Here is a 56,190-nt window from a genome sequence, read left to right as displayed (position 1 = left end):
AGATCAAGGCGGTCGGCTTCGTCGGCAGCTCCGACATTGCCCAGTACATCTACTCCGGGGCGGCGGCCACCGGCAAGCGTTCGCAGTGCTTCGGCGGCGCCAAGAACCACATGATCGTGATGCCTGACGCCGACCTCGACCAAGCCGTCGACGCGCTGATCGGCGCCGGATACGGCAGTGCGGGCGAACGCTGCATGGCGATCAGCGTCGCGGTGCCGGTGGGCGAACAAACCGCGGATCGGCTGCGCGCCAAGCTGGTTGAACGCATCAACAACCTGCGAGTCGGACACAGCCTGGACCCGAAAGCCGACTACGGCCCATTGGTCACCGAAGCCGCACTCACGCGGGTGCGCGACTACATCGGCCAGGGCGTCGCCTCCGGCGCCGAATTGGTCGTCGACGGCCGCGAGCGGGCCAGTGACGATCTGGCCTTCGGCGACGCGAACCTGGAAGGCGGCTACTTCATCGGGCCGACCCTGTTCGACCACGTCACCACCGACATGTCCATCTACACCGACGAGATCTTTGGACCGGTGCTGTGCATGGTCCGCGCCCACGACTACGAAGAGGCGCTGCGGTTGCCCTCCGAGCACGAGTACGGCAACGGCGTGGCGGTCTTCACCCGCGAGGGCGACACCGCGCGCGACTTCGTGTCCCGGGTGCAGGTGGGCATGGTCGGGGTCAACGTCCCGATCCCGGTTCCGGTCGCCTACCACACCTTCGGCGGTTGGAAGCGTTCCGGATTCGGCGACCTCAACCAACACGGCCCGACGTCGATCCAGTTTTACACCAAGGTCAAGACCGTCACCTCCCGGTGGCCGTCGGGCATCAAAGATGGCGCCGAGTTCGTCATCCCCACGATGAAGTAGCCGCCATGTTTACCCTCAACGACGACGAGCGGGTGATCACCCAGACCGCCGCCGCCTTCGCCGATAAGCGGCTGGCCCCCTACGCGCTGGAATGGGATGCCACCAAGCACTTCCCGGTCGACGTGCTGCGCGAAGCCGCCGAACTGGGAATGGCGGCGATCTACTGCCGAGAAGACGTGGGCGGTAGCGGGCTGCGCCGGCTCGACGGCGTGCGCATCTTCGAACAGCTGGCCATCGCCGACCCGGTCACCGCCGCGTTTCTGTCCATCCACAACATGTGCGCCTGGATGATCGACAGCTTCGGCACCGACGAGCAACGCAAGGACTGGATTCCGCGGCTGGCCACGATGGACGCCATCGCCAGCTACTGCCTGACCGAGCCGGGTGCCGGCTCCGACGCCAGCGCGTTGAGCGCCCGGGCGGTGCGGCAGGGTTCGGCCCCGGGGTCGGACTATGTGCTCGACGGCGTCAAGCAGTTCATCTCCGGCGCGGGCGCCTCGGACGTCTACGTGGTGATGGCGCGCACCGGAGCCGAGGGGCCGCGCGGCATCTCGGCGTTCATTGTCGAAAAGGGCACGCCGGGGCTGAGTTTCGGGGCGCTCGAAGAGAAGATGGGCTGGCACGCACAGCCCACCGCACAGGTGGTGCTCGAAGGAGTTCGGGTGCCTGCCGACGCGATGCTGGGCGGCGTTGACGGAACGGGCGCCGGATTCGGCATCGCGATGAACGGCCTCAACGGTGGCCGGCTCAACATCGCGGCGTGTTCGCTCGGTGGCTCCCAGTCCGCCTTCGCCAAGGCGGGTGCCTACGTGCGCGAGCGCCAGGCGTTCGGCGCCAGCCTGCTCGACGAGCCCACCGTCCGGTTCACCCTGGCCGATATGGCTACCGGTCTGGAGGCGTCGCGAATGCTGTTGTGGCGGGCGGCAAACGCACTCGACGAGGACGACGCGGACAAGGTGGAGCTGTGCGCGATGGCCAAGCGTTTTGTCACCGACACCTGCTTCGACGTCGCCGACAAGGCTCTGCAACTGCACGGCGGCTACGGCTACTTGCGCGAGTACGGTCTGGAGAAGATCGTCCGTGATCTGCGCGTGCACCGGATCCTGGAGGGGACCAACGAGATCATGCGGGTGGTCGTCGGCCGGGCCGAGGCCGCACGGTTTCGCGCTAGCGCATAGGAAAGGGGCCTCATGACCAAGTCCTGCCAGATCGCGTTCTTGGGGCTCGGCCACATGGGTGCGCCGATGTCGGCGAATCTCATCGGCGCCGGCCACACCGTACGCGGGTTCGACCCGGTGCCCGCGGCCGCATCCGCCGCGGCCGCCAAGGGCGCGACGATGTTTGACAGCGCCGCCGAGGCGGTGGCCGGGGCCGACGTGGTCATCACCATGCTGCCCAATGGCGCGGTGGTCAAGCGCTGCTACGCCGAGGTGCTGCCCGCGGCCCGATCGGGTGCGCTGTTCATCGACAGCTCAACGATTTCGGTCAACGATGCGCGCGAGGTACACGCCCTGGCCGAATCGCACGGCATGGCTCAACTCGATGCACCGGTCTCCGGTGGGGTCAAAGGCGCGGTGGCCGGAACACTGGCGTTCATGGTCGGTGGCGACCAGAGCGCGCTGGCGCAGGCCCGGCCGGTGCTGGAGCCGATGGCGGGCAAGATCATTCACTGCGGCGCGGCCGGCGCGGGACAGGCCGCCAAGGTATGCAACAACATGGTGCTGGCAGTGCAGCAGATCGCCATCGGTGAGGCGTTCGTCCTGGCCGAGAACCTCGGGCTGGATGCGCAGTCGCTGTTCGACGTCATCACCGGCGCGACCGGAAATTGCTGGGCCGTGCACACCAACTGCCCGGTTCCCGGCCCGGTGCCGACATCGCCGGCCAACAACGACTTCAAGCCGGGATTTGCCACCGCGCTGATGAACAAGGACCTCGGTCTGGCCATGGACGCGGTGACCTCGACCGGTTCGGCGGCACCGCTGGGCAGCCACGCCGCCGAGATCTACGCCAAGTTCGCCGCCGACCACGCCGACCAGGACTTCAGCGCGGTGATCGAGATGCTGCGCGGCAGCTAGTTCACCGCGGCGTCACTGCACCTTTCGGCCCAGGAATGCCGCCAGCTGATCGGCCGGTGAAAGCTCCGCCGAGCAGGGCTGCTCCTGCCCAAAGGGCTTGCCCGGCCCACGGAACTGGGGTCCGACGAACGCGCGCACCGCGGCGAGCTGCTGGGTGGCCAAGTCGGGATCAAGATCGCTGGGCTGACCGGTTGCCACCGCCAGGTCCCAGGCATGGGTCAGCACATCGCTGGTGCGCATCCCGATGAAGACCTGTCCGGGGATCTCACCGAACGGCAGCTTGAACACCGTCGCCATCCCGTCCGGTGCGGCGAAGACCTGTTGGGCGGCGGCGGTGGCCCGGTGCGCCGCGACCATGTCGTCGGGCCGGGCGGCGGGCCTATCGGCGCCGCCCGACCATATCCCGACATGCTCGTTGCCGCCGATGACGTGCTCGATCAGATCGCTGACCGTCCATTCCGAGCACGGGGTCGCGGCCCCAAGCTGATCCGCGCTGACATTGGCAAGGACACTCCCGAACGCGTCCTGGGCACGCTGGTGAGCAGTTAGTGGATCCATCGTCCTGCCTCTCTGTGTTCTTCTCAGAAATCGCCGGCGCTGCGCCGCAACGTTTCGATCGATGACACCAGTGCCTCCGATTCCCCGGTGGACATCCCGATGTTGGCGAACACGTGCTCATTGAGCGTGACGGTCGCATCCTCGACGGTGGAGCGCCCCAGATCGGTGATCTGCACCAGGGTGGTCCGGCCGTCGGTGGGATGGGGAACCCGCCGCACCAGCCCGTCGGCTTCCAGCCGGCGGATCGCGTGGGTGACGCTGGTGACGTGGACCTGCAACCGGTCGGAGGCCTTGGTGATCGGCAATGCGCCGGTGCGGCTGAACGCCAATAGCCGGAGCAGTTCGTAGCGGGAGAAACTCAGGTCATAGGGACGCAGCGCGGCCTCGACTCGGGCCAGCAGAATCTGATGCGCCCGCATGACCGATGTCACCGCAACCATGCCCTGCGCCACGTCACCCCAACCGCCGGCTTCCCAGTTGGCCCGCGCCGCGGCGATCGGGTCACGTTTGTTGTCCGGGGCCACACCCTTTCTTACCGCACAATCCCCCGGGTCCGGTTATTGCTTGCGATATTGGCGCGAGCACCGCCGTCGGGCGCGGGTCGCCGGCCTCAGAGCGAACGCTGCAGCAGAACCTCGCCGCTATCGGCGGAGACCACCTGCACGGCCGCGATCTGGTCGACCGGCATCGAGATGCTGCCGGCGGGGGTGGCGGTGTGCCCCGGCTCGGCGACCCAGGTCGCCAGCCGGGTTTGGCTGCCGTCACGTCCGACCACGACCATGGCCAGCGTGTCATGGTGGGCATCCGGTGGCGCCAGGCAGACGCATCGCAGATTGATGAACGCCCCCCAGTGCATGCCGTCGACCGAAACCGTCGACTCCAGCAGGTGCGTCCCGACCTGAGCCATCGGCTGGGCGGACGCGGTTTGCACCGGCGCAGAAGCAGAATGGCCCACCACACCAACCAGCACACCGATCCCCAAAAACACCGCGGCCGCAGATGAGGCCACCCAGATCGCCAACCGGGTACGGCGGCGGCGCCACCGCACCGTCGCCAGCAACGTCGGCAGCAGCTGCGACGACATCTGCGGTGAGCCCGATGTGGTCCCCGCCGCCACACCGGGCTCACCGATAGCCGCCACCTCGTCGGCGCCCAGCTGCGACAGCAGCGCCGGCACACCACAGAGTTCAGCCACGGCCGCGCGGCACGACGCGCAGCCGGCCAGGTGCGCCTCGAATTCGCGGCGGTCGGCCGCCGATAGCGACCCCAGCACGTAGGCGGCGTCCCACATCAAGTAGGGGTGTTCCCCCTCGGTGGGTGCGCCCAGTCCTGTGACTGGCGTCCTGATGTCATCCATTTCCGGTCACCCTCAAGCATTCCAAGCCAACAGCTGTGCGCATGGATCCCCCGAAAAACCCCGCCATGAGCACGGCCGTCATCGTGTAACTCCAAGTTCCTGCAGAGTGAGCCGCAATGCCCGCACGGCATAGTGTAGGCGCGACTTCACCGTTCCTTCGGCGATCTCCAGGTCCTTCGCGATCTGTGCGGTGGTCCAGCCGCGGTAGTAGGACCGCTCGATAACCGCGCGATGCTCGCCGGAGAGCTGTGCCAGCGCGTCGGCGATCAGCAGCCGGTCCAGCGCGGCACCCACTTCGTCGGGCGTGGATTGCTCCGGCGCACCGTCCGCGTCGGTGGAGCTGACAACGTAGCGGTACCGCGCGCTGCGCCGGTCATCGATGATCATGTTGCGGGCCACTGTGAACAGCCATGCGCGTGCAGACCTCCCGCGCTCGTCGATGACTTCCGGATGCTGCCAGGCGCGCAATAGCGTCTCCTGGACGATGTCGTCGGCATAGCTGGCATCGCTGGTCAGGCGCATTGCGTAGCGCCACAACACCGCCGCATGCTCGTCGTAGAGCGCCTGCATCAAGGCGGCTTCAGCCGCTCCACCGCCAGCAACGCGAGCCACTCGATCACCTCCCGCTTCTGACACGAGCCGAGTAGGTGTTTGGTTCAGCCGGCTAGCCGAGGGTCAGGATGCGTGGCCCGTTCTCGGTGACCGCCACCGTGTGTTCCCAGTGTGCAGCACGTGACCCGTCGGCGGTGATGACCGTCCATTGGTCATCGAGCACCACCGTCTTGCGGGTGCCCAGAGTCAACATGGGTTCGATGGCCAGCACCGAACCGGCGACCAACGTCGGCCCCCGCCCCGGGGCGCCCTCGTTGGGCAGAAACGGATCCATGTGCATCTCACGGCCGATGCCATGACCGCCGTATCCGTCGACGATTCCGAAGGAACGCTGGTAACGGGCCTCGGCGGCGCGGGTTTCCGTCTCGATGGCATGCGCGACGTCGGTCAACCGGTTACCGATCACCATCGCCGCAATTCCGGCCTCCAGCGACTCCCTGGTCGCCTCCGATAGCGCTTCGTCGACGGGAATGAGCGTGCCGATCCCAAAGGTTATCGCCGCGTCGCCGTGCCAACCGTCCAGCACCGCGCCGCAGTCGATCGATACCAGGTCACCTGGCCCGAGGATCTCGGTCGCCGACGGGATGCCGTGCACCACGCGATCGTTGACCGAAGCGCAGATCGAGGCCGGAAAGCCGTGATAGCCCAGGAATGAGGGCGTGGCGCCGGCCTCCCGGATAACCGATTCCGCAATCTCGTCCAGCTGCAGGGTGGATACACCGGCCACCGCGGCCGAGCGGACGGCCTGGTGCGCGGCAGCCACGACGGCGCCCGCCGTAGCCATTGCATCCAACTCACCGGCGGTGCGCTGTGGCACCACTCTGCGACCCCGCAGCCGGGCCAGGGCCCGCATGACTACTTCCCCAGTGCTTGCAGGGCGCGAGCGAAAACCTCATCCAGGGTGCCGATGGCGTCGACGGTTTTCACCTCGGTGTCGTAGAACTCCAGCAGCGGCGCGGTCTCGTCCCGGTAGACCTTCATCCGGTTGAGGATGACCTCGTCGGTGTCATCAGCGCGGCCACGGCCCTTCAGCCGCTGCAACAACTCGTCCTGCGATACCCGGAACTCGAGCACCGCGTCGATGTCGGTGTCGCGGCGCCGCAGCATTTCGTGCAGGGCCTTGGCCTGCTCGACCGAGCGGGGGTACCCGTCCAGGATGAAACCGGCAGCCGTGTCCGGCTGATCCAACCGATCGTCGACGAGCTGGTTGGTCAGGTCGGAGGGCACCAGGTCACCGGCGTCCAGATACCGTTTGGCCTCGACGCCGAGTTTGGTCCCGTCCTGGATGTTTTTCCGGAACAGCTCGCCGGTGGAGATTTGCGGAATCCCAAGCTTCTCGGCCAGCTTCTGAGCCTGCGTACCCTTGCCCGCCCCAGGCGGCCCCAGTAAAACGACTCTCACTTGAGGAACCCTTCGTAGTTGCGCTGCATGAGCTGACTCTCGATTTGTTTGACCGTATCCAAACCGACACCGATCATGATCAGGACCGCGGTACCCCCGAAGGGTAGGTTCTGGACTCCCCCGCTGTTACCGATCTGGAGGAATAAGTTGGGCAGTACCGCGATCACACCAAGGTAAATCGACCCCGGCAAGGTGATCCGGCTCAGCACATAGCGCAGATAGTCGGCGGTCGGGCGCCCCGGACGAATACCGGGGATGAAGCCGCCGAACTTCTTCATCTCGTCGGCACGCTCGTCGGGGTTGAAGGTGATCGACACGTAGAAGTACGTGAAAAAGATGATCAGCCCGAAGTAGATCGCGATGTAACCAAGGTTGCTCGGGTCCGACAGGTAGGTACCGACAAACTTGTCCCACCAACTGTGTCCGACACCGCCGCTGCCGCTGCGGACCAGCTGGGTGATCAGATGCGGGATGTAGATCAATGACGAGGCGAAGATCACCGGGATGACGCCGGCCTGGTTGACCTTGAGCGGCAGGTAGGTCGACGTTCCGCCGTACATCCGGCGGCCCACCATGCGCTTGGCGTATTGAACCGGGATCCGGCGCTGCCCCTGCTCGACGAAGACCACCCCGACGATGATGATCAGCGTGGCCGCGCAGACCGCCGCGAAGATGACCCCGCCACGGCTCTCCATGATCTGGTTTCCCTCGGCGGGGATGCGGGCCGCGATGCCGACGAAGATCAACAGCGACATGCCGTTGCCGATGCCACGTTCCGTGATCAGCTCACCCATCCACATCACCAGCGCGGCGCCGGCGGTCATCACCATCACGATGACCACGAGAGTGAAGATGCTCTGGTCGGCGATGATCTCGAGCGAGCAGCCCTGCAGCAAGCCTCCGTTGGCAGCCAGCGCCACGATGCTGGTCGCCTGCAAGACCGCCAGCGCGATCGCCAGATAACGCGTGTACTGCGTCATCTTCGCCTGGCCCGACTGGCCTTCTTTGCGCAGCTCTTCGAACCGGGGAATGACGACCGTCAGCAGCTGCACGATGATGCTGGCGGTGATGTAGGGCATCACCCCGACCGCGAACACGGTGAGCTTGAGCAGCGCGCCGCCGGAGAACAGGTTAATCAGCGAGTAGATCTGTCCGGCTTCGCCACTGCTGGCTTCCTTGATGCACTGCTGGACGTTGGGGAAATCAACGCCGGGCGACGGAAGCGCTGCACCGAGGCGGTACAGAACGACGATGCCCAGCGTGAAAAGGATCTTCCGTCTCAAATCGACTGTACGCAGCGATGAGATGAAAGCCGAAAGCACTCTTCCTCCTGCGCGGCCGAACTCTTGGTCCCGTAATGCCAACCGGGCTTGGTCTGGCCGGCATTTGCTAAATCGTGCGTTTACGCGCCCACACCCGCAGGCCAGGACGTACGGCGTCGCGCGTCAAACCGTGTACGAGACTAACAGCTGGTGCGGGCAGGTCTTTCCAGGGTGGCCGCGGCGGCGCAGAACCGCACAGTGAAGCGTACAGTCTCGAATGGTAATTACATTGGCTAAGTATCAAGCGAGGGGCGGTGCAGACGAAGATGAGCAGCGCACGTTTCGACGGTGACACCTGGGATCTGGCCTCGAGCGTCGGGCTGACGGCCACCATGGTCGCGGCGGCACGGGCGGTGGCAGCCAGGGACCCCGAGGGGGCCGGTGCGGTAGCCACCGACCGCTTCGCCGAGCCGCTGGTGCGCGCGGTCGGTGTCGACTTCTTCACCCGGATGGCCACCGGCGAGTTGGATGCCGCCGAACTCGACGAGGAAACGGCAATCGGCATGCGCCACTTCGGCGCCGCGATGGCGATCCGTACCCGGTTCTTCGACGACTTCTTTCTCGACGCCACCGCGTCGGGCATTCGTCAGGCCGTCATCTTGGCTTCCGGCCTGGACTCGCGCGCGTACCGGCTGCCCTGGCCGGCGGGCACCACGTTGTTCGAAGTCGATCAGCCACAGGTGATCGACTTCAAGATCGCGACCCTGTCCGAGTTGGGGGCCCAGCCGACGGCAGATCGGCGCGCGGTGGCGGTCGACCTCCGTGAGGACTGGCCGGCGGCCCTGCGCCAGGCCGGGTTCGACCCCACCGAGCGCACCGCGTGGATCGCCGAGGGCCTGCTGGGTTACCTACCCGCCGAGGCGCAGGACCGACTGCTCGATCAGATCGCCGCCCAAAGCGCTGCGGGCAGCCGGTTTGCCACCGAGGGCCTCCCGGACGTCAACGACGTCAAACAGGAAGAACTGCGGCGACGGATGCAGCGCCAGAACGAGCGATGGAATCGGCATGGTTTCGATCTCGACATGGCGGCTCTGGTGTATTTCGACGACCGCACCGACGCGGGGACCTATCTGGCGGCCCAGGGCTGGCAGGTCACCAGCGCCAGTAACTCCGAGCTGTTCACTCAACACGGTTTGCAGCCGCTCAACGGCGATGACGCGCCGTTCGGCGAGGTGCTGTACCTCAGCGCGGTAAAAGACACCGCAGCGGCGGCATAAGGGAGGGACTACGCACATGACACGCACCGATCAAGACAGCTGGGATCTGGCATCCAGCGTCGGGGCCACCGCCACCATGGTCGCGGCCGCCCGCGCGCTGGCCAGCGCCGAGGCCAATCCCATCATCGACGACCCGTTCGCGGCACCGTTGGTGCGGGCAGTCGGCCTGGACTTCTTCACCCGCCTGGCCGAAGGCGAGATCGACCACGACGGACAGGCCCAGCGCGATCGCCAGCTGGTGGCCGATTCGATCGCCGTACGCACCCGGTTCTTCGACGACTTCTTCCTCGATGCGGCCCGCCGCGGGGTGCGCCAGTCGGTGATTCTGGCCGCCGGACTGGACGCGCGCGCCTACCGCTTGGCCTGGCCCAGCGGCAGCGTGGTCTATGAAGTCGATCAGCCCGACGTCATCGACTTCAAAGACACCACCATGTCGGCGTTGGGCGCGGTCCCCACCGCAACGCGGCGAACCGTCCGGGTCGACTTGCGCGACGACTGGCCGGCAGCCTTGCGCCACAACGGATTCGACACGACGCAACCCACCGCGTGGAGCGCCGAGGGATTGCTGATGTACCTGCCGCCCGACGCACAGGACCGGCTGTTCGATGCCATCTCCGGGCTGAGTGCCCCCGGGAGCCGGCTGGCCACCGAATACCATCCCGACCCTGGCTCAACCATGGCCGAGCGCGCCCAACAGTTCAACCAGCGCTGGGTCAGATTGGGGTGCGACATCGACCTGTCGGGACTGTTCTACGAGGGTGAGCGCAGCAACGTCGTCGACTACCTGACCGAACACGGCTGGCACGTGGCCGCGCGGCCCCGCCAGGACCTGTTTACCGACTACGGCCGCGTTTTCCCGGACGCCGACACGTCGCAACTGCGCAGCATCGTCGCCGTCACCGCCACGTTCGGGGAGGCCGGCTAGACCGCACTGCCGGCGCTCCCCCGCACCCCGCCGGGTGCCGTGGGCCCGGATCAGGCCGGGTTGGCAGCGGGTGCGCGCACGACCATCGGCACCGCCGGAAATGCCCATGCCATCTCGGACCGCGACTTGCGCAGCGCCGCGGTGCCGTAGCCCTTCTTACGGTGCTCGGGGTGGATCCAGATGCGGACGTCGACCTCACCGTGGACCAGCTCGCCGAACACCATGCCGACCTTCTCCCCGGCATCGATGGCGACAAACCAGGCAGCTTCTTCATCATCGACGCGAGCCAACGCCGCCTTGATCTCATCGTCGACAGTGCCGGCCGGCCCCCCGGATCCGTCGCCCGCCGCGCCCATTTCCTCGGTCCGCGCAGCAAAGATGTCGCGGTCCTCGGCGGCGGAGAAGGGGCGCAGCTCCAAGCTCTCACCGGAACTGGCCGGACGTTCGGTCAACGTGAAGCTCAGTTGCTTGTTGAGGTCGTCGAGCTCGGCGATGATCTTCTTGCGCGCGTCCTGGGTGAGTTGCTCGAAGGACATGCTCATCACCGCTTCGGCGGCCAGGTGGGACGTAGCCAGCAGTGTCACAATCGCCTCAACCGCAGCGGCCTTGTTCTCGGCTTCCACGATGGCGTCGGCAACCTCATGCCGACGTTCGAGTGCGGCGAGCAGGGCATCTGCGATTTCGCGACGGGCTGCGGTGTGGCCGTGGTCTGTCATGGCATAAGCGTAGAACGACGCCGTGGGAATTGCGCTACCCGCATACCCATCCGGCCGGCCCACCCGCGGCGCGACTCGCCCCGACCCCGGGGCCACCCCCGCCCCGTCACCAACCACCTTGGCGGGCACTGGCTTTAGCGGGCCGACTCAGGCCAGTGGTGATCCACTGAGCTCGAGAAATCGGCGATAGCGGTCCTTGGTGGGGCCCACCCAGTCGGGGAGCGGTTCCACGATGCGATCGGTGCGGGCCCAGCGATCGGCGTCGGCGATTGACGATTCCAGACCGGCCGCCATCCGCGCGAGGAAGGCCGCCCCCAGCGCGGCCCCCTCGGCCACGGCCGAGACGTGTACCGGCCGCCCGGTGACATCGGCGATGGCCTGCATCCAGGGCCGCACACACGTACCGCCACCGGATGCCACGATGCGCAACACCGGCGCGCCACTGAGCTCGACCAGATGCCGGACGACGAAGCCCGACGCCTCGTAGGCCGCCCGCCGCACTGCCGCGGCGCCTTGCGTGAGGTCGAGCCCCTCGAGACTCGCCCGCCGATCGGGATCGTGGAACGGTGTGCGCTCACCACGTATGTAGGGCAACCAGATCGGCACCCGCCGCGGATCGACCCGGTCCTGCTCGCCGTCGCGATCGGCGGAGCCGGTAACGCGGTCGACCCAACTCAAGAACAGGCCCCCGGCGTTGCTGGCGCCGCCGATCTGACTTTTCCCGGGGGCGGTGTGGGGAATGGTCCACAGGCCCGGCACCTGACGGGACCCGGAGATGGTCGTCCACACGATCAGGGTGGTGCCGCAGAGCACCAGTACATCGCCGTGGTGGTCGGCTCCGGCCACGATCTGCTCGCACACCGCATCGATGCCGCCGGCCCCCAGCACCGCATCGGTGCCGTGTACCTGGCCGACCGCGGTGCCGAACGTCTCGACCCGCGGCATCCGATCGGCGCTGGCACCACAGTCCGCACACGCCTGGGGATTCCAGCCCGTCCCGTCGAACAGGGGAAGGCTGGTAATCGCGGTGGCGAAGTCGATCACCGGTTCGCCCGACATCGCGTAGTTGGCCACCGCCGCCGCGGGCCAGTATCCCGCCGCCTCGGGTGCTTGTGCGGCGGTCCAACGCAGAAACTGCGCGGCTTCGCCCACCGACGGCAGCGGTTGGGCGCGCTGGTTGGCTGCCCCGGGTACCCAGCCCCTGCTGTCGCCGTAGAGCAGTCCGGGCGTGATGGGAACACCGCCGGAATCGACCGCGGTCATCGACGGCACCATCGCCGACACGGCCACCGCCCGTATGTCGGGCCCGGCCAGCCGCTCCAGCGCCGTCAGCGGGCCCCACCGCCACGCCTGGTCGGCGTCGTGCTCGAGTTGGTCGGGCGCACCAACCCGCAACTGGTGTGGAATCCGCAGCCGAGCGGTCACGTTGCCATCGGCGTCGGCAACCACCGCTTTGACCGCGATGGTGCCGATGTCGATGCCGATTGTGGCGTCTTCACGTGACACGGGCGCCACGGTACGCCAGCATGGACACCCGTGAGGTCTCGACCGCGCGCACTGGTGACGGCCCCGCTTCGCGGTTCCGGCTTGGACAAACTCCGGCAACTGGTGGACGTCGTCTATGACCCATGGATAGGCGGGCTCGAAGGGGGCCCGCTGCGCATCTACAGCGCCGAGCAACTGGCCGAGCGGATCACCAGCGAGTCTGTCGACATTGTTGTGGTGGAGGCTGATTCGGTCAGCGGAGCGGTGTTGCAGCTGGGTTTGCGCGCCATCTTCTCCACCCGCGGGGATCCCAACAACGTCGACATCGCCGGGGCCACCGCGGCCGGCATCCCGGTGCTCAACACGCCGGCCCGCAACGCCGATGCGGTCGCCGAGATGACGGTGGCACTGCTGCTGGCCAGCACCCGCCACCTGCTGACCGCGGACGCAGACGTCAGATCCGGCAATATCTTTCGTGACGGAACCATCCCCTATCGGCGATTCCGCGGCTGGGAAATCGCCGGGCGCACCGCCGGGCTGGTGGGCCTGGGGGCGGTAGGCCGTGCCACCGCGTGGCGGCTGACCGGCCTGGGCCTGCGAGTCATCGCGCACGATCCGTACTGCGCGGACGCGCGACACGGTCTGGCGGAGCTGCTGGCCGAGTCCGACATCGTCTCCCTGCATGCGCCGGTCACCGACGACACCGTCGGCATGATCGGCGCGCAACAATTCGCATCGATGCGCGACGGCGCCGTCTTCCTCAATACGGCGCGGGCCCAATTGCACGACACCGACGCACTGGTGCAGGCCCTGCGCGCCGGCAAGGTCGCCGCCGCCGGCCTGGACCATTTCGTCGGCGAATGGCTGCCGACCGATCACCCACTGGCCAGCATGCCCAATGTCGTGCTGACTCCCCATATCGGCGGGGCCACCTGGAACACCGAGGCGCGACAGGCGCAGATGGTCGCCGACGGTCTGCAAGCATTGCTGTCCGGAACCAGACCCACCCATATCCTCAACCCGGAGGTGCTGGCCCGGTGAAATTCGTTGACAACGCCCAGGTCGCGGTGCTGGCGGCGGCCAAGGACATGCTGCGCCGCGGCCTGGTGGAAGGAACGGCCGGCAACATCTCCGCGCGGTGCGCGGACGGCAACCTGGCGATAACGCCCTCCTCGGTCGACTATGCGGACATGACGCTGGACGACCTGGTGCAGGTCGACGCCGACGGCACGGTGCTGCATGCCAAAGCCGGGCGCGCGCCCTCAACCGAGATGCACCTGCACCTGGCGTGTTACCAGGCGTTCGACGACATCGGCAGCGTCATCCACAGTCACCCGGTATGGGCGACCATGTTCGCCATCGCGCACCAACCGATTCCGGCCTGCATCGACGAATTCGCGGTCTACTGCGGCGGAGACGTTCGCTGCGCCGAATACGCCGCATCCGGAACACCCGAGGTCGGCCGCAACGCGGTTGCAGCGTTGCAGGGCCGCGCCGCCGCGTTGATCGCCAACCACGGACTGGTGGCCGTCGGGCCCCGCCCCGACAAGGTGCTGCACGTCACGGCACTGGTTGAGCGCACCGCCCAAATCGTCTGGGGCGCCAGAGCTCTCGGCGGTCCGGTACCCATTCCCGAAGACGTGAACCGTAACTTCGCCGGCGTGTACGCGTATCTGCGCGCCAATCCGATGTAGCCCGCCGTGGGGCGCCGGCGGGATCAGTGCCGGGGCGGTAGCGCCCGCCACTGCCGCGGTGAGGTGCCATGCGCTCTGCTGAACAGTCTGCTGAAATAGCCGGGATCGGAGATCCCCACCCGTCTGGCAACCTCGCCAACCGCAAGGTCCGTGGCGACCAATAGCTCGCGCGCCTGGGCCATGCGGCGCTCGATAATCCATTCCTGCACGGTGCGTCCGGTGCGGCGACGCACGATCGTGGTCAGGTGTCCTGGCGTCATGCCGACCTCGGCCGCCACGTCGCGCAGCGACAACGGCTCGGCGTGGCGCCGGTCGATCACCTCGAACACCTCGGCCAGTAGCGGTTCGCCGCTGCGCCGCAAGTCCCCGACCACGTCGCGGGCGAGGCGGGCGAGTTCGATGAGCAGCAGCGTGAGGTGCGCCGTAACGGCCTGGCCGTAGCCCTGCTGACGCGTGGTCAACTCCGCTTCGATCGCCGCGATCGCACCATCCCACGTCGATCGTCGGGCCGCGGGCACCTCCAGCCTCAGGATCCCGCCCGAGTGTCCGTGCAGAAACGGGAACAACAACGGATGCGTCCGCCACGACGGCCAGGGCGACCCTCCGTCCCCGCCGAGGGCGGCAGGATCGAAAAACATCGCAACCCCAGCCTGGAGGGACCCGAATTGCGTGGGCTCGAGCACCTGACCGGCAGCGGCGATGTACACCAGCCCGGCTTCGGGTACGTACCACAGCGCAGGGAAGTCGTGGATGTGACGAGCGCGGTCGCCCAGATCCTCAGGTCCGGGCCGCAGCACCGACACCCGTGGAATATCCGGGTCGGTGCGATATCCATAGATGGGTACCCCACTGCGGTGCTGGATCAGCCGTGCGGCCTGGGCCATGCGCCAAAGATAGTCCAAGTTTCAACAAAGATTGCCAAATCTTGTTTCCTATCAGGCCTACACAATTGGATGTATGACCAATCATCATCCACGTTTCGGTCTCCAGCACAGCGGCGAATCCCGCGACTACTTGCCCGCGGCCGGCCATGATGCGCTGCTTCCCGCGTATGACCTGCTGTCCCGCCTGCTGGGCATGAACAAGATCCATCGGACGCTGATCACCCAGGCCGAACTCGCCGACTGTGGTCGCATCCTGGAAATCGGCTGCGGCACTGGGAACCTCGCCATCAAAGCCAAGCGCGCTCAACCCCGGGCTGAGGTGATCGGATCCGATCCCGACCCGCGCGCGCTGCAGCGCGCGCAACGCAAGACGGGCAATGTCGAGGGAGTTCGTTTCGACCAGGGCTACGCTCAGCGGCTGCCCTATGCCGACGGCGAGTTCGACCGGGTGCTGTCCTCGATGATGCTGCACCATCTGGATGAGGACGCTAAATCCGCTGCGGCGGCGGAAGCATTTCGGGTGCTGCGGCCCGGTGGCCGGCTGCATCTGGTCGATGTCGGCGGCGACATGTCCGCCCATGACGGCCTGGCGTCGCGCTTCATCAGGCACAACCTCCATGTAGCGGGCAACCTGGGCGATGGGATTCGACGCCTGCTGGATACCGCCGGGTTCGACGTCGCCGAGGTCGGCGCCCAACGCCACCCGCTGCTCGGCCGGCTCGTCTACTACCGCGCCACCCGCCCGTGCGCCTGAGGCCTCGGTCAACGTTGATCGAAGGCCACCTTCACCGCTCCGCTTTCGCCTTGGTTCGCAATCGCCAGGAAGGCGTCGCGCCATTGCGGTAGCGCGAAGGTATGGGTGAGCATGCTCCGCAAGTCCAGCCGGTCGTCGGCGACCAGGTCGAAATAGTGGGCGATGGCATGCTTGCGCACCCCCTCGACCTCCTCGACGCCGAACGCGTTGGAACCGACCCAGCTGATCTCCTTGAAATACAGCGGACTCCACTCCCACCGCCCCGGCGCGTGAACGCCGGCCTTGACCAGGGTCCCGCGCGAGTTGAGGACCCGCACTCCTACCTCGAACGTCTCTGGCCTGCCCACCGTGTCGTACACGACGTCGACGGCCCCGGGGTGCGCCATCGGCAAGCCCAGCAGAGCCTGCCGTAGCCGGCCACCGCCCCAGGCGACCAACTCCTCGATGATCGCCAGCCGCGGTTCGTGAGCCACGACTTTGGCGGCGCCAAAGCGGCCGGCCAGCTCGCCCTGGGCGGCAAACCGTGCCACCACGGCCACCGCCACGTCCGGGTACAGCGCCCGCAGGATCGCGATCGCGCACAACCCGAGTGATCCCGCGCCGTAGACCAGCACCCGGCCGGATCGCGGCGGCGGATGGCGGGTGATCGCATGCAGGGACACCGAGAACGGATCGGCGAACACCGCCGCCTCGTCGCTAATTGGCCCTGGAACCGGAAACAGCATGCTGTCGTGGGCGGGCATCAGTTCGGCGTATCCGCCGGTTACGTCCGCCGACACCCCGGTATGGATGCCCGGCTGGATGCCACCGTCGGTGAAGCTCCAGCACAGGCTGTAGTCACCGCTTTGGCAGGCCGGGCACGGTGGTTCGATCCCCCGTGGCCGGCACGACAGCCACGGGTTGAGCACCACCCGCTGACCGACTTCGAGCCCACCCGCCTCGGGCCCCAGCTCCACCACGTCGGCGACCACCTCGTGGCCCATGACTTGCGGGAACGAGCAGAAGGCGGCCAAGGCGTTGTCGGCGTCCTGCTCGCCGAAGTCGAGCAGGATCTGCTTGGAGTCAGACCCGCAGATGCCCGTCAGCCGCGGCCGGGTGATCACCCAATCCGGTCGCAGCGGCCGTGGATCTGCCAGCTCACGCAGCGCCGTCGGGGTGCGGGCCAGGTTGCACGCCAACGGGTTCGCCGGCTCATCGATCTCGAATGGCTCGGGGGCTACGCCGTAAACCAGGGCTTTCATTGCCAGGTCATGGCCGCCGCGGCGGTGAGAAACGTATCGAGGTCGGCATTCTTGGCATCCACGATGTCCTTCAAAGCCATCATCTCGGGCAGGTAGTGCTCGAAGCAGTCGCTGCCGATGGCCGCGATGATGCCCTCGGCCACCAAGTCGGCCGGAACCTTGGGCCCGCGGTAGAGCGGATCCTCAGTGTCGGGCCGGTCCCAGATTTCGGTGTCGACGGGACCAGGCTGGATCAGTCTTACCGAGACACCGCTTCCCGCCAGGTCGACCGCGATCGACTCACTCCAGCCGCACAGCGCGAACTTACTTGCGCAATAGGCTGATTCATGAATGATGCCGAGGCGACCGCCGACGCTGGACACGTTGACGATGGTGCCCGATCCGCGCGCCAACATCCGCGGCAACAAAGCCAGGGTCATCCGCATCGGGGCAAAGAAGTTGACCCCCATGACCTGCTCCACCTCGGTCGGCCGCAACGCGCTCACTTCCCGACGTTTCGGGATCGCGGCGTTGTTGATCAGCACGTCGATGCCGCCCATCGCCTGCCAGGCTTGCAGAGCCAGCCGGGCGGCCCCGGCGGTGTCGCAGAGATCAGCCACCCACATCACCGATTGCGGCGAGGTCTTGCGGCAATCGGCCAGGACCTCCTCGAGCCGGTCGCGCCGACGGGCGATCAACCCGACCGTCGTGCCGCGGGCGGCCAGCATTCTGGCCAGGGCCGCGCCGACCCCGGACGATGCACCCGTGATCAATACCCGCCGGCCGGCCATCGTGTACGACATGCCTCCAGGTTGCCGCGTGCGAACTCAGCCCGGGGACGGTTTAGGCAGGAAAGTGGATCCGATCGCGGCACCTGGTTGACCGGTGTGATGGCAGGACCGCGCGGTGCCAGCCACCGGATCTTTGCCCGGTCCAGCGCCAACGCCGACCGCCCGAAAGCTTGTTAAACTATCTAAATATTGACGGGGCTGAACCACTAGCTGCGAACGGGGCACCATATGACCTCCACCGGTTCCACCAGGTATGACGGCGACAGCTGGGATTTGGCATCAAGTGTCGGGGTGACCGCGACCATGGTGGCCGCCGCCCGCGCGATGGCTACCCGTACCGAGAACCCGCTGATCAACGATCCCTACGCCGAACCATTGGTGCGAGCCGTCGGAGTGGACCTCTTGACCCGGCTGGCGACCGGCGAATTCAACGTTGCCGACCTCGATGACGATCCCCAACGCCCGCTTGGCCCCATCGGCGACGTTGCCGACAACATGGCGGTACGCACCAGATTTTTCGACGACTTCTTCCTGGATGCGACGCGGGCCGGCCTCGAGCAGGTCGTCATCCTCGCCTCGGGACTGGACGCCCGCGCATACCGGTTGCCATGGCCGCCCCAGACCGTGGTCTACGAGATTGATCTGCCGCAGGTGATCGATTTCAAATCCCGCACCCTGGCCGATCTGGGGGCCGCCCCCACCGCAGACCGCCGAGTGGTGGCCGTCGATTTGCGGGAAGACTGGCCCGCGGCGTTGCGCGCCGCCGGTTTCGACCCGAACCAGCCGACCGCATGGAGCGCCGAAGGTCTACTGGGATACCTCCCGCCGGAGGCCCAGGACCGGCTGCTCGACACCGTCACCGAACTCAGCGCCCCCGGCAGCCGGCTGGCCGCCGAATGCCTGAGCAGTGTGGATCCGGGCGAAGAGGAACAGATCAAAGAGCGCATGCAAGAGGTCTCCGCGCGCTGGCGCGCTCATGGTTTCGACGTCGACATGGTCGGACTCGTCTATTTCGGCGACCGCAACGAGGCGGTGCCCTACCTCTCGGACCGCGGTTGGCTCTTGACCAGCACCCCGTTGCCTGAACTGCGCGCGGCAAACGGACTTGCACCGGCTGCGGTCGACGACGACGGCCCCTCGGTAGACATGCTCTACGTCAGTGGCACCCTCTACACGACGCCCCGGCCGGACCCGGCGCCATGAACCGGCGGACGGACGCGGACAGCTGGGATCCGGCGTCCAGCGTGGGAGCGACGGCGACGATGGTCGCGGCTTCGCGGGCACGGGCCTCCCGGGGACCCGATGCGCTGCTCGACGACCGGCTCGCCGAGCCGCTCGTCCGTGCGGTGGGGCTGCAGCCGTTGGTTCGCATGATCGATGGTGACACCGCGGTCGACGATCCGCCGTCAAGCCCCCGGTCGCTAAACGAACAGATCGCGGTGCGCACCAGGTATTTCGATGACTTCTTCACTGCTGCCGGTGCGCGCGGTATCCGCCAGGCGGTGATCCTGGCGTCAGGTCTGGACACCAGGGCTTACCGATTGAACTGGCCATCGGGCATGACGGTCTACGAAATTGACCAACCGCAAGTGATCGAGTTCAAGACGCGCACGCTGGCCGAGTTCGGCGCACTCCCCTGCCCCGACCATCGGCCAATCGGTATCGACCTGCGCGAGGATTGGCCGAGCGCGCTGCGGCAGCGCGGTTTCGACGCCGGGCAACCGACCGCATGGATCGCCGAGGGCCTGCTGGTCTATCTGCCGCCCGAGGCCCAGGATCGGCTGTTCGACAACATCGCCGAGCTCAGCACGCCGGGAAGCCAGGTCGCCGCCGAGCACTTCCCCGACCCCAACGGCTTCTCCGGGCCGCGCGCACAGCGGCTTTCCGAACGCTGGCGCCGGATGGGGCTGGATCTGGACATGGCCGAGCTGATCTACCATGGCGACCGCAACACCGTCATCGACTACCTTGCCGACCACGGATGGCGGGTGCGGGCCCGAACGTTTGAAGAGATGCACGCACACAATGGGTTTGAGCCGCCCGACGATGAGATGATGGCGCTGTTCGGCGGGATGAGCTACGTCACCGGGATCCGCAAGTAGAACCTGAGATAGGACCGACATGGCACGCACGCACGATGACAAATGGGATCTGGCCTCCAGCATCGGCGCCACCGCCACCATGGTCGCCGCGGGCCGGGCGATGGCATCGAGGGATCCCCGTGGTTTGATCGACGATCCGTTCACCGAACCGCTGGTGCACGCCGTCGGTGTCGACTTTTTCATCAAGATGATGGACGGCGAGTTCGATCTGAGTGTCCTGCAGAATGTTTCGTCGGCAAAGGCCCAGGCGATGGTGGACGGAATGGCGGTACGCACCAAGTACTTCGACGACTACTTCGGCGACGCCATCAAGAGCGGGATCCGGCAGGCGGTGATCCTCGCGTCGGGGCTGGATGCCCGCGCATACCGGTTGCCGTGGCCGGCCGACACCGTGGTCTACGAACTCGATCAACCTCAGGTGATCGAATTCAAGACCAATGTTCTGGCCGACCTCGGCGCCGAACCCAGGGCAACCCGGCGCGCAATCCCCATCGATCTGCGTGGGGACTGGCCGGTGGCGCTGCGGGCAGCCGGCCTGGACACCACGGCACCCACGGCGTGGCTGGCCGAAGGCCTGCTGATCTACTTGCCGCCCGAGGCCCAAGACCGGTTGTTCGACAACATCACCGCGCTCAGCGCGCCGGGCAGCACCGTGGCTACCGAATTCGTGCCCGGCATTGTGGATTTCGATGTCGACCGGGCGCGGCAGATGTCAGGTCCGTTTCGCGACCATGGTTTGGACATCGACATGTCGTCGCTGGTCTACACCGGCGCGCGCAATCACGTCGTCGACTATCTGCGCGCCAAGGGCTGGGACGCCGAGGGCGTGACCCGAAGCGAGCTTTTCGAGCGCAACGGCATGGCCGTTCCCGCCCCCTCCGACGACGACCCGCTCGGCGAAATCATCTTCATCAGCGCCGCCCTGACCGGCTAGAACCGCGACCGCCCCAGCCACAACACGTTGGCCCCGGTCAACGTCTGCTCCACCTGTCCGACGGCGCCGGCCACCGAGCGGACAACCAGCGCGCCCACGGCTTCGGGCACTGAGGCCGCCACCGGCCGAGACGACCCGCGCGGCCACAGCAGATCCAGCAGCGACGAGCCCGGATAGCCGACCAGGCGGACCTCGGTGTCCTCATCCAGGCCGGCCAGCACCTTGGCGCGTCGGACCGCGGTGCGAAAGCCGCCGAGCTCGTCGACCAAGCCCCGCTCCAGGGCATCGGCACCGGTCCAAACTCGCCCTCGGGCAACCGCATCCACGTCTTCGGTGCGAAGGTTGCGGCCCCGGGCTACGCGTTCCACAAAATCGGTGTAGAACATGTCTGCCTCGGCCTCACGTCGGGCGCGCTGCTCGTCGGTAAATGGCGCGTCTATCGACCAGGCGTCAGCATTGGCGTTGGTGCGCAACGTCTCTGACCCAACGCCCAGCCGATCCTTCAGATCAGGGCCACCAGCTTGCCGGTGATCACTCCGATTGAACCGGTGATCGTGCCCGGATTCGCGACGATTGCATCCGCACCCATCGATACGTAGTAGCCGCCGGAGGCCGCGATCGAGCCCATCGAGGCCACCACCGGCTTGCCCCGGTCGCGGGCCCGCTGCACCTCACGCCAGATGGTCTCCGACGCGGTGACCGAGCCGCCGGGACTGTCCACCCGCAACACAATCGCCGACACCTCGTCGTCGGCCGCCGCCTCACCCAATGCCGATGCGATGGTGTCGCCACCGGCGCTGGACGGACCCAACGGCAACCCCTGTGGGCCACCCCGGCCGTTGACGATCGGCCCCTCGACGCTGACAACGGCGATCGTGGGCTTGCCCCGGCGCCCCGGGATCGACGGCACGGGCGGCGCCAGACGCGGCCTGGCGGTGCCGGCATAGCGCGCCAGATGCATTCGCGGCAGTTTGTCTGCGGTGTCGATCGATTCCGGCGAAACACCCTCCACGCCAGCCAATTCCGCGATCCTGGCATAGGCCTCGTCGCGGAATCCGATCCGATCGATCAGACCGGAGGACAGCGCCTCATCCCGCAGCAGCGGAGCCTTGTCAGCCAGTCCATCAAGTACACCCGCGTCGATCTGGCGCGATTGGGCGACCGCCTGCCACACCTGGTCTTGCAGGCTTTCCAGCATCCTGGTGACGGCTTCACGGTTGGCGTCGGTGTAACCGTCCTCAGTGAAAAGGTCTGCCGCCGACTTGTATTCGCCTCGCGCCACGAACTGGGCTTCGATGCCCACCTTGTCGAGCGCATCGCGCAGGAACATCGCGTTGCTGGCAAAGCCGATCAGCCCGGCCTCCCCGGAGGGCTGCATCCAGATCTCCCGAAACGCCGTCGCCAGGTAGTAGGACAACGTACCCGGATACGTTTCGGCCCAGGCCACCGACGGTTTCACGGCGCTAAACGCCGCGATCGCCTCGCGAAGTGCCTGAACCGCCCCGATCGGCGCCGGTGGAAGCTGCACCCGGGCAATCAGGCCACCGACCCGAGGGTCCTCGGCACCGCGGTGCAGCGCCGCAACAGCATCGCGCAGCGCCATCGGCCGGCCGCCCCCGGAGATGATCAAAAACGGGTCGAAACCGTTGCTCTCCGCCGGCATGGTGCGCAGGTTGAATTCCAGGATGCAGCCGTTGGGTACCCCGTGGTGACGGGCGGTGTCGACGCGTTCGGCCAGTTCGCGCACGTCGTCCCCCACACTCGACAAGCGGGGCAGGAAGGGCAGAAAGGCGAACATATTTTTAGCGTACCGATGGCCAGGCCCCGGCATCGTGGCCCATCGGCCTGGGTACCGGGCCCCTGGGCACGTCGTACGGTGGCGAGGTGAGGTTTTCGATAGCGATCCCCCAACTCGACACCGACGGCTTTGACGCCGCAGGACTACGCGCCTATCTCGCCCGCGCCGAGGAACTCGGGTTCGAGGGCGGGTGGGTACTCGAGCAGATCATCGGCAGCTCGCCGCTGCTGGCACCGCTAGAGCTACTGGCATACTGCGCTGCCTGCACCAATCGGCTTCGGCTGGGGGTCGCCGTGTTGGTGACGTCCCTGCACGATCCGCTGCAATTGGCCTCGTCTGTGACCGCCGTGGACCGTCTCAGCAACGGCCGCCTCGACCTCGGCGTCGCGGCCGGCGGCGGTTCACGCAAGTTCGCGGCTTTCGGGGTGGACCGCGCCACCCATGTCAGCTATTTCACCGAGGGCCTGCAGTTGATGAAGGCGGCCTGGTCCGATGAGCCACGGGTGAGGTTCCATGGCCGCTTCCGCGATGTCGATGACCTGCCCATCCAGCCCAAGCCGGTGCAACGCCCGCACCCTCCGATCTGGTTCGGCGGGCGCGCGCCCAAGGCCCTGGCCAGGGCGGTCCGGCACGGTGACGCATTCCTGGGCGCGGGCTCCTCGACGACGGCCGACTTCGCCACGGCGGTGACCACACTGCGTCACGAACTGGCCGAACAAGGCCGCGATCCCGCCGGCTTCACTATCGGCAAACGGGTCTATCTGATGGTGGACGACGACCCCGAGCGGGCCCGCGAGCGCGTGCTGGCGGGTTTGCGCAGTATCTACGGAAAGATGGGCGGCCTGGATGCGGTGGCGGTGGCGGGCACTCCCGACGACGTCACCCGCGGGCTGGCTGAGGTGATCGCCGCGGGAGCGCAAACGCTGTTGCTCAATCCCGTGGGCCCCGATGTCGGGCAGAACCACGAGCAGATGGAGCGCCTCGCCGCGGAGGTCATTCCGCGGCTGCGCTAGCTCGCGAGCAGACGCGAAATCGCACAAATCGCCGTGGCGTTGTGCGATTGAGCGTCTGCTCGCGGTACTACAGTTCGGTGACGGATCCGCCGGCGGCGGTGATCTGCTCCCGGGCGCTACCGCTGAACTTGTGCGCGGTGATATCGACCTTGACGGTCAGCTTGCCGTCGCCGAGCACCTTCACCAGCGAGTTCTTGCGAACCGCCCCCTTGGCGACCAGCTCGTCGACACCGACGGTGCCGCCCTCGGGGAACAGCCTAGCGATGTCGCCGACATTGACGATCTCGTACTCGGTGCGGAACCGGTTACGGAAACCCTTGAGTTTGGGCAGCCGCATGTGGATGGGCATCTGCCCACCCTCGAACGTCGTCGGAACCTGTTTGCGCGCCTTGGTGCCCTTGGTGCCGCGGCCCGCGGTCTTACCCTTGGAGCCCTCACCGCGACCCACGCGAGTCCGCGGGGTTTTCGATCCGGGCGCCGGGCGCAGATCGTGCAGCTTGATGGTCACTGTGCCTTACCTCCGGTGCCATTCTGGGCGGGCTCCACCTCGACGAGGTGGCGCACCACCGCGATCAGCCCGCGGGTCTGCGCGTTGTCGTCGCGGACCACCGTGTGGCGGATCCGGCGCAAGCCCAGGGTGCGCAGGCTCTCGCGCTGCTTCCAGCGCGCCCCGATGGTGCTACGCACCTGGGTGATCTTGAGCTGATTGGTTGCTTCACTCATGGTTGTGCCCCCGAAGTTTGGGCCTCGCGTACAGCAGCGGCGGCCAGCGCTTCGCTTTCGCGGCGCGCCTTGAGCATTCCGGCCGGGGCAACGTCCTCGATGGGCAGTCCGCGTCGGGCCGCCACTTCCTCGGGACGCTGCAGCATCTTCAGCGCGGCAACGGTGGCGTGCACCACGTTGATCGCGTTGTCGCTACCCAGCGACTTGGCCAGGATGTCGTGCACGCCGGCGCATTCCAGCACGGCGCGCGCAGCGCCACCGGCGATCACACCGGTACCCGGGCTGGCCGGACGCAGCAGCACCACACCGGCGGCCGCCTCGCCCTGCACCGGATGGGTGATGGTGCCGCCTATCAACGGCACCCGGAAGAAGCCCTTGCGAGCCTCCTCGACGCCCTTGGCGATCGCGGCCGGGACTTCTTTGGCCTTGCCGTAGCCGACACCGACCATCCCGTTGCCGTCACCGACGATGACCAGGGCGGTGAAGCTGAATCGCCGACCACCCTTGACCACCTTGGAGACGCGGTTGATCGCAACCACACGCTCCAAGTAGTTGCTCTTGTCGCTGTCGCGGCCACCGCGGCCACCGTCACGCCGGCCGCGGCCTTCGCGTGAGTCGCGGCTGTCGCGGCCTTCAGGGGCTCCTTGCCCACCGGCCGACTGCTCCGCCATTATGCGGTCCTTCCAGTGTTGTTCAGGTTCCCAGTCATCAGAACTTCAATCCATTCTCGCGCGCGGCATCGGCCAGCGCCGCGATCCGTCCGCCGTAGGTGTACCCGCCGCGGTCGAATACCACGGTGTCGATACCGGCGGCCTTGGCGCGCTCGGCGATCAACTGGCCCACCCGAACACTGCGGGCTTTCTTGTCTCCATCCAGGCCACGCACATCGGTTTCGATCGATGAGGCGGCGGCCACGGTGGTGCCGTTGGCGTCGTTCACCAACTGCACGTGGATGTGCCGAGCGGACCGGTGCACCACCAGGCGCGGACGTTGTTGGGTGCCGGCGATCCTCTTGCGCAGCCGTGCGTGCCTGCGCAGCCGGGAAACCCGGCGGGTAGCGGATACGCTCTGCCCCACCGGCTTCCGCGCGGCGGTGTCAGCCTGTGTTTGCGCCATGACTACTTACCTGTCTTTCCGACCTTGCGGCGGATCTGCTCGCCTTCGTAACGCACGCCCTTGCCCTTGTACGGGTCGGGACGGCGCAACCGGCGGATGTTCGCCAAGATCTGGCCGACCTTCTGCTTGTCGATCCCAGAGACCGTGAATTTCGTCGGCGCCTGGACGGCGAAGGTGATGCCTTCGGGCGCCTCGATCACAACGGGGTGGCTGTATCCGAGTGCGAACTCCAGGTTGGCGCCCTTGAGCTGCACGCGGTAACCCACGCCGTGGATCTCCATTTTGGTGGTGTATCCCTCAGTCACGCCGGTCACCAGGTTGGAGACCAGGGTGCGTGACAACCCGTGCAACGAACGGTTGCGCCGCTCGTCGTTGGGGCGGGAGATCACGATCGCGCCATCATCGTTGCGCGACACCGTGATCGGCTCGGCGACCGTCAGGTCCAGGGCGCCCTTGGGCCCCTTCACCGAGACCTTCTGTCCCTCGATCATTACGTCGACTCCGGTGGGAACCGGAACCGGCTGCTTACCAATACGCGACATGGTTACTCCCTCACCACACGTACGCGAGGACTTCGCCGCCCACGCCCTGTCTGGCTGCCTGGCGGTCGGTCAGCAAGCCTGAGGAGGTCGAAATGATCGCCACACCCAGGCCGCCGAGTACCCGCGGCAGGTTGGTGGACTTGGCGTAGACCCGCAGCCCGGGCTTGGACACCCGCCGCAAACCGGCGATGCTGCGTTCCCGGCTCGGCCCGTACTTGAGTTGAACGATCAACGATTTGCCAACTCGCGCGTCTTCGGTATGGAAGTCGCTGATGTAGCCCTCGTTCTTGAGGATCTGGGCGATGTTGGCCTTGATCTTGGAGTGCGGCAAACTCACCTCGTCGTGGTACGCCGAATTGGCGTTACGCAGACGAGTCAAGAAGTCTGCGATCGGGTCCGTCATGGTCATGACAGCGTCTGTACCCTTCCTCGCGGCGGTTCCCGGTCAGGGCCTACCGCGCACCTGTATCTGGGGGTTGGCCTTTTTACCAGCTGCTCTTCTGCACGCCGGGCAGCTCACCTGCATGAGCCATCTCGCGCAGGCAGATCCTGCATAGTCCGAACTTGCGAAACACCGCACGGGGGCGGCCGCACTTGCTGCATCGTGTGTAGCCGCGCACCGCGAACTTGGGCTTGCGTGCGGCCTTGTTGACCAGTGCCTTCTTCGCCATCTGCTCAGTTCTCCTTGAACGGAAAGCCGAGGGCCCGCAACAGCGCTCGTCCTTCCTCGTCGGTCGTCGCCGAGGTGACAACGTTGATGTCCATACCGCGGACACGGTCGATCTTGTCCACATCGATCTCGTGGAACACCGACTGCTCAGCCAGCCCGAAGGTGTAGTTGCCGACACCGTCGAATTGCTTGGGCGACAAACCGCGGAAGTCACGAATACGCGGCAACGCGATCGAGGTGAGCCGGTCGAGGAACTCCCACATCCGGTCGCCTCGCAGCGTCGCCCGCACGCCCACGGGCATGCCCTCACGCAGTTTGAACTGCGCAATGGACTTGCGGGCCTTGCGGATCTCCGGGCGCTGACCGGTGATCAGTGCCAGGTCGCTCACCGCGCCGTTGATCAGCTTGGCGTCCCGCGCGGCCTCGCCGACTCCCATGTTCACCACGACCTTGGTGACAGTCGGGATCTGCATGACGTTGCCGTAGCCGAACTGCTTGTGCAGCACATCGCGGATCTCGCTGCGGTAGCGCTCCTTGAGCCGCGGCGGAATCTTCACTGCGCTATCAGTAGTGCTCATGCCTGAATGTCCTTGCCATTGCGCTTGGAGATACGGACCCGCTTGCCGGTCTCCTCGTCGACCCGGTAGCCGATCCGGGTGGGCTTGCCATCGGAGTCGACGACCATCACGTTGGAGACGTGGATCGGCGCTTCCTGGGTAACGATCCCGCCCGACTTTGCACCACGCTGGTTGGTCGAAATCGCGGTGTGCTTCTTGATTCGGTTGACACCCTCGACCAACACCCGGTTGCGTTCCGGGTAGGCCTGCAGGACTTTGCCCTTGGCGCCTTTGTCTTTGCCGGAAACAACCAGCACGGTGTCGCCCTTGTGGACCTTCATCTACAACACCTCCGGGGCGAGCGAAATGATCTTCATGAACCGCTTCTCGCGCAGCTCGCGGCCCACCGGGCCGAAGATGCGGGAACCGCGCGGGTCGTTGTCCGGCTTGATGATGACGGCGGCATTCTCGTCGAACTTGATGTAGCTGCCGTCGGGACGCCGGCCCTCCTTGACGGTGCGCACCACAACGGCTTTGACGACATCGCCGCGCTTGACGTTGCCGCCCGGGATGGCGTCTTTGACGGTGGCGACGATGATGTCACCAATCCCGGCGTAGCGTCGCGACGATCCGCCGAGCACGCGGATGCACAAGATCTCCTTGGCGCCGGTGTTGTCGGCGACCTTCAGCCGCGATTCCTGCTGAATCACTAGACCTCCTGACTCGGGTGGACGTGTGCACAGCAGGAATGCAGCCCAAATGGGCCTAAACGAGCCTCAACGGACAAGGCCCACCACAAACCTGACATGCGCGGTCTTTCGTTACCGAAGGGCACGCTGGGCCAGCCGACAAGCTTTGGGGCTTGTACGCACCGGCCGAGGTCTGCCCAAGGCAACCCCTAGAGTCTAGGGGACGAGCTGCTCAGAGCCAAATTTGCACTGTGGCCGGCTTTGCAGCGGCTCATTCAGACACGCGATACCAGGCGACAACGTACACCACCATGGCCGTGGCCAGCGCAATTAGCACCCAGATGACGATGGCTTGGTCGATCCACGCACCCGCGGGCGGAGAACCCGGAAGGATGTTGCGCAACGGCACCACGGCGAACAGCATCGCCGCATACCAGGTGCCGAACGGTGGCTGAAACTTTCTCCGGCGGGTGATCATCTGGATCGCGACGAACAAGGCCAACGTCGGCAGGGTGATCAGGACCAGGCAGATGCCCAGGTCGAAGACCAGCGGCCCCTTGGCCCGCTGGAAGGTCACGATGACGTTGTCGGGGCGGTCGGAGGTCTGACTGGCGTCCCCTACCCGCTCGACGCTGATGTCCCAGCCCTCCAGCGATCCGGTCACTTCCACCCGGGTGGCCTTGTACTGACGGTTCTCACCGGTTCCCACCAGGACATCGGCTTGGATGGTGTCGGTGGTGTACCGGTCGAATGGCCAGTTACCGGGGTCGCCGTGCGCTTCGATGGTGGTGGCTACCTGTGCGGGTGACTTGCCCACCGGGTACTGCAGGTCGCCCAGTTCATTTTCCGGGTAGAAGCGCACCGAGGTGTCCACGGTGAGCACGTTGAGCCGATGGTCGATCATCGAATCGTCGGGCATCACCAGAACTTTCACATCGAGGCGATTTGCAACGGTATGCAGCGCCTCGAAGCGGACCAGGACCACCGTGTCGTCGGTGGTGCCGACGTCGGGTTTGGGCAGCGGCCCCGGCGTGCTGGCCAGCCAGTGGTAACCGACCAGCGAAAAGATGTAGACGACGATGACGCCCACAATGATTGTGGTGTCGAGCACGAGGTGCTTGCGCCGCGACATGTGCTTGGGTTTGGGCCGGGCATTCGCCGGTGGATCCGGGGCGGCGGCCGCACCCGGCGCAGCGTTGTTATCTGCCATCCGCGGTTACCGCCGGAGATCGCACTGATGCGGCCGAGCCCCCGTCACGAGACACGGTGGCAGATCGTAGCAACCGGGGTGCCTTGCGGCGGCGTTTCCAAATCAGTTCGCGACCGGTCCGGTTGCCGGCTAGCGATCTGCCACGCAGCGGAATCCGATATGGGTGGTCGCGGTGTCCCGGGACTGCGGCGAACGGGCCGCCGGCCGGTAGCGGTGGCAATACTCGGGCGCGCACAGGTGCGAACCACCCTTGAGGGTCTGGCTGATGGTCGGATCGGCGGGCCCGGCCGGTGCGCAGCACGCCTTGGGCGGCTGATCGATGCGGTGATGCGCTGAAAACGGGGTTGTGGTCCACTCCCAGACATTGCCGATCATGTCGAACAGGCCGAACCCATTGGCCGGAAAGGTTCCCACCGGCGAGGTCCCGAACCAGCCGAGTGCTCCGTCGTTGCGGTAGGGGAACTTGCCCTGCCAGGTGTTGGCCATCAGTTGTCCGGCGGGCTTCTCTTCGTCGCCCCATGCGTAGGTGGTGGTGGTGGCACCGCGGGCCGCGTACTCCCACTCGGCCTCGGTCGGTAGCCGACGACCCGCCCACCGCGCGTAGGCCGCGGCGTCCGGATAGGCCACCTTCACCACCGGGTGATCGGCCCGGTCGTCGACGTCGCTGTCCGGCCCCCACGGATGACGCCAGCTCGCGCCGGGCGCCCAATCCCACCACTGACGCCAGTCACGTAGGTCGACCGGTCCCGCGGTGGGACGAAACACCATCGCACCCGGACGTAGGTCATCCTGATTGACCCCCGGATACAACGCGGGGTCAAGGGGCTGCTCTGCAACCGTCACATAGCCCGTCGCCGCCACGAACTCCGCGAACTGGGCGTTGGTCACCGGGTAGCGCTCGATCGCGAATGCGTGCACGGACACGCTATGGATCGGCGCTTCCTCCGGGTAAAAGCTCGTCGACCCCATGCGAAACGATCCGCCCGGCAGGTCAACCAATTCGGTCAGCACAACTTCAGGGTATGAGGACGGCAAAGTTTTGCATCAATGCGGATTTCGCCGCAGTGAAGCCAGCCACCCCGGCCGGGCCCTCCAGATGCACGGCCACCAGGTACATCTTGGTGTTGGTCCAGATGTGGGTGATGCGGTCAGCGAACTGGATTGCGCCCGACGGACCCTGCAGAGCGCCGGTCAGCAACTCGCTGCTGTACCCACAGAAGGGTGCCCCCGCGACGGCGAAGTTGAGCCGGCGCATCGAACCTCCCAGATGTGCGGTGTACTCCTGGAAGGCACGCTCTGGCAGCGCGTCGGTTGCGGTGATGGTCACCGTCGCCGCCATCCCATCGGGGCCGGTCAGGTTCAGCGCCGTGTCACCGCTTCCACCACGCGCGGTCCAGCCGTTGGGCACGCTGAGTGTGACTCTGGGGGCGTCCTGGTCCGCCGCCGCGGCCGTGGTGGCCCGGCCCTCCCCCGTCAGCGACGGAGCGCAGCCGACTGTGTGGGGCGGTATTTGTTCCGGCTGGGTCGCTACGACTCCCGGTACTGGTCTAGCGGGGTCGGGATGCACGCCGGGTGAACCCGACCCGCCGCGCTCCGCGCAGGCGGACAAGACGCCGGACAGGCACACCAGGCTCACCACACCCAGAGCCGCGGACAACGATCGGGCCAGCCGGTCAGTCCCTTGAAAAGGCAAGTGCAAGTTCTTTTTCCACGTCTTCATATGGTCGTCCGGATAGGTCAATGGTCACTCGGGCGATGCTTCCGCCAGTGAAGGCAAAGGGCGCCTTGTAGCGACTCGACACTGCAGAACCGCCATTGCGGCCGACGGTGATGCCCGCACCGGCAAGTCCAAACGTTCCGGGGTGGGTCGTCACATCTGCAAGCGAGCCCACCTCGTTGTGGTCGAAGTACATCGTAAGGTCGCCCAGCGGCGTATGGCTGTTGGCCACCGTGCCCGTCCGCGCATAGCGCACCCCGAACAAGTGATGGCCCAGCGGAATCGGCCCCACCGAGGACAGCAACTGCTGGCGTTCACCGAGGAAGTTGTAGACGTAGTGCAGGCGACCGTCGGCGATGAACAACACGTGACCGCCGTGCGCACCACCCTGCTTGAACAGCACGCCCTCGGCGCCGGTGGTATTGACGGTGACCTCGGCCACCAAGGCGAACGAGCGGCCGCGAATCTCGGCCCCGGCACCGATGCCGACCTCAGCACAGTCGGGGTAGTAGATGTAGCTCGTGCGTTCGCCGACCAGATACGGGCGCGACCGCATCATCGTCTCCATGATGTTCAGATCACCCAGCGGCAGCCCGTTGTACTTGGCGGCCTCGGAGAACCACAGTGCCTTGAGTTCCTCCAGCTTGTCGGGGTGCTCGGCGGCCAGATCATGGCACTGGCTGCGGTCTTGGGCGATGTGGAACAGTTCCCAGCGGTCGGCGTCGAAATGCGACCATCCCGCCGGGGCCGCGGCGTGCACGGTGTTGGCGAACCAGCCCTCATGCCAGATGCCGCGGGTCCCCAGCATGGCGTAGAACTGGGTCTTCTTGCCGGTATCGGCGGCGGGATCGGTAAGGGCCGCGTTGAAACTCACACCGTCCAGCGGCTTTTGCGCGATGCCCTTGACGACCTCCGGCGGCGTCATGTCCAACAGGTCGTAGACGGTCGGCGTGACATCGCAGACGTTGATGTAGTGGTCCCGGACTTCACCGTGCGCCGCGATCCCGTCGGGCCAGGAGATGGTCGCCGTGTCGGCGATACCGCCCTCATGCGAGGCGTAGCGCTTGAACAGCTTGTAGGGCGTGTTGAAAGCCATCGCCCACCCGATCGGATAGTGGTTGTAGGTCTGGGGCCCGCCGAGGTGGTCGAACAGTTTCATGCTCTCTTCGACGGTGTCGATGTAGCCGTTGAAGAACTTGCCTTCGTTCACCGATCCGTTGGGACCGCCCTCGCCGCTGGCGCCATTGTCGGAGATCACCACGATGATCGTGTTGTCCAGCTCGCCGGATTCCTCGAGATAGTCCAGGATCCGCCCGATCTGCGCATCGGTATAGCTCAGGAAACCGGCGAACACCTCGACCATCCGGCTGAACAGCTTTTTCTCTTCCTCGTTCAGCGAGCCCCAGGGCCGCACCGTGTCCTGCATCGGCCACGACTCGCCCGAGGGGCCTTTGACGTCGAGATAGGGGTTGATCGGCGACAGCTCGGTGTCGGGCGGCACAATGCCCATCGCCTTCTGGTTTTCCAGCACGATCTCGCGGTAACGCTCATAGCCCATGTCGAACTTGCCGGCGTACTTGTCGGCCCATTCCTTGAAGACGTGATGGGGCGCGTGCCCGGCACCCGGGCACACGTAGCTGAACCAGGGCTTGTCAGGCGCGACCACCTTGGCGTCACGCATGAACTGAATCGTCTTGTCGGCAAGGTCCTTCGACAGGTGGTAGCCATCCTCGGGGGTGGCGGGCGGGTTGACCGGATGGTTGTCGTACACCAGGTCGGGGTACCACTGGTCGGTCTCCCCACCCATGAACCCGTAAAACCGCTCGAAGCCGCGCGAGACCGGCCAATGCCGTCGCGTCGCCGCCATGCTGGACTCTTCCATCGGCGTCAGATGCCACTTCCCGATGCAGTAGGTGTTGTAACCACGTTCGGCCAGTACCTCGGACAGCAGCGCCGTATCGGCGGGGATGCGGCCACTGCAGTTGGGGAACCCGTCGGTGAACTCCTCGATGGTCGCCATCCCCACGGTGGTCGCGTTGCGCCCGGTCAGCAGCGACGCGCGCGTCGGCGAGCACAGCGCGGTGGTGTGGAACTGGGTCAGTCGCACGCCGCGTTCGGCGATTCGTGACATGGTCGGCATCTGCACCAGCCCGCCAAAGCAGTCCCAGGTGGCAATTCCGGTGTCATCCCAGACCAGGTACAAGATGTTGGGCGCATTCTCGGGCGCGGTGGGCGCCGCGTACGGACCCCAATCCGCTTCCGAGTCGCGGATATCCAACTCGATCTTGCCCTTGAATTCGGTCGACCCCGTTGTCCCAGTCACCACTGGCCAGCCTCACTCCCGTTGTGGACCTGCTTGCCCTATCTCGTGTGCAGAGTGCACCCGCTGCCAGGGTAGCCAGCCAAATGCAAAATCGCCCGAGACTGCAAGTCTCGGGCGATGTCGCCGGCGCAACGGTTATGAGACCGTCACTTGGCCTTCTCGAGGATTTCGACGAGCCGCCAGCGCTTGGTGGCCGACAGCGGACGCGTCTCCATCAGGGAAACCCGGTCGCCGATGCCGGCGGCGCTGTGCTCGTCGTGCACCTTGACCTTCTTGGTGGTGCGAATGATCTTGCCGTAGAGCGGGTGACGCACGCGGTCTTCGAGCTCGACCACGATGGTCTTCTGCATCTTGTCGCTCACGACGTAGCCGATGCGCGTCTTGCGACGACCGCGCGGCTTAGGAGTGCTCGGCGTGTGCTTGGGACCCTTTTCCTTGGAAGCGCCATCGGCCGCGCCCGCCGCTGCGGACTTGGTGGCCTTCGCGCCAGTCTTCGCCTCTGCCATCACGATTCCTTACCATAGGGTTCGCCGGGTCCAGCCGCCAGACCCAATTCTCGTTCGCGCAACACGGTGTAGACGCGTGCGATTTCCTGACGCACCGTGCGCAGCCGGCGGTTGTTGTTGAGCTGTCCGGTCGCCATCTGGAAACGCAGGTTGAACAGCTCTTCCTTGGATTCGCGCAGACGCTCGGTCAGCTCTTCTTCGGTGAGCTCGCGCAGTTCGCCAGGGGAAATTCCCACTGCCATCAGAACTGCTCCTCTCGGGTGATGATGCGTGCCTTGATCGGCAGCTTGTGGATCGCGCGGGTCAGCGCCGCTCGTGCGATCGCTTCGTTGGGGTAGCTGAGTTCGAACAGCACCCGGCCCGGCTTGACGTTGGCCACCCACCACTCCGGGGAGCCCTTACCCGAACCCATCCGGGTTTCGGCCGGCTTCTTGGTCAGGGGACGGTCCGGGAAGATGTTGATCCACACCTTACCGCCACGCTTGATGTGCCGGTTGATGGCGATACGAGCGGACTCGATCTGCCGGTTGGTGACGTAGGCGTGCTCGAGGGCCTGGATCCCATAGTCGCCGAAGTTCACCGACGTCCCGCCGCTGGCGATGCCACGCTGGCGGGGGTGGTGTTGCTTGCGGTGCTTAACCTTACGGGGAATCAACATGATTTAGCTCTCCGTGCTCTGCGCTTCGGGGGTGGTAGCGCTTTCTGCGGCGGCGGGCTCTTCGCTACCCACGGCACGTCCGGCTTCGGCGCCGGTGGCCGTGGTGCCGGAAGCACCGCTGCGGCGCGGACGGCTGCCCGCCTGCCGCTCGCGGCGCGGACGGTCGGCGCCCGCGGGAACGGCGGCGGCCAATTCGCGCTTGCCGCCGACGATGTCGCCCTTGTAGATCCACACCTTCACACCGATCCGGCCGAAGGTGGTCTTGGCCTCATACAGGCCGTAGTCGATGTCCGCGCGCAGCGTGTGCAGCGGAACCCGGCCCTCGCGGTAGAACTCCGACCGGCTCATCTCCGCGCCACCAAGACGACCCGAGCACTGCACCCGGATGCCCTTGACGTTGGGTTGGCGCATCGCGGACTGGATGGCTTTACGCATCGCCCGGCGGAACGCCACCCGGTTGCTCAGCTGCTCAGCGACCCCTTGGGCCACCAGTTGCGCTTGCGACTCAGGGTTTTTGACTTCGAGGATGTTGAGCTGAACCTGCTTGCCGGTCAGCTTCTCCAGATCCGCACGGATGCGGTCGGCCTCGGTGCCACGGCGGCCAATGACGATGCCCGGACGCGCGGTGTGGATGTCGACCCGGACCCGGTCACGGGTGCGCTCGATCTCCACGTCGGCGATTCCGGCGCGCTCCAGGCCGCTGGACAGCAGCCGACGGATGGCGACGTCTTCCTTGACGTAGTCGGCGTACTGCTTGTCGGCATACCAACGCGACTTCCAGTCGGTGGTGATGCCCAAGCGGAAGCCGTGCGGGTTGATCTTCTGGCCCACTAGTCTGAGCCTCCCTTCGCTTCAGAAGTCTCAGAAGTCTTGGAAGTCTTGGACTCGGCTTTGGTGGCGGCCTTCTTCGCCGGCGCCTTGCTGGCCGAGGACTTCTTCGCGGGCGCCGTTGCGGCGGCCTTGCTGCCCTCGGCGCGGCGAGCCCGCGACGACTTCGAAGACCGCTGGTCCTTGCTCGGCCGGCTCTCCACCACCACGGTGATGTGGCTGGTCCGCTTGCGAATCCGGAACGCGCGTCCCTGCGCCCGCGGGCGGATGCGCTTGGCGGTCGGGCCCTCGTCGGCGTAGACCGTGGCCACGATCAAGGTCGCCGGGTCCAAGCCGTTGTTGTTCTGCGCGTTGGCGGCCGCACTGGCGATCACCTTGGCGACCGGCTCGCTGGCGGCCTGCGGCGCCCAACGCAGGATGTCGAGCGCGTCTGAAACCGACCTGCCACGCACCAGGTCAATTACCCGGCGCGCCTTTCTCGGCGACACCCGCACGAACCGCGCCTTGGCGGTCGCCGACGGGAATTCAGTGGTGGTTGTCATCGATACCCTCTGCTCTTAGCGCGAACGCTCATCGCCGCTTGCTCTTTCGGTCGTCCTTGATGTGCCCCTTGAACGTGCGCGTGGGGGCGAATTCACCGAGCTTGTGACCGACCATCGACTCGGTGACGAACACCGGGACATGCTTGCGGCCGTCGTGCACCGCGAAGGTGTGGCCGATGAAGTCCGGGATGATGGTCGAACGCCGCGACCAGGTCTTGATGACCTGCTTGGTGTTCTTCTCGTTCTGCACGTCGACCTTCTTCAGCAGGTGGTCGTCGACGAACGGGCCCTTCTTCAGGCTGCGTGGCATAGTTCGCTACTCCTCGACTTCCTAGCGCCCGTGCTTCTTGCCGGTGCGCCGGCGTCGGACGATGAGCTTGTTGCTCGCTTTGTTCGGGTTGCGGGTACGGCCTTCTGGCTTGCCCCACGGGCTCACCGGGTGACGGCCACCGGAGGTCTTACCCTCACCACCGCCGTGCGGGTGGTCGACCGGGTTCATCACCACACCACGGACGGACGGGCGCTTGCCCTTCCACCGCATACGACCGGCCTTACCCCAGTTGATGTTTGCCTGCTCGGCGTTGCCCACCTCACCGACCGTGGCGCGGCAGCGAACGTCGACCCGACGGATCTCACCGCTGGGCATACGCAGCGAGGCGTAGCTGGCTTCCTTACCGAGCAACTGGATGCTCGATCCCGCCGAGCGGGCAAGCTTGGCGCCACCGCCGGGCCGCAACTCCACGGCGTGCACCAAGGTGCCGGCCGGGATGTTGCGCAGCGGCAGGTTGTTGCCGGGCTTGATGTCGGCGTTGGCACCCGACTCGACGACGTCGCCCTGGGAAAGACCGTTGGGCGCAATGATGTAGCGCTTCTCGCCGTCGAGGTAATGAAGCAGTGCGATGCGGGCGGTGCGGTTGGGGTCGTACTCGATGTGCGCGACCTTGGCGTTGACCCCGTCCTTGTCGTTACGACGGAAGTCGATCACCCGGTAGGCACGCTTGTGGCCACCACCCTTGTGGCGAGTGGTGATGCGGCCGTGTGCGTTACGCCCGCCATGACCGTGCAGCGGGCGAACCAGCGACTTCTCCGGAGTCGAGCGAGTGATTTCGGCGAAGTCCGACACGCTCGCGCCGCGCCGACCCGGGGTCGTGGGCTTGTACTTGCGAATTGCCATGTCTAATCAGGTCCTTGTCTCGCGCCCGGCTAGGCCGGCGCTCCGAACAGATCGATCGGCTTGCTGCCCGGCTCCAGGGTGACGATGGCGCGCTTGGTGCTCTTGCGCTTGCCGTACCCAGTCCGGGTGCGCTTGCTCTTACCCTGCCGGTTGGCGGTGTTCACCGATGCGACCTTGACCGCAAAGATCTTCTCGATAGCGATCTTGATCTGGGTCTTGTTCGAATCGGGGTGCACCACGAATGTGTACACGTTGTCATCGAGCAGCGCGTAGGACTTCTCCGAAATCACCGGCGCCAGAATGATGTCGCGCGGGTCAACGATGGTCGCCATTAGGCCGAAACCTCCTCGGACGTGTTGGCGGCGATATAGGCGTTGAGCGCCTCAACACTGAAGACCACGTCGTCGGCGCGCAGCACATCGTAGGTGTTGAGCTGGTCCGGGGACAGAATGTGCACACCGGGCAGGTTGCGCACGCTCTTGACGCCGGTCTGGTCATCGCGTCCGATGACCACCAGCACCTGCTTGCGGTCGGTGATGGTGGCCAGGAATGTCTTGGCGCTCTTGGTGGACGGAGTCTGGCCGGCGACCAACTCGGTGACGGCGTGGATACGCCCGTTGCGCGCCCGGTCCGACAACGCCCCGCGCAACGCGGCCGCGATCATCTTCTTGGGGGTGCGCTGGCTGTAGTCGCGCGGTTTCGGACCGTGCACCACACCACCGCCGGTGAACTGCGGGGCCCGCGTCGAACCTTGACGGGCGCGGCCGGTGCCCTTCTGCCGGTATGGCTTACGGCCACCGCCACTGACGTCGCCGCGTGTCTTGGTCGAGTGCGTACCCTGACGGGCCGCTGCACGCTGAGCGGTCACCACCTGGTGCATCAGGGCGATGTTCGCCGGAACATCGAACAGCTCGGCCGGCAGCACGACGGAACCGTCGACCTTGCCGTCCGGCGCCTTGACCTGAATTTCCAAGTCTTTCTGGGCGCTTTGGTTTTGCGCAGCCATTACTTCTCACCTCGTTTGATCGCGCTGCGGACTATTACGAGCCCACCGGTGCGGCCGGGAACCGCGCCCTTGATCAACAACACACCTTGCTCGGCATCGACCTTGTGCACCAACAGGTTCTGCACGGTCACCCGGTCGTTACCCATCCGGCCGGCCATCCGCGTGCCCTTGAAGACGCGCGCGGGAGTGGCACAGCCACCGATGGAACCCGGCCGGCGGTGCACCGCCTGGGCACCGTGGCTGGCGCCCTGGCCGCTGAAGCCGTGACGCTTCATGGTGCCGGCGAAGCCCTTGCCCTTGGAGGTACCGGTGACATCGACGTAGCTGCCGTCGGCGAAGATCTCCGCCGTCAGCTCCTGGCCGACTTCGTACTCGGTGACCGCCTCGGCATCGTCGAGCCGCAGCTCAGCCAGGTGACGCCGGGGGTTGACGCCCGCGGCGGTGTACTGGCCGGTGACCGGCTTGTTGACCTTGCGCGGACTGATTTCGCCGTAGGCCAGCTGCACTGCGCTGTACCCGTCGCGCTCCGGTGTGCGGATACGCGTTACAACGTTCGGCCCCGCCTTGACCACCGTCACAGGTACGACTTTGTTGTTCTCGTCGAAGACCTGCGTCATGCCCAGCTTGGTACCGAGAATGCCCTTTCGTGCCATGCTCTCAGAACCTCCTACTGGATGTTGACGTCGACACTGGCCGGAAGGTCGATGCGCATGAGTGCGTCAACCGTCTTCGGCGTCGGATCGATGATGTCGATCAACCGCTTGTGCGTACGCATCTCGAAGTGCTCCCGCGAGTCCTTGTACTTGTGCGGTGAGCGAATGACGCAGTACACGTTCTTCTCGGTCGGCAACGGCACCGGACCAACCACGCTGGCGCCGGTACGGACCACCGTCTCGACGATCTTGCGCGCCGAAGCGTCAATAGCCTCGTGGTCGTAGGCCTTGAGCCTGATGCGGATCTTCTGTCCCGCCACGCTTCTCCTACCTCACTCTAAAAACTTGAGGCCCGTGTTCGGACCTGGTGCCCCCAGCCCGCCGATCGGCCCGGTCTCTGCCGGGTCGAACTGCGCGCGCTGGATACTGCGCCGCTGTTTACCTGTCGTGGTACACCGGCCCCCGCGGTCGGGCGTGTCACCCGCACGCAGCCTTGTAGGCGCCAAAATCTGGTCGCACTCCAAGGATGGGACCGGACGCGCCCGTGTGGACGCCGGTCGGATGCCCGGCCAGGCGTGAACCCGGCTCAAGACAACCTGAACAGTATGCCTCAGATCAGCGGTTCGGCCAAATCCCAGGTGACGTCACCGACGAACTGGATCATCGGCGCAGCGCGACCCTCCTCGGGCGGCCGTTTGGCCAGCGCCCGGACCGGACCGGATGACCATCGATCATGCCAAGACGACCGACCGGGTGCGCTCACCAACGGCAGCGCGGTGCAACGCCCCGCACCGGTCGGGCCCCGCCTGCCCAACGCCACCCGCCCGTTGTCCAGGGCCGGCGCGGCCGCCGTGGCCGTCTGCTCAGAACTGGCCACAGTTGGGCGCGGCGGGAAGGCCGTTGAATCGGTCGGCGACCCACTGTAGAGCACGCTCGCCGTCCACCCAGAAAGTCAGCGCATGGTTGACCGAGGCCTTGTTGAGAAACGGCGGCTCCTCGTTGGTCCAAAACTCGACCTGTGCACCCTGCGCACACCAATCGCGCCCGAGTTGGCTGGCTTGGGTCCAGGGCGCCAACGGGTCGTAGCGGTTGTTGACGATCAGGACCGGCGCCGACGGCTGGTGCCGTCCGAGTCGCTGGGCTTCGAACAGCGTCTTGAACGGCTCCTCACGGACCAGTTGGTCCAAGTCCTTGGTGAAGTAGCCCCGAAGATGGCGGAACATGAACTTGAACGACGTCTCCTGGACGCACTGGTGACGCGTCTTGGCGAGCAGGTCCTCCCCGCGCGGGGTCATCCGTTCGTGAATCGCATCCGCCAGTTCCGGATAGGCGTAGATGAATCCGTTGATCAGGTAGCCGGCGGCGCCTACCAGTACGTTGCCATCCATATAGGGCAGCATCTCGACGAGATCGGCGGGCGGCGCACCCGCATACGTGCCCACCACATCGAGTTCGGGCGCGTAGCTCGACACGAGTTCTGCCGCCGAGGCCGCGGCCCCACCGCCTTGCGAATACCCCCAGAAGGCAACGGGGCCGTGTGGGTCCAAGGATGTTCCCGGCAGTCGCTGGGCGGCGCGCGCGGCGTCGAGCACCGCGTGCCCCTCGGCCAGCCGATTGACATAGGTATGCGTTCCGGGAGTCCCCAGCCCCTCGTAGTCGGTCATCACGATGGCAAACCCGCGGGCCACCATGGTCGCAACGAACGTCTCTTCGTAGTTGACCATCAGGTCCAGCCACGGCGACCAGTGGATGCCTTGGTTGAAGACCCGCGACAGCGCGCACTGATCCCCCTGCCCGACGGCGCCTGGCGCGTAGCTGAGCAGCGGCCTCGGCCCGCTTCCCGGCCAGGGGTTATCGGGCTCGAAATACGTGCCGGTGACTGCGATCGGGTTTCCCCGGGTGTCGGTGCTGCGGTACATGATGCGAGTTCCGGTTGCCATGATCGCGCCCAGCTGACCGGATGGTTCCAGCACCAGTCGCGATGGCTCGGTGCGGATCACGTCGCCCGGCTCGCCGGGCGGCAGCGGGTCTGGCGGAGTATAGAACTGGTCGTATTGGCTTTGATCGCCTTCGGATTCGAAGCCGCCGTCGGCGCGCGCCGAGTCCGGCGCAACAACGGTGATTGTCGCGCAGGACAACATGGCCACCACCACGACCTGCAGCCGCGATTGAAGGCGACCCCTCGCAGCACGCATACCACGAACGAATAAATCGCGTTTCTCAATTATCATATTTGGCCGATCAATTTTGTGAGCAACAAAAGACATACGGACGACGCTCACTTGAGAAAAATGCATCAGCGATCGATCGCGACCAGGTAATTCAGACGAATCGGACAAGGCCGGCTCGCCCGTGGGCAGCCGATACGACTACGGCGTCTCCGGTCACCGCACGGAGCACAGCAGCGCCGACAGAACGCCCATATTCGGCTATCTAGACGTACTTTCAGCACTACCCGCGCAGGCTGGCCGACCGCCGTCACACCCCCGCTTGTCCGGTCCCGGATCAGCGCAGGGACCGTCATTCAATGCACTCACAACCGCTGTTTTCGCCGTCCGGAGATTACAGTCGACGACCACAAAACAGCCGCACCGATTGCGCCGCCAGTCCCATATCAAACCTCGACGCGGGGGCTATCTGCGGTCTGTCGATTACCGCTTTCATTTCTACCCCAGGGCTCCGGCGTTGTTGATTAGCAGGCTTGTGAGCTGGGGAATTGTGGATTGAGGAGGTCTAGGCGGCGGTTGGCGGTCAAAGCGGTGATCCGGCAGGCTTCGGCGATGTTGTCGGCGCCGTTGAGGCGGTGCAGATTGATCGCGGTGTTGCGTAGCGTTGCTAGGACCTGTGCGCCGTTTCCGGTATGTGCCCTTTGACGGTCTTCGTCGAAGGTGACGTCGCGTATCCAGTGCAGGCTGTTCTCGATTCCCCAGTGTTGACGCATCCAGGTCATGATCGCGGTAGGGCGGGCGTGCTCGAACGGCAGGCTGCAGATGGCATAGACCACCTCCACGCTGCGCTGGTCGGTGGCGGTGATCAAGCGTTCACGAGTGATCCGGATGATTTGTTTTGCGTAGGGGAAGCCGATTCCTCGTGCAGCGGTGATGATTTGCAGGGTGCGGGTCTCGACACGGCCGTGGCCGCGGGAGTCGTCGGTAGCGGCTGCGGGCACCTCGGCCCAGGGCAGCGCGGTGATACGCGCAAATATTTTGGCTTGGTTGGACTTGACGATCATCAGGTAGTGCGACTTCAAGGTGGCGCAGATCAACTTCGCGGTGACGACCTGGGTATGCATCGCATCCACGGTGACCAGCCACCGCAAGCTACCCGGCAGCAGCGTGAGCAGGGCACGTACGCAGGGAATTTCATTGCTTTTCTCGGCGACAGCGAGTTGACCGAGCACCAATCGGGCACGGTGGGCGAACACCGACACGAGATGCGTGGCTGTCGCTTTGGCGCGTAAAGCACCACGCAGCATCTTGCCGTCCAACGCGATCGGCACCAATCCACTGGGGTCGCTGCTGGCCACGTGTGCAGTGAAGTAACTGCCCATCCTGGCGTTGAGGTCGGCGGGGTCTAGCCGAGACAAAACAGCGCGGAAGGTCTTCTCACTGGGCCGCCGGAACCGGACCCCTAATTGGGCCAACACATCATCGGGAGCGGTGGCCGCCCATGTGGCAAAACCAGCATAGCCGCGCATCCCCGCGGCAGTGGCCAGAACCGCGATCGCCAACAAAGCCATCAGCGAATACCTCCGACCGCGTGGGTCCCTCGGGTCTGGCACCGAGGCCAACACATCGAGAAACTCCGATCCGATGAGCTCGCTGCGCTCACCAGGACTCCAGCAGTCGAACACCTCTGGAACCGACGACACAGGCAATACTGAAACGGTAGGCACGGGCAACTCCAGACCAACGACGAACAGTAACCAACTCGATCGTTCTCCAGATAGCCCGTGCCTACACTCCGGCCCCAATAGCGCGGCACCAAAGATCATCAACCCAGCTCACAAGCCTGCTAATCAACAACGCCGGAGCCCTGGGGGATGACTCCGGGTTGACCCGTTTGCAGGAATTCTATGTTGTTGGGAATGAAGGCAACAAAGTTGTTCACCCTGACTCCAGGAATTGTCACCGTCGGCAACTCCAGGTAGCCGGTGCTGGACACGGTGCTGATGGCGGGGGTCCTAAATCCGACCGCGTCTATTCCACCGACGGTGATCGATCGCGCCTGTAGGGCAGGAAGGTCAAAGCCGCCGACCGTGGTCCCAGCAGGCACCGTCAAGGACGGTATCGTCAACGACGGAATGCCCAACTGCGGCAGACTAAACGCACCCACCGTCGTACCCTCCGCCAACGTCAAAGGCGGAATCGTCAACGACGGAATACCCAACTCCGGCAGACTAAACGCACCCACCGTCGTACCCTCCGCCAACGTCAAAGGCGGAATCGTCAACGACGGAATACCCAACTGCGGCAGATCGAACCCACCCACCACAACATTCGCCGGCGTCGTCGCCGCCGGAATCGTCAACGCCGGCAACGTCACCCCCGGCAAATCAAACCCACCCACCACAACATTCGCCGGCGTCGTCGCCGCCGGAATCGTCAACGCTGGCAACGTCACCCCCGGCAAATCAAACCCACCCACCACAACATTCGCCGGCGTCGTCGCCGCCGGAATCGTCAACGCCGGCAACGTCACCCCCGGCAAATCAAACCCACCCACCACAACATTCGCCGGCGTCGTCGCCGCCGGAATCGTCAACGCGGGCACCGTAATCGGCGGCAGGCTCAGATTGGGGATGGTAATTCCGGGGATTTCAAGAGGCGGCAGGGTCAGGTCGGGCGTAGTGATGGAGAAGTAGAAATTGCCCTGGCCAACGCCACGATAGAAGATACCGTTGTTCATCTCGCCCGTGTTGAACAGGCCGTTGTTCATGTCGCCGATGTTGAATGCGCCGGTATTGAGGCTGCCCGTGTTGAACCAGCCCGTGTTGGCGGTGCCCGTGTTGAGGGCACCCGTGTTCGATGGGCCGGGGTTGAAGGAACCCATGTTGAAGCTACCGGTGTTGAGGCTGCCGGTGTTCGCGTTGCCGACGTCAAGCAGGCCGGTGTTGAACGATCCCGCATTGAGCAAGCCCGTGTTGGCCTGCCCGGAGTTGAAGAGTCCGGTGCCGTAGGCACCAGAGTTTCCGATGCCGAAGTTCCCGGTACCTGAATTGAACAGGCCGACGTTTCCGGTGCCCGAGTTGAACAGGCCGAAGTTGCCGACGCCGGAGTTCAACCCGCCGATACCAACCTGATTGTCGCCGGTCAGCCCGATGCCGATGTTGTTGTTTCCGGTATTGGCAAATCCAAAGTTGCCGGAACCCGCGTTGGCAAACCCAGTGTTGAGACCGCCCAGGTTCCCCCAGCCCAGGTTATTACCACCACTGTTTGCGCCACCAATGTTGTTGCTACCCAGGTTCGCCCAGCCGGCATTGGAGCTGCCGAGATTTCCGGATCCGAGATTGAAGTTGCCGAGGTTGCCGCTGCCGAGGTTGCCGATGCCGTTGTTCGCGTTACCGACGTTGCCGCTACCGATATTGGCGAGCCCGAAGTTGACAGTGCTGGCGTCTTCCGGTAGCCGCAGCGCCGTGACCGCAGCGGTGACCGTGGTTGCCGGGCGCACCATTTCCGAATGCCGCGATCACCCTGCCCGGCAGGTCCGACAGATTCTGTAGAGGCTGTGCCAGCGGTGTCAGCGATGCTGCCGCCGCTGAAGCACCGGCATGGTAGGTCGCCATCGTTGACACATCCAGCGCCCACATCTGCTCATACTCGGCTTCGACGGCCGCGATCGCCGGCGCGTTTTGGCCGAACAGGTTCGACAGCACCAGCGACACCAGGCTGGAACGGTTAGCCGCGAGCAGGAAGGGCTGCACCATCGCTGACTGCGCAGCGGCGAACTCGGCCACCACCGCCTCAGCCTGGGCGGCGGCCTGTTCGGCATGGGCCGCCGCCGCGTTCAGCCACCCGAGGTAGGAAAGCCGCAGCGGTCCCCATCGCTACCGACGATGCTCCCTGCCACGCGCCACCGACCAGCCCCGAGGTCACCGAAGCGAAAGAGTCTGCCGCGGAATCCAATTCCACGGCCATCCCGCCCCAGGCCGTCGCAGCCGTGCGCATCGGCTCCGCCCCGGGCCCCGTGAATATCAGCGCGGAGTTGACCTCCGGTGGCAACACTGAAAAGTTCATCGCCCAACCCTCCCGGTCTGGCCGCGGGCCAGCACTCGCGCCGAGTACCGCCTTGCTTATCGAATCGACTTCCGAAGCAGCAGCGAAATGACAATGGTCGCCTTCAGCACACTTTCGCTGCATGAATTCCCGCTTGAAAGCGTGATTCAATCCTGGCGCGGGGCCGCCACAAAATTTGGTGTACCAAAAATTCATTCCCCCGACTGCAGATCGAAATATAGCGGCAGCTCACGTTGGGCCGCAAGCGTTTCGGCTGATAGGGCGCGTTATGAACCAGCCCCGTCCATTGCGAGACGCCAGTGTTGCAAACGTGACATCGCGGTCTCCAATTGCGGCTGGAATCTCAAATAACGACGCCTGGTCGCATTGTTTCGGAGTTAGCTTTCCGGCAGGTGTACACCAATTCGCCGTACCGACAAAAGGAGGAATAACTGATGGACGTTACGCGAAATAGGCGACTGTTCACACTCCGCGCGCTGGGCGCCGTGGTAGCCGCCACGATCGCCGCTGCGGCGTTGTCAAGTTGCAGCAGCTCAGGGGATCCAGGCATCCAGGCTCCGACGATACAGGGCGCCGCGAGTTCCGCGGACCTGATTAACGCGGGGTAGCTGCGGGCTAACTCGAGGTCGTTCGCACTCTCATCCGATGCGTTGTTTCTCAGACGCATCGGATGAGAGTTGCGTTTTGATCCGGTTGGCGGGCTATGGGGTGCTGACCGCTGGACCAAGGAAGGGCCGTGCTGATGTTGGCGAGTTTTTCGGTGTTGCCCCCGGAGATCAATTCGGCTCGGTTGTTTGGTGGCGCGGGATCGGCGCCGATGCTGGCCGCCGCGACGGCCTGGGACGGGCTGTCTGCCGAGTTATCCGGTGCGGCTGGCTCCTTCGGGTCGGTCACGTCGGGGTTAGCAGCCGGGGTGTGGCAGGGTCCGGCGTCGGCGGCCATGACGGTGGCGGCCGGCCACTATGTCGGCTGGTTACGCACCTCGGCCCTACATGCCGCGGGGGCGGCCGCCGCCGCGCGCGCAGCGGCGGCCGAATTCGAAGCCGCCCTGGCGGCCACGGTGCATCCGGTCGCGGTCGCGGCCAATCGTGCACAGCTGGCGTCGCTGGTGATGACCAACCTGTTCGGCCAGAACGCGCCGGCGATCGCGGCCGCCGAATCCTCATACGAGCAGATGTGGGCCCAGGATGTCTCGGCCATGGCCGGCTATTACGGCGGCGCCGCGGCGGTGGCCGCTCAGTTGGCACCCTGGAGCCAGCAATTGGGCACGATCGTAGGCGCTGTGGGCGGCAGTGCCGGCGCCGGGCTTTCCCGGGCCTCCGGCCTCAGCGCAACCGCCGCGAACAACAGTTCCATCGGCACGAATGTTGCTGCCGCACAAACGATTGCGGAAGTGATGGGCGGCAGTGGCATTCCGATGCCCTCGCGACGCTACGTGCAACTCGCCAACTCCCTCTATATCGGCCGCAGTGTCGGGGGCGCGGTCGCGCAGGCGTTGTTCACCCCCGAAGGCCTCTACCCGGTGACCGGGGTCAAGAACCTGACGTTTGACACCTCGGTGGCCCGGGGGGGTGGTCATCCTGGAGAGCGCGATCCGCGAGCAGATCACCGCCGGCAACAACGTCACCGTGTTCGGCTACTCCCAGAGCGCTACCATCTCGTCGCTGACGATGACCAAGCTCGCCGCATCGATCAACCCGCCCACGCCAGATCAACTCTCGTTCACGCTGGTGGGTGACCCCAACAATCCCAATGGCGGAGTGGCCACCCGGTTCCCGGGACTGTCGCTGCCGAGTCTGGGGATCACCGCCAGCGGCGCCACACCGGACAATCTCTACCCGACCAGGATTTACACCCTCGAGTACGACGGCGTCGCCGACTTCCCGCGCTACCCGCTCAACCTGGTATCCACCCTCAACGCGCTAGCGGGTGCCTACTACGTGCACACCGACTACTTATTCCTAACTCCCGCCCAGATCGATGCGGCCGTGCACCTGACCAACACGGTGGGCCCGACCATGACCGACTACTACGTGATCCGCACCGAAGACCTCCCGCTGCTCGAACCACTACGAGCACTGCCCGTACTCGGAGACCCGCTCGCCGACCTGGTCCAGCCCAACCTCAAGGTCATCGTCAATCTGGGCTACGGCGACCCCGCCTACGGATACTCGACCTCACCGCCCAACGTCGCTACCCCCTTCGGGCTCTGGCCCGAGGTGAGCCCGCTGACCATCGCCGACGCACTCGCCGCCGGCACCCAGAAAGGAATTCACGACTTCGGCTACCACATCAGCCATCTGGATCTACCGCAGATCACCAACGGGTCCAGTTCACCGGTGGGCAATCCGCAGGCCGCTCCCACCACCGGACCCGCCGCGCCGATGGTCTCGATCAACACCATCATCGACGACCTACAGGCGGCCAATAGCCAGGTTGCCAACACCATCACCGAGGTGGGTGCCGCCAGCTACGCAGCCCTGCTGCCCACTGCCGACATCGCCAATGCCGCCATCACCAGCGTGCCGTCCTATAACATCAACCTCTTCCTCGACGGCATCCAACAAGTCGCCAACGGCGATCCGATGGGTTTCGTCAACGCCGTCGGATACCCCCTGGCGGCGGACGTAGCCCTGATTACCGTGGCCGGCCTCCTGCAAGCCTTCGTCCTGGTAAACGCGGGCCAGGCAATCGCACATGCGATCACCACGCCCATCGGCTGATCAGTTACGGACGCAGATCGGGGACCACGCCGCCCACCCAGCGCCCGGAGTCCGCCACCCGCACGAACCCAGCAGATTGAGACAAAATTGCATTCGCTGAGACAATTTTGTCTCAGATGATGCACTATCGTCTCATGGCACTGGATCACGAACGCCTTCTTCGAGCCGCCGCAGAGTTCCTCGGCCGGAGGCCTAGCGCAACCCAAGACGAGATCGCCGCGGCAATCGGCGTCAGCCGTGCGACATTGCATCGCTACTTCGCCGGCCGCGCCGCGCTGATCGATGCGCTAGAGCAGCTCGCGTTCGGCCAGATGCGCGAAGCGCTGAAAAGCGCTCGCTGGCAAGAGGGATCGGCTACCGAGGCGCTGCGGAGGCTGGTGGCGGCATGCGAATCGGTATCCGAGTACCTGACGTTGCTCTACGCCTACAGTCAGGATTCCGACACCAATGAGCTCAAGCAGGGCTGGCTGGAAATCGACAGCGAGATCAAGGAGCTGTTCCTCCGCGGTCAGCGCCAGGGCGAGTTCCGGCCCGACCTGGCGGCCGGGTGGCTGACCGAAGCGTTCTACAGCCTGGTCTCCGGCGCGGGCTGGTCGATAAACACCGGACGGGCGGCCCCGCGCGACTTTGCGCCCATGATTACCGAACTCCTGCTGCACGGCGTGAGCCACTCCGGTCAGCCGAGCACCAACAATCACCACGCCCCGGAGCGCCGCCGGCTCGGTAGCGAGCCGATGCGGCCGATGATCAACTCGCGGGCTACCCGATGAATTCCGCCGCCCGGTGACCCAGCATCACGATTGTTGCGTGCGGACCACGGCTGGGAATCAGCGGCAGGATGGATCCGTCAACCACCCAAAGGTTTTCGATACCACGCACCCGGCACTCGGGATCGACGACGGCCGTCGGGTCGGCATCGACACCCATCGGTGCGCTACCGCACAGATGCTGCGATGTCGACCATCCCGGCTCCCCCGCCACTGCCGACCCCGCTAACTCGCGCGCCAACTCGGTCCCCCGCTGCAGAGCCGCGACATCGGCCGGCTCACTGTCGTAGTGGTGTCCGATCCGGGGAGGCACTGAAGGGTCGGGCGATGCCAAGGTGACCCGGGCGCGAGACCGCGGTCGCATCAGCGCCACTCCGAGGTGCGGCCAGTCCCGATGCCCCTTAGCAGCTGCGCCCGCCATTGCTTCGAATCCTGTTGTGTATGGCCTAATTTCGATGCCGTCAGCGGTATTGAGTACCGCCTCCAACACCGGCCGTCCGGCGGCGACGGTCCATGTGGTCGGCAACGCCCATTCAGGATGGTCGCCGCAATTCATCCCGACGGGCAACGCCTGCACCACCGGGACCCCGGCGGCCCGCAGCATCGCATGGTCGCCGATACCCGAGAGCATCAGCAGGTGTGCGGATCCAATTGCTCCGGCACAAAGCACAATTCGATCCGCCCACAGAGTCATCGGCCCCCTCGGACCGACGGCATCGACGCCCACCGCGGTCGCGGCGGAAAAGCGCACTTGCTGGGCCCGGGTTTCTTCCAGCAGGGTCAGGTTGGGGCGGCCCAGCGCCGGCAGCAGATATGCGGCCCCCGACCCGGTCCGTACCCCGTCAACGATGTTCAGCGGGACCGCGCCCACGCCCGCGGCGATATCCGGACCAACATCGTTGAGATCGGCGATCCAGCCGAACCCGGCACGCTGAGCGGCCGTGACGAATCGCTGCGTGACTCCGGTCTGATCGCGGGTCCGGCGCACCGGAATGGGACCCGTGCGGCCATGCACGGGCGTGTCGAAGTCCAGGTCGGTCTCGATCGCCCGGAAGTGTGGGAGCACCTGCGACCATGACCAGCCCGGTATCGCGGCACCATCGAAATCCCGCGCCAGCCCGCGGCAGAAGTACCCGCCGTTGACCGCCCCAGAGCCGCCAAGTGTCGCCCCGCGCAGGATCGGAGTTCGACGAACTGGATGATCCGTGAGCTGGCTCTGATAGCGCTGAACCAACGGACTGTCAGCACTGATCGGTAGCTGCAGCCCGTTGGCAGTTTGAGCCAGCAACCGTGGATCAGCAAGGCCGGGCCCCGCCTCGACCAACGTCACCGCGCAACTCGGATCGGCGGAAAGACGCGCGGCCAGGACCGATCCGGCGCTTCCGGCGCCGACGATCAGGACATCACTGTGGCGCAGCGCCGCGGTCAAGGCCGCCGTTACCGTCGGATCTGCGGCTTGAGCGCGCCCGCGTTGCGTTCACGCATCACCCCGTACCACAGGCCGAGCCCGTAGGCGAGGTCGTCAATGCGCTTGAGCAGTAGGTAGGTCAGCAACCCAATCGGTTCGGAGTCGCCGTCGGGGTCCTCTCTGCGGCGCAGCCAGTCGACCACACCGTCGATGACCGCAGCCACCAGCACGACCCGCCTACAGTGCCGGGACACAATGACTGCGATCAATGTCACCGGCCAGTAATGCCGGCAAATGGCCGACGCCAACTGCAGTGCGGCCGACCATAATCCGCGCGCCGCGACCACCACCACATCCCACGATGAGGTTTGGGCACTACGCAGTGCCGTGGCAATTCGCCGGCCCGTCAACACCGCGATGATCAGCGAGGCCAGCTGCGTTGCTCGGGTACCCAGCGACATCAGCACCCAGGCAGTCAGGGCCCAGCCGGAAATCACCAACGGCGCGGTCTTGTCCGGGTGGCGCACCGACAGCGGCGCCGCCGACCCCCCGTAGAACGCCTTGCGCGCGATCCAGGCACGCAATTGGGTCCGATGCTCATGACCAACCAGTGCAATCGGCTCGTAGCGCAGCCGGGCACCGGACTCGATAAGGCGCCAGCACAGATCGACGTCCTCACCGGAGTGCATGGTTTCGTCGAACCCGCCGACCTGACGGATGGCGGAGCAACGGCAGATGATCGCGGCGCTGGGAACGTAGGACACCGGGCTGTGCGGCAATATCGGCGCTTCCCGCTGACCAAGGTCCAGCGATGAACGCACGGCCTCATAGCGGGCCACCAGATTCTCACTCGGCGCCAGGCCCACAATGCGAGGCGCGACCAACGCCACGGTGGGATCGCAGAAGTGCCCGAGCAGGGCCTCGAGCCAGCCGCGGCGTGGCGCCACGTCGGAATCCAGAAATGCCACGAACTCGGTCGTGCAGGCTGCCAACCCGGTGTTGCGAGCGGCGGCCGGCCCCTTGCTGCGCCGGTGGTGCAGCACTTCGATATCGCAGTGCGCCCCCGCGAAGTCCTCCAGCTCGACCGGGCTCGACGACCCGTCATCCACCACGATCACGCGCAGGCCACGCAGTGAGGCAACCAGCCGGCGCACGCCGGATGCATTGTCTCGCACCGGTATCACGACAGTGACATCGCGATGCGATGGCCCGCTCGCCGGCCGGGGATGCGCTACCGTCGCGTCCAACAGCGTGCGGGCCAGCTCAGCGCTGATGTCGTCGCGAACCTTCAGACGGCCGTCACAGAGCATGTCCTGGGCGGCAGGCGCCAGACGTAGCAATCGGGTCGGCGACCCACCGAGCAGGGCCGACCCGCCGCCGAGCACCCGCACGCGACGGTCAACCTGAACCGCGAACCCGTCAGGTAGTCGGGGTTGCGTCATGTCAGCATCCCGTCGGGCCCGGGGGTCCACCGGGCAATTCGAGACACGCAATCATCGACCATCTCTGCGAAGATTCGCCTTCCCTCTACTGCGGTCGCCGTGGTCGGATCGCCCAGCACACCTATCGGGCTGACCGCCGCGACGCCACCGCGGCGCAACGACGGCAGCAATTCGGCCAGCGGCGCCGCGTTCCCCGCACTCAGCCGGTCGGTCAGCACCACCTCCGGTGAAATATGCAGCAACACTGATGTTTCAGTATGGCCGGCATGAGCGTCACCGCCCGCCGAGCCACAGGCAGACCATCCGGCGTCGCGACCTTCGGCGCGCAGCTGCCGAACCGCACCACGCAAGGCCTCGACATTGCCACCGTGCCCGTTGACGAAAACCAGCCGATCAGCCCAGCAGGCGGCCGACCTCCCGTACTCGAGCAGCAGCACCCTCAGAGCCTCGGCGCCGATCGAGATCGTTCCGGCAAAACTCTGATGCTCACCGCTGGCACCGTATGCGATCGGGGGCGCCAACAGCCAACCGGGTTGACACTGAGTCAGGCGGCCGTGCATGCGCGTGGCAACCGCCCGGCCGACCGCGGTCGCGATCCGGGTGTCGGTATCCAACGGCAGGTGCGGTCCGTGCTGTTCAGTTGACCCCAGCGGGATCAATATTGACGGCGAGGTGCTTGGTAGCTGGCTCGACGTCGAAGTCCCCAATTCGCCGAGTACGGGCACTCGCCGATGGTAGGACGAATTCACCTGGCGTGCACCGATTGTTACCTTTTCTACGGATTTTTTTCTTCGGGTCGACGCCTGACCGGCCCGAACTCAACTCGCCGGACCGGCGGCGGCGCCCGACCTCACAGATTCTTGATACGGCCGCTCAACTTTGTGGTAAGGCAGGCCCGGATTCCTACCCGCCCAGGCGCCGGACGAAATCGGCGGGGATCAGAATGTCGTCTGACCGCAGGTCATGGATCGAACTATGGCCCAGACCCATCAGCGCCGAGTCGATGCCGCCGCGCAGAATGTCAAGGACGTTCTCGACGCCGGCCTGACCGTTGGCGGCCAGTCCCCACAGGTAGGCGCGGCCAACCAGCACCGCCCGGGCACCCAGCGCAACCGCCTTGACCACGTCGCTCCCCCGCCGGATGCCGCCATCCAGCAGCACCTCGACCTGGTCGCCGACCGCTGCCGCCACGGCGGGCAGGGCCCGAATCGACGCCGGCGTCCCATCGAGGTTGTTTCCACCGTGGTTGGACACCGAAATCGCCGAAACTCCAGCGTCAACAGCCCGTTTGGCGTCGTCGACCCGCATGACCCCCTTGAGCATGAAAGGTCCACCCCATAGCTCACGCAACCAGGCAATGTCATCCCAGGTCGGTGGCGGGGTGCCCATCCATTCTCCGTACGCGGCGAAAAACGCGGGACCGGGTTCGCCGCGCCGCCCCTGATTTGGCACCCGCAGATCCGGTGGCCGCAATGTTTTACCGAACTTCCACAGCCACCTGGGGCGAACAATCGCCTCCGGCGACAGGCGCAGGATGGTCCGCAGGTTCATCTGTTCGGGGATCTTGGGGCTGCCCCAGTCACGCCCGTGGGAGAACGTCCAGTCCGTGGTGACGATCAGGCCCACCGCTCCGGCCTGACGGGCCCGCTCGACACGCTCGGCAATCGCGTCGCGCCCGCCGAGCCAGTAGATCTGAAAGAAGATTTTGGGGTTGGCGGCGATGACATCTTCGATCGTCTTGCTGGCAAACGACGACAGGCCCATCGCCGTGCCACGTGCGGCCGCTGCGCGGGCAACGGCCACCTCACCGTCGGGATGCACCGCTTGAACGCCGGTGGGCGAGATGAGAACAGGCATCGAAATATCCTGTCCCATAACGGTGGTCGACATATCGCGCTTTTCAGCTGCGCCGATGACATGCGGTGCGAAGCCGAGTTCGCTAAACGCCGCCACATTGTCGGCCACCGTTATTCCCTTTTCGCTGGCCGAAATCAGGGATGAGTAAACAGATTTCGGGAGACGCCGTTTCGCCCTCTGCTGGGCGATGGCGACCGTTTCAAACCACTCATCGGCCATGACTACACGGGACTTTCGTTGCACAGGCGCGCGGGCGGGCGCGTCGTCAGCGTCAGGGGCACCGGCGCGCTCACTCGGCTGCCCCGCGAGTGATCCACCCGCGGACGCGGCGCATGGCGCTCCTGCGCCAGTGCCGGCGCACCGTACCCCTGGACGCACTCGGGGTCGGGCCCATCGAGCGGAAGACCGGTAAAGAACTTGGCTGCCATGCAACCGCCGCGGCAGCTGTCGTAGTGCTCACAACTGCCGCAGGCGCCCGCCGACTGCGGCTCCCGCAGCTGCCGGAACAACGGCGCGTTCTTCCAGACCTGGTCAAAACCGCCGTCGGTCAGGACGTTTCCAGCTAGGAAGCGGTCGTGGATGGCGAACGGGCAGGCGTATACGTCACCCACCGGATCGATCAGGCACACCACCCGCCCGGCTCCACACATGTTCAGACCGGCCAGCGCGCCCGAGGACCCCAGGGGCGCCAGGTGAAAGAACGAATCACCGGTCAGTCCCCGTTCGCCCTTGGCGACCAACCAGTCGTAGAGCGCGACCTGCTGGGCCGCGGTGGGGTGCAATTCCTCCCAGACGTCCGCACCGCGCCCCGACGGCCGTAGCCGGGTGATCCGCAGCGTGGCACCGTAGCGGTCCGCCAGCGCGGCGAAATCATCGAGTTGGCCGACGTTGTGCCGGGTCACCACCACGGAGATCTTCGCGTCGGCGAAACCCGCGGCCGCCAGGTTCTCGAGCGCGCGCACCGCCATGGCGAACGATCCGGCACCCCGGACGGCGTCATTGACTTCGGCGGTCGCGCCGTCGAGCGAGATCTGGACATCGACGTAGTCGCTGGCAGCTAGCCGCGCGGCGACCTCCGGGTTGATCCGAACCCCGTTGGTAGAGAACTTCACTCCGACGTGGTGTGCGGTGGCGTAGTCCACCAGCTCCCAAAAGTCCGGACGCACCGTGGGTTCGCCACCACCGATGTTCACGTAGAACACCTGCATGCGTTCCAACTCGTCGATGATGTCCTGGCATTGCCGGGTGGACAACTCACCCGGATCCCTCTTGCCTGAGGACGAAAGGCAATGCACGCAGGCCAGATTGCAGGCGTAGGTCAGTTCCCACGTCAGACAAATCGGCGCGTCGAGCCCATGCTCGAACTGCTCGATCAGCCGCGGTACTGCGGTCGTCATTGATCAGCCTCCTGGGGAACCAGCATGTGAGAGCCGGCCAGAACCGACAACGCGTGCAAGTAGGGAGCGTGTTCGGAGTCATCAACCCCCGCGGCGCGGCAGGCCGAGCGAACATCGGGATGGTCGGCCAGTGACCGAACGACCGCCAAGATGGTGCGATTTTTCAGAAATGACAGCTTGCGGGTGCCGAAGTGATAAAGCAGCGCTCCAAACGGCTCCGGCCGCACCGCCACTTGCGCGTGCAGCCGCCAGCCCCGATCAGGGTCGAAAGCCCCGGCCCCGGCCGCCGCCTGCGCCGGCGCGGGCACGGTCAGTAGACCCCGCACATGCCGTCGATGGACACCTCTTCGACCAGCGACTCGGTGACCAGCTCGGCAGTCTCGGCTTCAGTTTCGCGGTCCATGTGAGTTGCCTTTCGTCATGGGCGTTAACAATGAGGTGACAATGAGCGGTGGCGCTAGTCACAGTCAGCGTCAGCGTCAGCGTCAGCGTCAGCGTCAGCGATGCCAGAATATGGCATCGAGTGCCGAAATGGAAGGGTGGAACCGATGGCGCATGAGTCGCGGGCCGGTCGGCGCCCCTCGACGACCAAGCGCCACATCGCCGACGTTGCCATCGACTTGTTCGCCGCCCGCACCTTCGCCGAGGTCAGCGTCGACGACGTTGCCCAAGCCGCCGGCATCGCCCGACGCACCCTGTTCCGCTACTACGCCTCGAAGAACGCGATCCCCTGGGGCGACTTCGACACCCACCTTGCCCAGCTGCAGGATCTGCTCGAGCGCATCGACGGGCACGTTCGGTTGGGCAAAGCGCTGCGGGAGGCGCTGTTGGCGTTCAACACCTACGACGAATCCGAGACCATTCGGCATCGCCAGCGGATGCGCATCATTCTGCAAACCGCTGAGCTGCAGGCGTATTCGATGACGATGTATGCCGGCTGGCGTGCGGTGATCGCCGGTTTCGTGGCCCGACGACTCAGTGTCAAACCCACCGACCTGGTGCCCCAGACGGTTGCCTGGACGATGCTCGGCGTCGCGTTGAGCGCCTACGAACACTGGCTCAGCGACGAATCCGTCTCGTTACCGGAAGCGCTCGGGAATGCCTTCGACGTCGTTGGCGCCGGCTTGGAGAAGCCGGACTGATGCAGGAGGCAAAGAGTGGGGGTATCGAGCATCTGCTGCACACCCTGCGGTCACAGGGCCGGTTCTGCGCCCGATCCGGATCGCCGATGTATGGCGAGTTGTTTGAATTGGTCGCCGCCGATGTCGAAGCGGGCGGCGTATTCGCCCCCATCCTGGCCGGCCACGAGGACGACCCGTCCCGGTATGCCACCCCGCTGCGGCTGCTCGGCGGCCTGCACCGAATGGTGCTCGACGGCCGGGCACCCACGTTGCGCCGCTGGTATCCCAGCACTGACGGCAGCTGGGACGCCAAGAGCGCCTGGCCCGAAATCGAACTCGTCGCGGCCAACCACACCGAAGCCTTGCGCGGCGCTCTTGACCAGCCCCCACAGACCAACGAAGTCGGCCGGTCGGCGGCACTGATCGGCGGCCTGCTGCACATTCGCCACGAATTCAACTTTCCGGTAAGACTTTTCGAGATTGGGGCCAGTGCCGGACTGAACCTGCGGGCTGACCGCTACCACTACCGCTACGCCGGAATGACGTGGGGCCCGATCGACTCCCCGGTGATTATCGAAGATGCTTGGCGCGGTGAGTT

General features: G+C 65.6%; 62 protein-coding genes and 3 pseudogenes (2 of these 65 cut by a window edge). 16 read left to right on the top strand and 49 right to left on the bottom strand.

The features are described from left to right. The 3 genes in view from MPSD_RS06045 to mmsB are tightly spaced (at most 12 nt apart) and all read left to right on the top strand, a layout consistent with a single transcriptional unit that may run on beyond the window. On the top strand, positions 1-869 hold the 3' portion of the coding sequence (locus tag MPSD_RS06045; protein WP_020788535.1) for a CoA-acylating methylmalonate-semialdehyde dehydrogenase. 652 nt of this gene lie to the left of the window's left edge; 869 of the gene's 1,521 nt are visible here — the last part of the coding sequence; its start codon lies beyond the left edge, outside the window; its stop codon occupies positions 867-869. A gap of 5 nt (positions 870-874) precedes the next feature. After that, positions 875-2,047 carry an acyl-CoA dehydrogenase family protein gene (locus MPSD_RS06040; protein ID WP_086084773.1) on the top strand — a complete coding sequence of 391 codons (1,173 nt, stop codon included), beginning with the start codon at positions 875-877 and terminating at the stop codon, positions 2,045-2,047. 12 nt (positions 2,048-2,059) lie between these two features. After that, positions 2,060-2,944 carry a 3-hydroxyisobutyrate dehydrogenase gene (gene mmsB / locus MPSD_RS06035; protein WP_012392970.1) on the top strand — a complete coding sequence of 295 codons (885 nt, stop codon included), beginning with the start codon at positions 2,060-2,062 and terminating at the stop codon, positions 2,942-2,944. Between the two features lie 12 nt (positions 2,945-2,956). Here mmsB and MPSD_RS06030 read toward each other — a convergent pair whose 3' ends face one another. The 7 genes from MPSD_RS06030 to secY form a co-directional block, all read right to left on the bottom strand. Next, a complete protein-coding gene (locus tag MPSD_RS06030) occupies positions 2,957-3,502 on the bottom strand; it encodes a TIGR03086 family metal-binding protein (RefSeq protein ID WP_020788536.1) in 546 nt (181 codons plus the stop codon). Positions 3,503-3,525: 23 nt separating this feature from the next. Further along, positions 3,526-4,026 (bottom strand): MarR family transcriptional regulator, encoded by a 501-nt coding sequence (locus MPSD_RS06025; RefSeq protein ID WP_011739096.1) that lies wholly within the window; start codon positions 4,024-4,026, stop codon positions 3,526-3,528. Between the two features lie 86 nt (positions 4,027-4,112). Further along, a complete protein-coding gene (locus MPSD_RS06020; protein ID WP_036426888.1) occupies positions 4,113-4,859 on the bottom strand; it encodes an anti-sigma factor family protein in 747 nt (248 codons plus the stop codon). A gap of 78 nt (positions 4,860-4,937) precedes the next feature. Continuing rightward, a complete protein-coding gene (locus MPSD_RS06015) occupies positions 4,938-5,471 on the bottom strand; it encodes a sigma-70 family RNA polymerase sigma factor (protein WP_012392967.1) in 534 nt (177 codons plus the stop codon). 52 nt (positions 5,472-5,523) lie between these two features. Then, positions 5,524-6,324 carry a type I methionyl aminopeptidase gene (gene map, locus MPSD_RS06010; RefSeq protein ID WP_020788538.1) on the bottom strand — a complete coding sequence of 267 codons (801 nt, stop codon included), beginning with the start codon at positions 6,322-6,324 and terminating at the stop codon, positions 5,524-5,526. Between the two features lie 2 nt (positions 6,325-6,326). Then, entirely contained in the window at positions 6,327-6,872 is a 546-nt protein-coding gene (locus MPSD_RS06005; protein WP_011739092.1) for an adenylate kinase, read from the bottom strand. Beyond that, positions 6,869-8,194 (bottom strand): preprotein translocase subunit SecY, encoded by a 1,326-nt coding sequence (secY, locus tag MPSD_RS06000; protein WP_011739091.1) that lies wholly within the window; start codon positions 8,192-8,194, stop codon positions 6,869-6,871. The genes MPSD_RS06005 and secY overlap by 4 nt, the downstream gene beginning before the upstream one ends. Before the next feature lie 266 nt (positions 8,195-8,460). On the opposite strand from secY, the gene MPSD_RS05995 reads away from it, so the two are divergent. Together MPSD_RS05995 and MPSD_RS05990 are read left to right on the top strand one after the other, a co-directional pair. Continuing rightward, complete coding sequence (locus MPSD_RS05995) at positions 8,461-9,411, top strand: SAM-dependent methyltransferase (protein ID WP_020727397.1); 951 nt, start codon at positions 8,461-8,463, stop codon at positions 9,409-9,411. Positions 9,412-9,427: 16 nt separating this feature from the next. Next, entirely contained in the window at positions 9,428-10,336 is a 909-nt protein-coding gene (locus MPSD_RS05990; RefSeq protein ID WP_020788539.1) for an SAM-dependent methyltransferase, read from the top strand. A 50-nt stretch (positions 10,337-10,386) separates the two neighbouring features. Here the strand turns inward: MPSD_RS05990 and MPSD_RS05985 are convergent, their stop codons facing one another. Both MPSD_RS05985 and MPSD_RS05980 read right to left on the bottom strand, forming a co-directional pair. Beyond that, the gene (locus MPSD_RS05985; protein WP_036427504.1) at positions 10,387-11,052 is read right to left on the bottom strand and encodes a GNAT family N-acetyltransferase; all 666 of its coding nucleotides are present in this window, start codon (positions 11,050-11,052) and stop codon (positions 10,387-10,389) included. Positions 11,053-11,199: 147 nt separating this feature from the next. Continuing rightward, entirely contained in the window at positions 11,200-12,558 is a 1,359-nt protein-coding gene (locus tag MPSD_RS05980; RefSeq protein ID WP_086084786.1) for a xylulokinase, read from the bottom strand. A 30-nt stretch (positions 12,559-12,588) separates the two neighbouring features. Here MPSD_RS05980 and MPSD_RS05975 point away from each other — a divergent pair, with 30 nt between their 5' ends. Both MPSD_RS05975 and MPSD_RS05970 read left to right on the top strand, forming a co-directional pair. Then, positions 12,589-13,578 carry an NAD(P)-dependent oxidoreductase gene (locus MPSD_RS05975; RefSeq protein ID WP_036426890.1) on the top strand — a complete coding sequence of 330 codons (990 nt, stop codon included), beginning with the start codon at positions 12,589-12,591 and terminating at the stop codon, positions 13,576-13,578. Continuing rightward, entirely contained in the window at positions 13,575-14,231 is a 657-nt protein-coding gene (locus tag MPSD_RS05970; RefSeq protein WP_020788543.1) for an L-fuculose-phosphate aldolase, read from the top strand. The genes MPSD_RS05975 and MPSD_RS05970 overlap by 4 nt, the downstream gene beginning before the upstream one ends. A 23-nt stretch (positions 14,232-14,254) precedes the next feature. On the opposite strand, the gene MPSD_RS05965 is transcribed toward MPSD_RS05970, so the two are convergent. Beyond that, positions 14,255-15,115 carry a helix-turn-helix transcriptional regulator gene (locus MPSD_RS05965; RefSeq protein ID WP_119571706.1) on the bottom strand — a complete coding sequence of 287 codons (861 nt, stop codon included), beginning with the start codon at positions 15,113-15,115 and terminating at the stop codon, positions 14,255-14,257. Between the two features lie 73 nt (positions 15,116-15,188). Here MPSD_RS05965 and MPSD_RS05960 point away from each other — a divergent pair, with 73 nt between their 5' ends. Beyond that, complete coding sequence (locus tag MPSD_RS05960; RefSeq protein ID WP_012392958.1) at positions 15,189-15,869, top strand: class I SAM-dependent methyltransferase; 681 nt, start codon at positions 15,189-15,191, stop codon at positions 15,867-15,869. Positions 15,870-15,877: 8 nt separating this feature from the next. On the opposite strand, the gene MPSD_RS05955 is transcribed toward MPSD_RS05960, so the two are convergent. After that, positions 15,878-17,110, bottom strand: a complete 1,233-nt coding sequence (locus tag MPSD_RS05955) for a zinc-dependent alcohol dehydrogenase (RefSeq protein ID WP_020788545.1) — start codon at positions 17,108-17,110, stop codon at positions 15,878-15,880. After that, positions 17,107-17,880, bottom strand: coding sequence for an SDR family NAD(P)-dependent oxidoreductase (locus MPSD_RS05950; protein ID WP_020788546.1), 774 nt, complete (start codon positions 17,878-17,880; stop codon positions 17,107-17,109). Before MPSD_RS05950 ends, MPSD_RS05955 begins: the two co-directional genes overlap by 4 nt. Before the next feature lie 228 nt (positions 17,881-18,108). On the opposite strand from MPSD_RS05950, the gene MPSD_RS05945 reads away from it, so the two are divergent. From MPSD_RS05945 to MPSD_RS05935, 3 genes are read left to right on the top strand one after another with little or no spacing between them, the layout of a single operon-like run. Continuing rightward, a complete protein-coding gene (locus MPSD_RS05945; RefSeq protein ID WP_020788547.1) occupies positions 18,109-19,083 on the top strand; it encodes a class I SAM-dependent methyltransferase in 975 nt (324 codons plus the stop codon). Beyond that, positions 19,080-19,982, top strand: coding sequence for a class I SAM-dependent methyltransferase (locus tag MPSD_RS05940; protein WP_086084772.1), 903 nt, complete (start codon positions 19,080-19,082; stop codon positions 19,980-19,982). The genes MPSD_RS05945 and MPSD_RS05940 overlap by 4 nt, the downstream gene beginning before the upstream one ends. A gap of 19 nt (positions 19,983-20,001) precedes the next feature. Beyond that, positions 20,002-20,916, top strand: coding sequence for a class I SAM-dependent methyltransferase (locus MPSD_RS05935; protein ID WP_086084771.1), 915 nt, complete (start codon positions 20,002-20,004; stop codon positions 20,914-20,916). On the opposite strand, the pseudogene sppA reads toward MPSD_RS05935, so the two are convergent. Next, positions 20,913-22,714, bottom strand: a pseudogene (gene sppA, locus MPSD_RS05930) (signal peptide peptidase SppA). The gene MPSD_RS05935 and the pseudogene sppA sit on opposite strands and share 4 nt — an antisense overlap. 86 nt (positions 22,715-22,800) lie before the next feature. On the opposite strand from sppA, the gene MPSD_RS05925 reads away from it, so the two are divergent. Further along, the gene (locus MPSD_RS05925) at positions 22,801-23,727 is read left to right on the top strand and encodes an LLM class flavin-dependent oxidoreductase (RefSeq protein WP_012392953.1); all 927 of its coding nucleotides are present in this window, start codon (positions 22,801-22,803) and stop codon (positions 23,725-23,727) included. 67 nt (positions 23,728-23,794) lie between these two features. On the opposite strand, the gene rplO is transcribed toward MPSD_RS05925, so the two are convergent. From rplO to MPSD_RS05775, 29 genes and pseudogenes are all read right to left on the bottom strand, one after another. Next, positions 23,795-24,235, bottom strand: coding sequence for a 50S ribosomal protein L15 (gene rplO / locus MPSD_RS05920; RefSeq protein WP_011739078.1), 441 nt, complete (start codon positions 24,233-24,235; stop codon positions 23,795-23,797). Beyond that, entirely contained in the window at positions 24,232-24,450 is a 219-nt protein-coding gene (gene rpmD, locus MPSD_RS05915) for a 50S ribosomal protein L30 (protein WP_011739077.1), read from the bottom strand. The genes rplO and rpmD overlap by 4 nt, the downstream gene beginning before the upstream one ends. After that, positions 24,447-25,121, bottom strand: a complete 675-nt coding sequence (gene rpsE / locus MPSD_RS05910) for a 30S ribosomal protein S5 (RefSeq protein WP_012392951.1) — start codon at positions 25,119-25,121, stop codon at positions 24,447-24,449. The genes rpmD and rpsE overlap by 4 nt, the downstream gene beginning before the upstream one ends. Before the next feature lie 37 nt (positions 25,122-25,158). Beyond that, positions 25,159-25,527: a 50S ribosomal protein L18 gene (gene rplR, locus MPSD_RS05905; protein WP_020788552.1), complete on the bottom strand. Its 369-nt coding sequence runs from the start codon at positions 25,525-25,527 to the stop codon at positions 25,159-25,161. A 41-nt stretch (positions 25,528-25,568) separates the two neighbouring features. Continuing rightward, a complete protein-coding gene (rplF, locus tag MPSD_RS05900) occupies positions 25,569-26,108 on the bottom strand; it encodes a 50S ribosomal protein L6 (RefSeq protein WP_015354695.1) in 540 nt (179 codons plus the stop codon). A 10-nt stretch (positions 26,109-26,118) separates the two neighbouring features. Further along, positions 26,119-26,517 (bottom strand): 30S ribosomal protein S8, encoded by a 399-nt coding sequence (rpsH, locus tag MPSD_RS05895; RefSeq protein ID WP_011739073.1) that lies wholly within the window; start codon positions 26,515-26,517, stop codon positions 26,119-26,121. Positions 26,518-26,593: 76 nt separating this feature from the next. Beyond that, positions 26,594-26,779 carry a type Z 30S ribosomal protein S14 gene (locus MPSD_RS05890; protein ID WP_011739072.1) on the bottom strand — a complete coding sequence of 62 codons (186 nt, stop codon included), beginning with the start codon at positions 26,777-26,779 and terminating at the stop codon, positions 26,594-26,596. A 4-nt stretch (positions 26,780-26,783) separates the two neighbouring features. Continuing rightward, positions 26,784-27,356, bottom strand: coding sequence for a 50S ribosomal protein L5 (gene rplE / locus MPSD_RS05885; protein ID WP_012392949.1), 573 nt, complete (start codon positions 27,354-27,356; stop codon positions 26,784-26,786). Next, positions 27,353-27,676, bottom strand: a complete 324-nt coding sequence (rplX, locus tag MPSD_RS05880) for a 50S ribosomal protein L24 (RefSeq protein WP_011739070.1) — start codon at positions 27,674-27,676, stop codon at positions 27,353-27,355. Before rplX ends, rplE begins: the two co-directional genes overlap by 4 nt. Continuing rightward, positions 27,677-28,045 (bottom strand): 50S ribosomal protein L14, encoded by a 369-nt coding sequence (gene rplN, locus MPSD_RS05875; protein ID WP_020788555.1) that lies wholly within the window; start codon positions 28,043-28,045, stop codon positions 27,677-27,679. Between the two features lie 250 nt (positions 28,046-28,295). Next, entirely contained in the window at positions 28,296-29,234 is a 939-nt protein-coding gene (locus MPSD_RS05870; RefSeq protein WP_015354693.1) for a DUF4436 domain-containing protein, read from the bottom strand. Between the two features lie 129 nt (positions 29,235-29,363). Next, a complete protein-coding gene (locus MPSD_RS05865) occupies positions 29,364-30,245 on the bottom strand; it encodes a formylglycine-generating enzyme family protein (protein ID WP_020788557.1) in 882 nt (293 codons plus the stop codon). Between the two features lie 4 nt (positions 30,246-30,249). Continuing rightward, on the bottom strand, positions 30,250-30,927 hold the full coding sequence (locus tag MPSD_RS28950) for a hypothetical protein (protein WP_232022764.1): 678 nt from the start codon (positions 30,925-30,927) through the stop codon (positions 30,250-30,252). Then, complete coding sequence (locus MPSD_RS05855) at positions 30,908-33,277, bottom strand: arylsulfatase (RefSeq protein WP_086084770.1); 2,370 nt, start codon at positions 33,275-33,277, stop codon at positions 30,908-30,910. The genes MPSD_RS28950 and MPSD_RS05855 overlap by 20 nt, the downstream gene beginning before the upstream one ends. A 143-nt stretch (positions 33,278-33,420) precedes the next feature. Then, entirely contained in the window at positions 33,421-33,783 is a 363-nt protein-coding gene (gene rpsQ, locus MPSD_RS05850) for a 30S ribosomal protein S17 (RefSeq protein ID WP_369797336.1), read from the bottom strand. Continuing rightward, positions 33,780-34,022, bottom strand: coding sequence for a 50S ribosomal protein L29 (gene rpmC / locus MPSD_RS05845; RefSeq protein ID WP_020788560.1), 243 nt, complete (start codon positions 34,020-34,022; stop codon positions 33,780-33,782). The genes rpsQ and rpmC overlap by 4 nt, the downstream gene beginning before the upstream one ends. Beyond that, on the bottom strand, positions 34,022-34,438 hold the full coding sequence (rplP, locus tag MPSD_RS05840; protein WP_011739064.1) for a 50S ribosomal protein L16: 417 nt from the start codon (positions 34,436-34,438) through the stop codon (positions 34,022-34,024). Before rplP ends, rpmC begins: the two co-directional genes overlap by 1 nt. A gap of 3 nt (positions 34,439-34,441) precedes the next feature. Then, positions 34,442-35,269, bottom strand: a complete 828-nt coding sequence (gene rpsC / locus MPSD_RS05835; RefSeq protein ID WP_020788561.1) for a 30S ribosomal protein S3 — start codon at positions 35,267-35,269, stop codon at positions 34,442-34,444. After that, positions 35,269-35,808, bottom strand: coding sequence for a 50S ribosomal protein L22 (rplV, locus tag MPSD_RS05830; protein ID WP_020788562.1), 540 nt, complete (start codon positions 35,806-35,808; stop codon positions 35,269-35,271). Before rplV ends, rpsC begins: the two co-directional genes overlap by 1 nt. Before the next feature lie 28 nt (positions 35,809-35,836). After that, the gene (gene rpsS, locus MPSD_RS05825; RefSeq protein WP_011739061.1) at positions 35,837-36,118 is read right to left on the bottom strand and encodes a 30S ribosomal protein S19; all 282 of its coding nucleotides are present in this window, start codon (positions 36,116-36,118) and stop codon (positions 35,837-35,839) included. Positions 36,119-36,139: 21 nt separating this feature from the next. Beyond that, the gene (rplB, locus tag MPSD_RS05820; RefSeq protein WP_012392941.1) at positions 36,140-36,982 is read right to left on the bottom strand and encodes a 50S ribosomal protein L2; all 843 of its coding nucleotides are present in this window, start codon (positions 36,980-36,982) and stop codon (positions 36,140-36,142) included. Positions 36,983-37,011: 29 nt separating this feature from the next. Then, on the bottom strand, positions 37,012-37,314 hold the full coding sequence (rplW, locus tag MPSD_RS05815; RefSeq protein ID WP_020788563.1) for a 50S ribosomal protein L23: 303 nt from the start codon (positions 37,312-37,314) through the stop codon (positions 37,012-37,014). After that, positions 37,314-37,988 carry a 50S ribosomal protein L4 gene (gene rplD, locus MPSD_RS05810; protein ID WP_015354685.1) on the bottom strand — a complete coding sequence of 225 codons (675 nt, stop codon included), beginning with the start codon at positions 37,986-37,988 and terminating at the stop codon, positions 37,314-37,316. The genes rplW and rplD overlap by 1 nt, the downstream gene beginning before the upstream one ends. Beyond that, positions 37,988-38,641, bottom strand: a complete 654-nt coding sequence (gene rplC / locus MPSD_RS05805; protein ID WP_015354684.1) for a 50S ribosomal protein L3 — start codon at positions 38,639-38,641, stop codon at positions 37,988-37,990. Before rplC ends, rplD begins: the two co-directional genes overlap by 1 nt. 14 nt (positions 38,642-38,655) lie before the next feature. Beyond that, on the bottom strand, positions 38,656-38,961 hold the full coding sequence (rpsJ, locus tag MPSD_RS05800; RefSeq protein WP_003403578.1) for a 30S ribosomal protein S10: 306 nt from the start codon (positions 38,959-38,961) through the stop codon (positions 38,656-38,658). 290 nt (positions 38,962-39,251) lie between these two features. Then, a complete protein-coding gene (locus MPSD_RS05795; protein ID WP_020788564.1) occupies positions 39,252-39,518 on the bottom strand; it encodes a hypothetical protein in 267 nt (88 codons plus the stop codon). Then, positions 39,505-40,836, bottom strand: a complete 1,332-nt coding sequence (locus MPSD_RS05790) for a lipase family protein (RefSeq protein ID WP_051153725.1) — start codon at positions 40,834-40,836, stop codon at positions 39,505-39,507. Before MPSD_RS05790 ends, MPSD_RS05795 begins: the two co-directional genes overlap by 14 nt. 497 nt (positions 40,837-41,333) lie before the next feature. Beyond that, positions 41,334-42,536, bottom strand: coding sequence for an ISAs1-like element IS2404/ISMul1 family transposase (locus MPSD_RS05785; protein ID WP_420811875.1), 1,203 nt, complete (start codon positions 42,534-42,536; stop codon positions 41,334-41,336). A gap of 119 nt (positions 42,537-42,655) precedes the next feature. After that, positions 42,656-44,877, bottom strand: a pseudogene (locus tag MPSD_RS05775) (PPE domain-containing protein). 742 nt (positions 44,878-45,619) lie between these two features. Between MPSD_RS05775 and MPSD_RS05770 the strand changes: the two are divergent. Both MPSD_RS05770 and MPSD_RS05765 read left to right on the top strand, forming a co-directional pair. Beyond that, positions 45,620-47,600, top strand: a pseudogene (locus MPSD_RS05770) (PPE family protein). A gap of 134 nt (positions 47,601-47,734) precedes the next feature. Further along, positions 47,735-48,370 (top strand): TetR/AcrR family transcriptional regulator, encoded by a 636-nt coding sequence (locus MPSD_RS05765; RefSeq protein ID WP_020788569.1) that lies wholly within the window; start codon positions 47,735-47,737, stop codon positions 48,368-48,370. Here MPSD_RS05765 and mftG read toward each other — a convergent pair. From mftG to mftA, 7 genes are all read right to left on the bottom strand, one after another. After that, a complete protein-coding gene (gene mftG, locus MPSD_RS05760) occupies positions 48,360-49,796 on the bottom strand; it encodes a mycofactocin dehydrogenase MftG (protein WP_086085431.1) in 1,437 nt (478 codons plus the stop codon). The two genes, MPSD_RS05765 and mftG, sit on opposite strands and share 11 nt — an antisense overlap. An 8-nt stretch (positions 49,797-49,804) precedes the next feature. Further along, entirely contained in the window at positions 49,805-51,217 is a 1,413-nt protein-coding gene (gene mftF / locus MPSD_RS05755; RefSeq protein ID WP_020788571.1) for a mycofactocin biosynthesis glycosyltransferase MftF, read from the bottom strand. Next, the gene (mftE, locus tag MPSD_RS05750; protein ID WP_015354674.1) at positions 51,214-51,966 is read right to left on the bottom strand and encodes a mycofactocin biosynthesis peptidyl-dipeptidase MftE; all 753 of its coding nucleotides are present in this window, start codon (positions 51,964-51,966) and stop codon (positions 51,214-51,216) included. The genes mftF and mftE overlap by 4 nt, the downstream gene beginning before the upstream one ends. 154 nt (positions 51,967-52,120) lie before the next feature. Next, positions 52,121-53,293 carry a pre-mycofactocin synthase MftD gene (mftD, locus tag MPSD_RS05745; RefSeq protein ID WP_012392929.1) on the bottom strand — a complete coding sequence of 391 codons (1,173 nt, stop codon included), beginning with the start codon at positions 53,291-53,293 and terminating at the stop codon, positions 52,121-52,123. A gap of 2 nt (positions 53,294-53,295) precedes the next feature. Then, entirely contained in the window at positions 53,296-54,471 is a 1,176-nt protein-coding gene (mftC, locus tag MPSD_RS05740; protein ID WP_020788572.1) for a mycofactocin radical SAM maturase, read from the bottom strand. Then, positions 54,468-54,797 (bottom strand): mycofactocin biosynthesis chaperone MftB, encoded by a 330-nt coding sequence (gene mftB / locus MPSD_RS05735; protein WP_011739042.1) that lies wholly within the window; start codon positions 54,795-54,797, stop codon positions 54,468-54,470. The genes mftC and mftB overlap by 4 nt, the downstream gene beginning before the upstream one ends. Further along, positions 54,782-54,874, bottom strand: a complete 93-nt coding sequence (gene mftA / locus MPSD_RS05730) for a mycofactocin precursor MftA (protein WP_071498352.1) — start codon at positions 54,872-54,874, stop codon at positions 54,782-54,784. The genes mftB and mftA overlap by 16 nt, the downstream gene beginning before the upstream one ends. A 145-nt stretch (positions 54,875-55,019) precedes the next feature. On the opposite strand from mftA, the gene mftR reads away from it, so the two are divergent. Together mftR and MPSD_RS05720 are read left to right on the top strand one after the other, a co-directional pair. After that, positions 55,020-55,613 (top strand): mycofactocin system transcriptional regulator, encoded by a 594-nt coding sequence (mftR, locus tag MPSD_RS05725; protein WP_020788574.1) that lies wholly within the window; start codon positions 55,020-55,022, stop codon positions 55,611-55,613. Beyond that, positions 55,613-56,190, top strand: the 5' portion of a protein-coding gene (locus MPSD_RS05720; RefSeq protein ID WP_015354670.1) for a DUF2332 domain-containing protein. 484 nt of this gene lie beyond the right edge of the window; 578 of the gene's 1,062 nt are visible here — the first part of the coding sequence; the start codon lies at positions 55,613-55,615; its stop codon lies beyond the right edge, outside the window. Before mftR ends, MPSD_RS05720 begins: the two co-directional genes overlap by 1 nt.

It is taken from the genome of Mycobacterium pseudoshottsii JCM 15466, assembly GCF_003584745.1.
In the GTDB taxonomy this organism is placed as follows: domain Bacteria; phylum Actinomycetota; class Actinomycetes; order Mycobacteriales; family Mycobacteriaceae; genus Mycobacterium; species Mycobacterium marinum.
Note: the sequence above shows the minus strand (reverse complement) of the source record. Positions and strands in the feature narration are given on the sequence as shown.

Bases quoted from the DNA above. Each gene is read 5' to 3' on its own strand.
- MPSD_RS06040 (WP_086084773.1), top strand. From the start codon at position 875: ATGTTTACCCTCAACGACGACGAGCGGGTGATCACCCAGACCGCCGCC.
- mmsB (WP_012392970.1), top strand. From the start codon at position 2,060: ATGACCAAGTCCTGCCAGATCGCGTTCTTGGGGCTCGGCCACATGGGT.
- MPSD_RS06030 (WP_020788536.1), bottom strand. From the start codon at position 3,502: ATGGATCCACTAACTGCTCACCAGCGTGCCCAGGACGCGTTCGGGAGT.
- MPSD_RS06020 (WP_036426888.1), bottom strand. From the start codon at position 4,859: ATGGATGACATCAGGACGCCAGTCACAGGACTGGGCGCACCCACCGAG.
- map (WP_020788538.1), bottom strand. From the start codon at position 6,324: ATGCGGGCCCTGGCCCGGCTGCGGGGTCGCAGAGTGGTGCCACAGCGC.
- MPSD_RS05995 (WP_020727397.1), top strand. From the start codon at position 8,461: ATGAGCAGCGCACGTTTCGACGGTGACACCTGGGATCTGGCCTCGAGC.
- MPSD_RS05990 (WP_020788539.1), top strand. From the start codon at position 9,428: ATGACACGCACCGATCAAGACAGCTGGGATCTGGCATCCAGCGTCGGG.
- MPSD_RS05985 (WP_036427504.1), bottom strand. From the start codon at position 11,052: ATGACAGACCACGGCCACACCGCAGCCCGTCGCGAAATCGCAGATGCC.
- MPSD_RS05965 (WP_119571706.1), bottom strand. From the start codon at position 15,115: ATGGCCCAGGCCGCACGGCTGATCCAGCACCGCAGTGGGGTACCCATC.
- MPSD_RS05960 (WP_012392958.1), top strand. From the start codon at position 15,189: ATGACCAATCATCATCCACGTTTCGGTCTCCAGCACAGCGGCGAATCC.
- MPSD_RS05955 (WP_020788545.1), bottom strand. From the start codon at position 17,110: ATGAAAGCCCTGGTTTACGGCGTAGCCCCCGAGCCATTCGAGATCGAT.
- MPSD_RS05950 (WP_020788546.1), bottom strand. From the start codon at position 17,880: ATGGCCGGCCGGCGGGTATTGATCACGGGTGCATCGTCCGGGGTCGGC.
- MPSD_RS05945 (WP_020788547.1), top strand. From the start codon at position 18,109: ATGACCTCCACCGGTTCCACCAGGTATGACGGCGACAGCTGGGATTTG.
- MPSD_RS05940 (WP_086084772.1), top strand. From the start codon at position 19,080: ATGAACCGGCGGACGGACGCGGACAGCTGGGATCCGGCGTCCAGCGTG.
- MPSD_RS05935 (WP_086084771.1), top strand. From the start codon at position 20,002: ATGGCACGCACGCACGATGACAAATGGGATCTGGCCTCCAGCATCGGC.
- rpmD (WP_011739077.1), bottom strand. From the start codon at position 24,450: ATGAGTGAAGCAACCAATCAGCTCAAGATCACCCAGGTGCGTAGCACC.
- rpsE (WP_012392951.1), bottom strand. From the start codon at position 25,121: ATGGCGGAGCAGTCGGCCGGTGGGCAAGGAGCCCCTGAAGGCCGCGAC.
- rplF (WP_015354695.1), bottom strand. From the start codon at position 26,108: ATGTCGCGTATTGGTAAGCAGCCGGTTCCGGTTCCCACCGGAGTCGAC.
- rpsH (WP_011739073.1), bottom strand. From the start codon at position 26,517: ATGACCATGACGGACCCGATCGCAGACTTCTTGACTCGTCTGCGTAAC.
- MPSD_RS05890 (WP_011739072.1), bottom strand. From the start codon at position 26,779: ATGGCGAAGAAGGCACTGGTCAACAAGGCCGCACGCAAGCCCAAGTTC.
- rplE (WP_012392949.1), bottom strand. From the start codon at position 27,356: ATGAGCACTACTGATAGCGCAGTGAAGATTCCGCCGCGGCTCAAGGAG.
- rplX (WP_011739070.1), bottom strand. From the start codon at position 27,676: ATGAAGGTCCACAAGGGCGACACCGTGCTGGTTGTTTCCGGCAAAGAC.
- MPSD_RS05870 (WP_015354693.1), bottom strand. From the start codon at position 29,234: ATGGCAGATAACAACGCTGCGCCGGGTGCGGCCGCCGCCCCGGATCCA.
- rpmC (WP_020788560.1), bottom strand. From the start codon at position 34,022: ATGGCAGTGGGAATTTCCCCTGGCGAACTGCGCGAGCTCACCGAAGAA.
- rplP (WP_011739064.1), bottom strand. From the start codon at position 34,438: ATGTTGATTCCCCGTAAGGTTAAGCACCGCAAGCAACACCACCCCCGC.
- rplV (WP_020788562.1), bottom strand. From the start codon at position 35,808: ATGACAACCACCACTGAATTCCCGTCGGCGACCGCCAAGGCGCGGTTC.
- rpsS (WP_011739061.1), bottom strand. From the start codon at position 36,118: ATGCCACGCAGCCTGAAGAAGGGCCCGTTCGTCGACGACCACCTGCTG.
- rplB (WP_012392941.1), bottom strand. From the start codon at position 36,982: ATGGCAATTCGCAAGTACAAGCCCACGACCCCGGGTCGGCGCGGCGCG.
- rplW (WP_020788563.1), bottom strand. From the start codon at position 37,314: ATGGCGACCATCGTTGACCCGCGCGACATCATTCTGGCGCCGGTGATT.
- rplD (WP_015354685.1), bottom strand. From the start codon at position 37,988: ATGGCTGCGCAAAACCAAAGCGCCCAGAAAGACTTGGAAATTCAGGTC.
- rplC (WP_015354684.1), bottom strand. From the start codon at position 38,641: ATGGCACGAAAGGGCATTCTCGGTACCAAGCTGGGCATGACGCAGGTC.
- MPSD_RS05790 (WP_051153725.1), bottom strand. From the start codon at position 40,836: ATGCGTGCTGCGAGGGGTCGCCTTCAATCGCGGCTGCAGGTCGTGGTG.
- MPSD_RS05765 (WP_020788569.1), top strand. From the start codon at position 47,735: ATGGCACTGGATCACGAACGCCTTCTTCGAGCCGCCGCAGAGTTCCTC.
- mftF (WP_020788571.1), bottom strand. From the start codon at position 51,217: ATGACGCAACCCCGACTACCTGACGGGTTCGCGGTTCAGGTTGACCGT.
- mftD (WP_012392929.1), bottom strand. From the start codon at position 53,293: ATGGCCGATGAGTGGTTTGAAACGGTCGCCATCGCCCAGCAGAGGGCG.
- mftC (WP_020788572.1), bottom strand. From the start codon at position 54,471: ATGACGACCGCAGTACCGCGGCTGATCGAGCAGTTCGAGCATGGGCTC.
- mftA (WP_071498352.1), bottom strand. From the start codon at position 54,874: ATGGACCGCGAAACTGAAGCCGAGACTGCCGAGCTGGTCACCGAGTCG.
- mftR (WP_020788574.1), top strand. From the start codon at position 55,020: ATGGCGCATGAGTCGCGGGCCGGTCGGCGCCCCTCGACGACCAAGCGC.